Here is a 57,671-nt window from a genome sequence, read left to right as displayed (position 1 = left end):
CCAATATCGCTTGCAAGATTTGGTTATTTTCTGTCAATCCTGACCCTCCTCTCTTTAATGTTACGAATTTTAATACTTGTAAATATTATACCTCGATTTTACATGAAAATAAATTTAGTTAATATTTTCTCTCCCATTTGCATTTTTTCAATCCTTACGAATATAATATAAGAACAAATGTTCTGTTTTGGGAGGGGTTTTTTATGGCATATATCCCCATTGAAACTGTTCCGTATTTTGAAGCAGCGATTTATTTACCGATGCTTTTAATCGTTTTAGAAAAGGATTATACAGAAATCGAAAATGGGCAATTTAAGTTCAAGGGTCCATATATTTATTTAATAGAAGAAGCAAGAAGAAATGTTGAGATTGATTTGAAAAATACGAAGGCGTACTTAAGAAAACATCAATTAAAAGTTGTTCGAAAATCACGGGATGATTTGTTTTCTGAATATGAATTTCATTATGCAGGAACATTGGAAATTCGAAGATATGCAAATATACGCCTCCGAAATCATGTAGAAGAGTTGCTTAAACTTTATTTGAAGAAAGCATTAATAAGTTACTCAAACGGATAAGTCATTTTGTAGGATTAGTCTTTGGTGTGTCCCGAATTTATGTAACATTGTTGCACAAACATATTGAGTACAGAATGAAGAATAGTTAAAGTTTAGTATTAGTTCGCGACCATCTTTTAATGTAATTTCAGTGCTATCTTTAATGCGGCGAATGTTGATAATTGCATGAAGTCCGACCCACACATTATTTGGTGAAGTTGGTGATAAAAGTGGGAAGAATACGCAAGGCATACCATAATCGTGTGAAATAATAATTGGAAGTTTGTGTTTTTCATCACCAAAGAATCGTTTTGAAACTGAACGAGCAGTTTTGTAATTAGATCCCATTAACACACATGATTTTCGAATTATGTAAATCGGCTTTCGTGAAACAATAATTTCTCCACTTTTGTCATAAACACGTGAATAAAGCTTGTCCCCATGTATTAAAGGTTCGATAAGATAAGTGTTAAACGAAATATGATACGAATCAGCAATATTTACATTTCCCATTTTTATTTCCCCCTTAAATGATAAGTGTTGTGGATTTATAGACATGATAGTATGAATTTCGAGCGAATTCAATACATAATTTAGAAAATTTTGTAAATTTAAAATTTCCCTACTCTAAAACAGTCCAAAATGAAAATTTCAAACATATTTTCAACGACGCAGAAAAAATTAATCTATTTTTCAGAATATATTGCAAATTGAGTCTAGGTTATCTTATAATAGAAAAAAGGGAATCGGGGTGATATCGATGGATAAATATTATTCATACACAGATTTTCTTAAAGCAGTTGGACATTATCAACATGCAAACGAATCTGAGAAATTATTGAATGAAATTTATTTGGACTTGTTTTTGAACAGTATGCAAAGACTACAAAGAATTGACCAGTTGAAAGATCTCATCGATAGAGCATTAGACGAACGTGATAAAGAAGCCTTTTTAGCATACACAGCAGAATTGAATGAATTACAAGAAACTCAAGAACTAGAAGATGCACAAGAAGCAGTAAATTAATAGATCATTTTAAAGTCGCCTATTAAAACAGTGCCAAAAATGTAAAGTTTATCTTTACTAAGGCAATGTTTATAATGGGCGACTTTTCTGCCGTTTAAAATAAAATTTTAGAATATACGTTCGCTTTTTAGTTCGTGTTTTATGAATAGTATGCTAAAATTAATATACAAGTATTGGGTGAAAGGACGATTGACGAATGGCCGAAACTTTTGATTTACAGTCCGCTTATCAACCTAGTGGTGACCAACCGAATGCCATAGCGGAATTGGTAAAAGGAATAAATGAAGGAAAACGACATCAAACTTTACTCGGAGCTACTGGAACTGGGAAAACATTTACCATTTCCAATGTAATAAAAGAAGTGAATAAACCAACACTTGTAATAGCTCATAATAAAACGCTTGCTGGGCAACTATATAGTGAATTTAAACAGTTTTTCCCAAATAATGCAGTTGAATATTTTGTTAGCTATTATGACTATTATCAACCAGAAGCATATGTACCACAGACGGATACGTACATTGAAAAAGATTCTAGCATTAATGATGAAATTGATAAATTACGCCACTCGGCTACATCGGCTTTATTCGAAAGAGAAGATGTGATTATTATTGCTTCTGTTTCTTGTATTTATGGTTTGGGGAATCCAGAAGAATATAGAGAATTGGTATTATCAATTCGTGTTGGCATGGAAATTGAACGTAATCAATTGTTAAGAAAACTTGTAGACATACAATATGAACGAAATGATGTGAATTTTACACGTGGTACATTCCGTGTTCGCGGAGATGTGGTTGAAATTTTCCCAGCATCTCGTGATGAGAAATGCATACGTGTAGAGTTTTTTGGAGATGAAGTTGATCGAATTCGTGAAGTAGATGCTCTAACTGGTGAAATAATGGGCGAGCGAGAACATGTTGCGATTTTCCCAGCATCCCACTTCGTAACTCGCGAGGAAAAAATGTTAAAGGCCATCGAAAATATAGAAAAAGAACTGGAAGAGCAGTTGGAAAAATTCCGTTCTGAAGATAAGTTACTTGAAGCTCAACGTTTAGAACAACGGACGAAATATGATTTAGAAATGATGCGTGAAATGGGCTTCTGTTCAGGGATTGAAAACTATTCAAGGCATTTAACATTAAGAGAAGCAGGGGTTACGCCATATACGTTGCTCGACTATTTCCCAAAAGACTTTTTGCTCGTTGTTGATGAAAGTCACGTAACATTACCTCAAGTTCGCGGTATGTATAATGGAGACCAAGCACGTAAAAATGTTTTAGTCGAACATGGCTTCCGATTACCGTCTGCATTAGACAATCGCCCGTTAAAATTTGAAGAGTTTGAAGAACATATTCACCAAGCTATTTATGTTTCTGCTACACCAGGTCCATACGAAATAGAACATACTCCAGAAATGGTAGAGCAAATTATTCGTCCTACAGGGTTATTAGATCCAACGATTGACGTACGTCCAATTGAAGGACAAATTGACGACTTAATCGATGAAATCAATGACCGCATTGCAAGACAAGAGCGTGTACTTGTTACTACGTTAACGAAGAAAATGGCAGAAGATTTAACGGATTACTTTAAAGAAATGGGCATCAAAGTGGAGTATTTGCACTCTGAGGTCAAAACGTTAGAACGGATTGAAATTATTCGCGAGTTGCGAAAAGGTACATTTGATGTGCTTGTCGGTATCAACCTACTTCGTGAAGGATTAGATATTCCAGAAGTATCCCTTGTCGCAATTCTTGATGCGGATAAAGAAGGATTTTTACGTTCGGAACGTTCATTAATTCAGACAATTGGACGAGCTGCTCGAAATTCTAATGGACACGTAATTATGTATGCAGATCGCATCACTGATTCAATGAAAAAGGCGATTGATGAAACGAAACGCCGTCGAACAATTCAAGAAGCATATAACAAAGAACATGGTATAACACCACAGACAATTCAGAAGAAAATACCAGACTTAATTCGAGCAACACAAGCTGCTGAACAGGAAGAAACATATGTTACAAAAGTAACAAAAGGTAAAAAATTAACAAAGGCAGAAATAGAAAAGTTAATTGTTTCATTAGAACAAGAAATGAAAGAAGCAGCAAAAGCACTTGATTTTGAACGTGCAGCCGAATTACGAGATACGATATTTGAATTGAAGGTAGAAGGGTGACCGAAATTGAAAAATACAGAAATAGTAGTGCAAGGTGCACGTTCGAATAATTTAAAAAATATTAATGTCACGATTCCTCGGGATAAACTCGTTGTCGTAACGGGTTTATCTGGTTCGGGGAAATCTTCTTTAGCATTTGATACGATTTATGCAGAAGGACAACGCCGCTATGTTGAGTCGTTGTCAGCATATGCAAGACAATTTTTAGGACAAATGGATAAGCCGGATGTTGATTTAATTGAAGGGTTATCACCGGCAATTTCCATTGACCAAAAAACAACGAGCCGAAACCCACGCTCTACGGTTGGGACAGTTACGGAAATTTATGATTATTTTCGTTTATTGTTTGCTAGAATTGGTAAACCAATTTGTCCAAATCATAATATTGAAATTACGTCACAAACCATTGAACAAATGGTGGATCGCTTATTAGAGTATCCGGAAAGAACTAAAATGCAATTACTTGCACCGATTGTCTCGGGTCGAAAAGGATCCCATGTGAAATTGTTAGAGGATTTGAAAAAGCAAGGCTATGTTCGTGTTCGTGTTGATGGTGAAATGCGAGATTTAGATGATTCAATTGAGCTAGATAAAAATAAAAAACATAACATCGAAGTCGTGATTGACCGAGTTGTCATTAAAGAAGGTATCGCATCTCGTTTAGCCGATTCTTTAGAAACAGCTTGTCGACTAGCTGATGGAAAAGTACTTGTCGATGTGATGGAGCATGAGGAACTGTTATTTAGTGAACACCATGCTTGTCCACATTGTGGATTTTCTATCGGTGAGTTAGAACCGCGCATGTTTTCATTTAACAGTCCATTTGGTGCTTGTCCTTCTTGTGATGGTCTAGGCACAAAACAAGAAGTGGACCTGGATTTACTCATTCCCGATTGGAACAAAACATTAGAAGAACATGCAATTGCTGCTTGGGAGCCAACTAGTTCACAATATTACCCATCACTTTTAAAAGCAGTTTGTGAACATTATGGAATACCAATGGATGTCCCTGTTTCCCAATTACCAAAAAGTCAAATGGATAAAATTTTATATGGATCAGGGACAGACTTAATTCATTTCTATTATGAAAATGATTTTGGTAGTGTCCATGATAAAAATATTGAATTTGAAGGTGTTGTTCGAAATATTGAACGTCGATTCCGAGACTCTTCTTCTGATTGGGTTCGGGAACAGATGGAAAAATATATGACCCAACAACCATGTCCATCATGTAAAGGATATCGTTTAAAACCTGAAACTTTAGCGGTAAAAGTAGAAGGTATACACATTGGGGAAGCAACAAAGCATTCGATTGCAGAAATGTACGAATTCTTTTCGAATTTAACGTTATCTGAAAAAGATATGCAAATAGCGAGATTAATTATCCGAGAAATTACGGAACGACTCAGCTTTTTACTCAATGTAGGGCTCGATTATTTAACATTATCCCGATCTGCAGGAACACTTTCCGGTGGTGAAGCGCAACGTATTCGTTTGGCAACTCAAATCGGCTCTCGGTTAACAGGTGTATTATATATTTTGGATGAACCTTCTATTGGATTGCATCAGCGAGACAATGATCGTTTAATTGCAACGTTACAAAGTATGCGTGATTTAGGTAATACATTAATTGTTGTAGAGCATGATGAAGATACAATGATGGCTGCAGATTATTTAATCGATGTTGGGCCAGGAGCCGGAGTTCATGGTGGAGAAATTGTAGCAGCTGGAACGCCAGAAGAAGTAATGAACAATGACGCATCAATTACAGGCAAATATTTAAGCGGGAAAAAGTTCATTCCACTCCCTGTTGAACGTAGAAAATCGGATGGACGTAAATTAACGATTAAAGGTGCAACGGAAAACAACTTAAAAAATGTAAAAGTTGATATACCGTTAGGACAATTTGTTGCTGTAACAGGTGTTTCAGGTTCAGGTAAATCAACGCTTATCAATGAAATTTTATATAAATCCCTCGCACAAAAATTAAATCGTGCGCGTACAAAACCGGGAGCACATAAAGAAATAACTGGTATAGAACATTTGGATAAAGTGATTGATATTGACCAATCACCTATTGGGCGTACACCTCGTTCAAACCCAGCAACTTATACTGGTGTATTTGATGATATTCGAGATTTATATGCAACGACGAATGAAGCAAAAGTACGCGGCTATAAAAAAGGGCGCTTTAGCTTTAATACAAAGGGCGGCCGTTGTGAAGCTTGTCGAGGTGACGGCATCATCCGAATTGAGATGCACTTCTTACCAGATGTATATGTGCCTTGTGAAGTGTGTCATGGAAAACGTTATAATCGTGAAACACTGGAAGTCCGCTATAAAGAAAAAAATATCGCTGAACTACTGGATATGACGATTGAAGATGCTGTTGTATTCTTTGAAAATGTACCGAAAATTCAACGTAAACTTCAGACGATTGTTGATGTGGGACTTGGATATATGAAACTTGGACAACCAGCAACGACATTATCAGGTGGTGAAGCACAGCGCGTAAAGCTTGCTTCAGAATTGCATCGCAGATCTTCTGGTAAATCGTTCTATATTCTTGATGAGCCAACAACTGGGTTACATGCGGATGATATTGCACGACTTCTTAAAGTGTTGCAGCGTTTAGTTGATAATGGTGATACTGTACTTGTTATCGAACATAATCTAGATGTTATTAAAACTGCCGATTATATTATCGATCTTGGTCCAGAAGGTGGCGATAAAGGTGGTACAATTATTGCTACTGGTACACCAGAAGAAATTGCAGAAAATGAAAATTCTCATACTGGTCGCTATTTGAAAACAATCTTAGAACGTGACAAAAAGCGAATGGAGCAACTATTGGCAGAAGCCTCTAATAAATAAAACAGATACAAAATTTCATGAAACTTTTGCCCTCCCTTAGGCGTATAAATGGTATACACGTTTGAGGGAGGCTTTTTTAATGGAGAATGAACGTAAACGCATATTATCTTTAGTTGAAAATGGAACAATTACTGCAGAAGAAGCAATTGTTTTACTTGAGGCGTTAACTAAAGAAAAAGGATCCAAAGAGGCACAGACGATTGCACCAATATCATTTGAGAAAGATTCTGAGTCAAAAGCATCACAACAAACAAGCAACGAGTCTAAATCAACTGGTTTTGAAGACTTATTCGGAAAATCCTTCAACAATAAAGAAGCGAATAAAAAAATGGATGAATTCTTTAACGATTTAAAAGAAGATTTATCCCATTTTAGTCACCGTGTTGTTAATTTAATGAACTCAACATTTACAAAATTAAAGGATATCGATTTAGAATTTCCATTTGGGGAGAAAGTACAATTCCCAAAAAACTATGCATTCAATGCTGAAGATATAAACGGATTGGAACTAGAAATCCCGAATGGAAAAGTCGATATCGTAAAAGCAGATGATCAACAGTTTACAATTGATGCGCAAGTTAAAACATCTTTACAACATCATAGTGAAGAAAGAACAATTGCTGAATTTGAAGAAAAATTCATTAAACTTGTTGATGGAAAACTTACAATTTCTGTTCCAACTAAAATGTCTCATGTAGATGTTCGACTTGCGGTTCCAGAAAAACAATACGATATTATGATTTTACGTTTATTAAATGGATCTGTTTCTATTAATGATGTAAATTCTAAATTATTAAAGGCAAAATCATATAATGGATCTGTAAAAATCGATCATGTTTCATTCCAACACGCAGATATAGAAACGGGTAATGGTGCAATTGAGCTTCGTAATAGTAAGGGTGAAGATTTAGAAGCTGAAACGGTAAATGGTCGTATATATATCGATGGTGATGTGGAAGAAGTGGAAGCCGAATCGGTGAATGGTGCAGTAGTGGTAACGACACATTCGCAAACTGCTAGAAAAATTAAAGCCCAAACTGTCGCTGGTGCGGTGGAAATTTATGTTCCAAAATCCCTATCACTTGCAGGGCAAGTTACGACAAACTTCGGTAAAGCAGATGTTGGATTGGCGGATGTTGTCACTCGTTCTGAAGAAGACCAATTCTTACTTAAAACGCTACATTTCGACAAAATTATTGAAAATGCAAATTTATTAAAACTAACAGGTGAATCACGTACAGGAAGCATCATTGTACGTTACATCGCTGAATAAGTAGGATGAGCGAATCGTATCATACGGTTCGTTCTTTTTTTGTCTTTATACCTAGTACATCAACTGAATTGTATACTGTTTTCAGAATTGTTTGTGTACCGGGTACATAGGTCAAATAATGAAAAGAAATTGTAATAAAAAGAGAATAAATGAATGTTATAATGGAAGGTGAGTTAAAAAATCTATTTATGTAGAACTTAGGTGGTTTATAAATGATTCAAATGAATAATGTCGTAAAGAAGTATCCGAATGGTGTTGTTGCGGCAAACGGTATTTCTATAGACATAAAACAGGGTGAGTTCGTATATGTCGTAGGGCCTAGTGGTGCTGGGAAATCTACTTTTATAAAACTTATGTATCGCGAAGAAAAACCAACTTCCGGTGATGTGATTATTGCTGGAACAAATCTATCTAAGCTTAAAAATAGACAAGTTCCATTCCTTAGAAGGCAGTTAGGTGTCGTTTTCCAAGATTTTAAACTACTTCCTCGTCTAACTGTGTATGAAAATGTCGCATTTGCTCTAGAAGTAATTGAAGAACATCCGAAAAAGATTCGTAATCGGGTAATGGAAGTGTTAGAACTTGTTGGACTTAAACATAAAGTTCGTATGTTTCCTAGTGAATTGTCTGGAGGCGAACAGCAACGCGTTTCAATAGCCCGTTCTATTGTGAATACACCAAAAGTGGTAATTGCTGATGAGCCAACAGGGAACCTTGATCCAGAAACATCATGGGAGATTATGAACATTTTTGAAGAGATTAATGCGCGCGGCACAACGATTGTAATGGCTACCCATAACCGTGAAATCGTGAATACAATCCGAAAACGGGTTATAGCCATTGAAGGCGGTATGATTGTCCGTGATATATTCGGAGGTGACTACGGATATGAAGGGTAGGACAATACAGCGACATTTTCGTGAAAGTTTAAGGTCAATAACTCGAAATGGTTGGATGACTTTTGCATCGATTAGTGCAGTCACAGTTACATTATTGTTGGTTGGAGTATTTACCATCATCATGATGAACTTAAATAAAGTTGCAGATGATATCGAAAATGATGTAGAAATTAAAGTTTTAATAGAAATAATTGATGATGCTGATAAGGCAAAAGCAGCAGAAGATAAATTAATGAAGGATATAAAAACTATATCTGGTGTAGAGGAAGTTGTTTATTCTTCGAAGGAACAAGAGTTAGACTTACTTATTGAAGATTTTGGTGAAGATTTAAGTTTATTTGAACAAAGTAACCCACTTCGTAACGTATTGTATGTGAAAGCAACAGAGCCACAGCAAACTGCTAAAGTCGCAGAAAAAATCGAAAAACTAGATAATACATATCAAGTTGTGTATGGAGAAGGTAAAGTAGAAAAATTGTTTAGTTTTTTAAATACAAGCCGAAATATAGGAATTGTTCTTATTTTGGGCTTATTATTTACAGCGATCTTCTTAATTTCCAATACAATTCGTATTACGATAATTGCGCGTAAAGAAGAAATTGAAATCATGAAACTTGTTGGGGCTACCAATGCCTTTGTTCGCATACCTTTTGTCATTGAGGGAATGTGGTTAGGAATTTTAGGTTCAATAATTCCAATGGCGGTTGTAACGATTGTTTATTATAAATTTTACAACATCGTACAGCCAAAACTTCAGGGAGAGTTACTACAATTAGTAGATTTAACACCACTACTTTATCAAGTAAATGTATTAATTTTAGTTTTAGGTATTTTCATAGGAATCTGGGGTAGTTTTATGTCTGTCCGTAGATTCTTAAAAATCTAGCAAAAGTAGTAGCTAAGTTGAAACAAAAGTTGAAGGGAGTCTTAGTTTGTGAAAAGCTTAAAAAAGAAGCCATTCCAAATATTCCTGGCAGTAGTTGCATTTTTCTTGTTCATACAAATGCCTATTTCGTATGCTACTAGTTTGTCAGAATTAAAAGATCAAAAATCGCAAGTTGAGAAACAAAAAAATTCATTAAGTAATCAGATCAAAAAGAAATCTACTGCAATCAGTTCAATAGAAGCAAAGCAAGAGGCGTTACTTGAGCAAATTTCAAAATTAGGCAGTGAGATTACAAAAACGAATGACCAAATTGCTGTTGTTACTGGTGAAATTAAACAAACAAATAGTGAAATTGAAAAATTACAGCAAGAGATTATTGCACTACAAGAAAAAATTGATCAACGTGACCAATTACTAAAAGAACGTGCCCGTGCAATTCAAGTAAATGGTTCAGTAAGTTATATCGATGTATTACTTGGAGCTAATAGTTTCGTAGATTTTATTGATCGTTTCTCTGCTGTTAATACATTAATGGAAGCCGATCGCCAAATTATGCGTGATCAAAAGTCAGACAAAGAAAAGCTTGAAGAGCAAAAATTATTGCTTGAAAATAAGAAAAAAGAATTAGAAACAAAACAAGCAAAACTACAAAGTTTAAAAGAATCACTAAATGCACAAAAAGCTGAAAAAAATAAACTTGTAGATGAATTAGAAGCAGAACAAGAAAAACTAGCAAAAGAGAAAAAATTACTAGAAAAAGAATATTCTGAGGCGTTAGAAGTAAGTAAAGATCTTCAGGATAAAATTATTGCAGAACAAAAACGTATTTTAGAATTATCTCGTCAGAACGATGGAGAAGGTACACTTCCTGTAGTTTCTTCGGGAGATTGGACAAAACCAACGAATGGTACATTAACGAGTGGTTACGGTTGGCGAAATCTAGGGTATGGACCAGAATTCCATTATGGTATTGACCTAGCTAATTCAACAGGTACGCCGATTGTTGCAGCTGCTGGTGGGGTAGTTGTGTATACAGGTCCACTTTCATCTTATGGGAATGTAGTAATTCTTACACATAATATGGATGGAGATATTTATACAACTGTTTACGCTCACTTAGATTCCTATAGTGTAAGTGTTGGACAAACGGTTGGCAAAGGGGTTCAAATTGCAAGAATGGGTACTACAGGTCGTTCAACTGGACCACACTTACATTTCGAAGTTCATATCGGTACATGGCAAGGACAAGTACCTGGTAACGTAAACCCATTACGTTATATTCCACTATAAAATTAAATTGCAGGTTTAGTTATGGTAAATCCATCGACTAGCCTGCTTTTTTCATATCTAGATGTTAAGAAACCGTCATATAAGTTTTATGCACCTAATTTTATTTATGTTATCCTAATTGAAATAGGTGAATTTTTAGATTTGGAGGGTGTAAGTTGAAAAAGAAAGCAATTGGACTTTCCGTTGTACTAATACTGGTTGTCATTATGGTTGGTACTTATATAAAAAAACAAATTGAAGCGAGTGAAGTCATCAATGATTACGCTTTAGGATATGAGATGGATTTAGATAAAGAAGGATTAGAGAAAGGTCAAATAGCACCGGATTTCACACTACAAAATATATCAGGTGAGAATTTAACTTTATCAGATTTAAAAGGAAAAAAAGTTATCTTAAATTTCTGGGCAACTTGGTGTCCACCATGTAAAGAAGAAATGCCTCATCTTCAAAAGTATTATGAAAAATACGCCCAAAAAGATAATGTTGAAATCGTAGGTGTTAACTTAACCTATACTGATAGCAATGTGGACAACGTAAAGAAATTTGTAGAAAGTTATAAATTAAAATTTCCAATTCTTTTAATGGAGGATGAGGGCATTAATGAAATCTATCAAGTTTTAACAATTCCTTCAACCTTCATGATTGATTCTACAGGTCGTATTCAAAAACATATTGTAGGGCCATTAGATCAAGATGCATTAAGAGAGCATGTAAAAGAGTTAGATTAAACCAATAGAATAATTTACGAAAATATAAAATTTGGCTTTTTGTATGTGTTATCCTTTGCTGTTCTTTCATAAATTGAACGAGAGGAGGAAAATAAATGCGAAAAAGTCGAATTTTTTTATGCCTAGCCGCACTTTTTGTAATCATAATTAGTATTGTTGTTTGGCAAAGATGGGCTGCATCTTCTAAAGAAGAAACAAAAGTAAGTGATGTCCCTGTTATTGACCAAGCCTACTCGTTAATTACAGAAAAATCTGTGTACGGTACTAGTGAAGAACAGATTATAGAAGGCGCATTAAGAGGCATGACAAATGCAATTAAAGACCCTTATAGTACGTACTATACGGAAAAAGAAGCTGCATTACATAAGCAGTCATTAGCTGGACAAAGGGTTGGTATTGGAGTAGAAATAACGGAGAAAAACGGTAAATTTATTGTTGTTTCACCTGTGAAGTCATCGCCTGCTGAAAAAGCTGGAATTCGTCCATTTGATGAAATTGTTCAAGTGGATGATGAACGTCTTGAAGGAAAAACAATGGGAGAATTAATGCAATTAATCTCAGGTGAGGCTGGGGAAAAAGTTACTCTCGTAATTTATCGTCCAAGCACTGAAAGACATATAAAAGTAACAGTAGAACGTAAAGAAATTAATAATAAAACTGTCAACTCCAAAGTATTAAAAGTTGAAGACACTGAGATTGGTTATGTATCGATTTCCATGTTTGGTGAAAAAACAGCAGATGAATGGGTTGAGGCAACGAAAAAATTAATCAGTGAAGATGTAGAAGGATTAATTGTTGACTTGCGCGACAATCCAGGTGGTTATTTATATAGCGTAGCTGCTGTTGTTAGTAGTATTGAAAAAGAAAACGTCGTATTCGCTTATATGCAAAATGGAGCTGGAGCAATGGAACCATTAAAAACAGGGGACATTGAAGAAGAAAAGTTTTATTTAGAAAAAATGCGAAAGTTACCGATTGTTGTTCTTCAAAACGAAGGTAGTGCGTCAGCGAGTGAAGTAATGGTAGGAGCTGTTCAAAGTTGGGAACGTGCCCTTGTAGTAGGAGGTAAAAGTTTCGGTAAAGGAACTGTTCAAGAAACATGGGATTTAAAAAATGGTGGAGAATTAAAATTATCAACAAATAAATGGTTAACGCCAAATCGCGAATGGATTCATGGTAAAGGAATCAAAGCAGATGTTGAAGTGGAGCAACATCCACTATTCTCAATGGAAGTGATTCCTTTAAGTGGTGAATTTGCTGAAGGTGATTTCAATGAAGAAGTTGCCTACGTACAAAAAGTATTAAATGGACTAGGGTTTAATGTTGGACGAACTGATGGTTTCTACGATGAACAAACGGCAGATGCTGTTGCACTTTACCGCGAACGAAATGATTTAAGAAAAGGTCGCCATATGGATGATGCATTCTTTAGTAGCATTCGTGAACAAGTAACGAAATATAAAGAAGATATGGACAACGATGTTCAATTAAATATGGGATTAAGTGTGATGCTTCATCGTTTAGAGGGAGATATCTAATTCAATTTAAGTAGCTAGAAAATCTAGCTGCTTTTCTTTTTATTATAAATCTATGAAAAATTAGGTTAATAGCTACGAAAATAGCAGTTCCTTTGATACAATGGCAATAGTTAGTAGTAAACGGGCGGTGAAAATGTGATAACAGATATTTTAATAGAAATTGCATTGGCGATAGGGCGAATGTTTTTGAATCCGGTTCTTTATGTGTCCATCATTGTAGCAGTAATACTTGGCTATCAACGTGTGAAAAGGGAAAGGAAGTATTTCCATGTTCGAATTTTATGGGGATGGACCGAAGCAATTGGATTAATAAAGGATGGTTTGTTATTTGCCTTAATCATTTCAATCCTTTCTATTGCATTCGGATTAACAGTGCCTTTAGAATTGTTGTTTGTTTTAACAATAATTAGTTTAATCGCTCTCATCATTTATGTTTTTCATATCCTTTCACCGATTATTTTATTTGCCTTAAGTATCCTAGTGTTATGGGCTTTTGATTATCTAGGTTGGAAAATTAATTTATTTGGAATTGAAATCAATGGAATCACAATGAGTGAAGGAACTGTTGTAACAGCAACAATTTTAGCAGGTCTTTTAGTAGTAGCAGAGGGCTTATTAATCCGAAAAAAAGGCGCTCAAATCGCTTCACCTATTGTAGAAAATTCGAAGCGTGGTTTAAGAGGGGTTGCATTTACAAGCAAAAGAGCTTGGATTTTACCTATTTTCCTTGTCATACCTGGTAATGTGATTGATGCCTATTTTCCATGGTGGCCTCAATTTTCACTAGGTTCTACTCAATTTTCACTTATATTATTTCCTGTTGTCATTGGGTTTCAACAATTGACACGTAGCAAACTCCCAATTTATTTTTACCCGAAATTAGGGCGTACAGTACTGATACTTGGTGAAATAGTGATTATAGGTGGATTAGTAGCATACTTTGTACCGTTTGTTGGGTTCCTAACACTAATTGCTGGTGCCATTATTAGAATTGGCATTTCATACATTTACTCAACTGGGCAACAAAAGGATGTATATGCGGTGTCTGCAAAATCTGGTGGTGTTATGATTGCAGGGATCCTGCCAAATTCCCCGGCTGAAAAAATGGGATTAGTTGTAGGGGAAATTATTCGAAAAGTAAATGGTGTCGAAGTGCAAACAGAGCGTCAGTTATATGAGGCTTTACAAGTGAACGCGGCCCATTGTCGACTTGAAGTTCTAAATCATGAGCGTGAAGTTCGTCTTGCTCAACACGTTGTTCATAATAATGACCACCATCAAATTGGTTTGTTAATAGCTGAATAAGAAATGCGATGTCGAAAGTCCGACATCGCATTTTTCTATTTAGAAAAAGTAACGTAAAATAGCCATAGAAACAACACCGACTACGACTGTTTTTGATAAGCTTTTTGTGATTACTGCCACGATTAAAGTTGGAACAAAGGCAGATAAATTTAACCAATCAAAGGTAACAATAGCACCTTCCGCATTAAATAATGATTCGATTACGAGGGCACTTAAAATGCATACTGGGATATATTTTAACCAACGTAATACGACATCAGGTAACTCGATATTTCTTACTAAAATAAAAGGAATCACTCGTGGAAGCCATGTGACAAATGCACAACCAAGCATTAACAAAATCATTGGAACGGTTGTTGTCATTTTTCAGTCACCACCCCAACCGTTGCAACAATCACTGTTGCAATTAACACCGCTAAATGGCCCGGTACAAAATATAATAAGACATATAAAATGATTACTAATAACGCGATGAGTTTTAAATAATGCATTAGCTTCGATTTACCTATATCCACTAAATTTAAAACAAGTAGGGCACAGAACATTGCAATTAATGCAAAATCAAGTCCCCAACTTTCCGCATTTGGAATCCACTTCCCCATTAACCCGCCGATCGTACAAGAGGCAATCCATGTTAAATAGGCTGTAATATTTAAGCCGTCCATCCAGTTGCCACCGATATGCTTTTCTTTCATAAGTTTCGTAACAGCAACACCGAACGTCTCATCCGTTAATAAAGTCCCAAAACCAATATTACGTAATGGAGAATATCTTGTTAAATTAGGCGCAACCGTTAATGACATTAAAAAGTGCCGTAAATTAACAATAAAGGTCGTTAGAATAATAACAGAAAAAGATGCACCCGCTATATATAATCCACAAAAAATAAATTGAGCTGATCCTGCATAAACCAAGACAGATAATAAAAAAATCTCAAAGACAGATAAATCTGAAGTTATTGCAATAACCCCAAATGCTAACCCAATACTGATATAACCTAATAACGTAGGAATACAATCTTTAACTCCTTGAGAAAACGTATCAAGGGTATTTGTAGATTGATGAGTATTGACTTGAGTATTCAAATTCACTTTTGTCCTCCTATATAACTCTAAATATAGTAATTTAACAAAAAACATTATGTAACCCTATGAACCTTTTAAAATCTAAAAGCGTTCCTTTAGTTAAGTAGCCAAAATGTAAACATGTTGTCAATAGTTTAATAAATATTGAAAGGACTATGATACTATAATAAAATTATCAATAATATTTAGAAAATTGTTTATTATAGTATACAACTGTCTGATAAAATAAACAATAGGCTGGTGAACTTATGGAGCAAATGAGTCGAAATATCGGTTACCAATTAAAAAAAATACGCGTCCAGCGAAGTTTAAGTTTAGATGATGTTGCCAAAGCTACTAATGTAAGTAAAGCGCAGTTAGCTCAAATAGAAAAAGGTGAATCGAACCCAACTGTCTCCACTATTTGGAAAATTGCATCAGGTATGAGAATTTCATTTTCCTCTCTTTTACAACCGCCAAGGGAACAATTTCAAAAATTTGATGAAAAAACATCTACAGTTGTATCAGAAGAAAATGGAAAATATCGTGTATATTCCATTATTCCGTATGACCCTGAAAGAGGCTGGGAATTCTATAAAATAGAGATGGATCCTGGTGTTATACATAGGAGTGAAGCACATTCAGATGGCGTAGAAGAAACGGTAACAGTCATCAATGGACAAGTTCTCGTGGAGGCTGGAGGAATGAAAGAACATTTAATAAAAGGAGAAACATTAGTGTTTTCTGCTTCACAGGAACATCAATACGTAAATCCAACAAATGAGATGACGACTTTACACTTAATTATTCAATATCGATAGAGGTGGTACTTGTGAGCGATTGGTTTACCGTTGAAAATATCGAAAGTTTAGCAGCTCAATATCGAACACTTGGACCGCTAATTGGCATTTTATTGCCTTTTATAGAAGCTTTCCTTCCATTTTTACCACTAGTAGTGATTGTAGTTGCAAATGCTAGTTCTTACGGGCTTTGGATAGGCTTTCTGTTGTCTTGGATAGGAACTGTTTTAGGATCTTATGTAGTGTTTCTACTCGTTCGAAAGTTCGGGAAACATCCAAGGCTTCGAAAATTTATCGGTAGAGAAAAGATACAAAAGCTTATTCAATGGGTGGATATGCGTGGTTTGAGTCCACTTTTTATTTTACTTTGTTTTCCTTTTACTCCTTCCGTATTAGTTAATATTGTTGCCGGTTTATCGCATATAAAAAAGAAGTATTATTTAATAGTCATTATGGCCGGTAAGTTTGTCATGATTGCCAGTATGAGTGTGCTAGGATACGACTTAAAGGCACTATTAACAGATCCGGTTAAATTGATTTTTGCAGGGGTAGGAATTTTCCTTCTCTGGTTTATTGGAAAGGCATTAGAAAAACGTCTTAATAAAAAAGTGGAGCGAGATTTGAAAGATTCATCTAGTAATAAGAAAAATGTAAAAATGTCAATGAAGAAAGAGCGGTTACTATAAACTGCTCTTTTTCTACGATATATGGGAAATTATCTTTTACACTTAAAAAATACTATAATAAATAGGTGAAATTATAATAGAAAAAGAGTATTATTGATAGAAATTTACAAGATAGGAACATTTGTTCTATATATAATCTAAATTAATAGATAAGAAGGAGGAGCTATATGTCATTAAGAGTGATTAGTGGAAGAGCTGGGACAGGTAAAACCACACTTATTCATAAAGAAATTATTAATGAGTTAAAGCAACAACCCCTCGGCCCGCCAATTTATTTAATTGTCCCTGACCAAATGTCTTATCAAGCAGAGTATATGTTAACGAACAATTATGGCATCCAAGGAATTATACGAGCACAGGTTATGACGTTCAAACGTTTAGCTTGGTATATCCTACAAGAAACAGGTGGGATAGCAAAAGAGCAATTAGATAAAATTGGATACCGTATGTTAATTAGACGACTTCTTGCAGAAAATAAAGACAAATTTTCACTGTTTCGTCAAGCTGCAGATAAACGAGGATTTACTGAAGAAGTTGAACAATTGGTAAAAGAATTTAGCCAATATAACATAGATAGTGTAACTTTAAATGAAGCAATAAATAGGTTAGAAGAATCCAACGCTCCCCAAACATTAATTGCTAAAACAAAAGACTTACAAATTATCCTATCAAAGTTAGAGGAAAAACTAGGGGATAAGTATGTTGATAGTGATGGTTTTTATCCAATTTTACTCGAGCAATTACAAAATTCACAAAAACTAAAAGAAGCCCACATTTATATTGATGGTTTTACAGCATTTACTGTTCGCGAATTTGAAATTGTAAAGCAATTATTGGCATTAGCTAAACGAGTAACCATCGTACTTCCTTTCGAAAACGAACAAGATATGTATGATGACCAAGCTGTATTTTATCGACCAGCTGTCATGTACGATAAATTATTACAAGAAACTGCAAATTTCAAAGTTGAAATGGAGCCACGTGTTCATCTACATACATGTTATCGTTACAACAATAATGACTTACAACATATAGAACAGCAATTTCACGAGCCAGTGCCAACTCAAGTAAAGGCTGAAGGATTTGTAGAAATAATTGAAGGTGCAAATCGTCGAGCAGAGGTACACGCAATTGCCCGGGAAATATGTCGACTTGTGCGGGAAGATGGCGTTCGTTATAAAGAGATTGGGGTTATGTATCGACAAGCAGACCTTTACGACCCTCTCATTAATACAATTTTTAAACAGTACGACATTCCTGTTTTTACAAATGAAAAGAAATCGATGTTACACCACCCGTTAATTGAGTTTAGTCGTTCAATTTTAGAAATTGTTACATCCAATTGGCAATATGAACCGATTTTTCGAAGTGTAAAAACGGATTTATTTTTCCCATTAAACAGTAATTTGAAGGAAATGCGTGAAAAAGCAGACCTGCTAGAAAACTTTGTTATTGCACAAGGGATTTATGGGTATCGTTGGTTTGAAGATTCAAGATGGTTTTACAAAAAATATCGTGGACTTGAGTTTTTCTCTAAACATCAAACAGACGAAGAATTAAAAATGCAGCAAATCATTGATGAAATGAAATCAATTGTAAAAGAACCAATAGAAAAATTACAGCAGGAATTGAAGAATGCAAAAACTGGACGTGAAATCGCATTTGCGTTGTTTAACTGTATTGAAGAAATGCAAATATACGATAAGTTACAAGTGTTAAAGGATACTGAACTTGAAGAAAAAGAATTACATGGGGCAAGCGAACATGATCAGGCTTGGAATCGCTGGATAAATGTTCTTGACCAATTCGTCCTAATGTTTGGTGATCAAAAATTAACCGTTGAAGAAGCTGCACAAATTTTAGACGAAGGATATGATACACTTCAGTTTTCGAAAATTCCTCCTTCTGTTGATGAAGTAACTGTGGCGACTGTTGAATATTCAAGATTTGATAATAAGTCAGTCGTTTTTGTAATTGGCGTGAATGATGGAGTATATCCAATGCGTATCGATTATGAAGGATTAATCACCGACGCAGATCGTGGATGGTTTGCGGAAATTGATACTGAACTTTCGCCAACTACAAAGTTTAAATTGCTTCAAGAAGCTTTTTTAATTTATCGTGCATTTTCTTCACCTACAAATAGACTGTATGTCACATTTTCAAGTGCAGATGAAGAGAGTAAAGCATTACTTCCATCTCTTTATATAAACCGTCTGCATAAATTATTTGAGGTTGATGGAGTCAAAACGTTACCACATAAAAAGGTATTAATTGATCCAATTGAAGAATTGAATAAAAATAACGCTCTTTCTTATATACAGCATCCTAGAACATCTTTAACTTTCTTAATGACGCAATTAAGACAAGCGCAATATTCGAATGAACTTTCATCTGAATGGGTGGCATTAAAGTCAGTTTATGAACAAAATCCATATTGGAAGCAAGAATTAGAAGTGGTCATGCGTCCATTACGAAAGAAAAATATTGCAGAAAAACTAAAGCCAAACATAACAGAAGAATTATATGGTACTGAGTTAACTTCAAGTGTCTCACGAGTAGAGAAATTCTATCGTTGTCCTTTCTCACACTTTACTAGCTATGGATTAAAACTTGAGGAGCGCGCGGTTTATCGATTAGAGAACTTTGCTATCGGTGACCTTTTCCATGAAGCATTAAAATGGATTACGTTAGAGACGGATCGTTTAAACATCCATTGGAATCGTTTAACACGTGCTCAATGTACAGAACTTGCAAGACAAGCAGTAGAAAAAATTGTGCCAGTTTTTTCTCATCAAATTTTACTAAGTAGTGCCCGATATCGATACATTCAACGCAAATTAATTCGTATTGTGGAAAGAACGATGATGGCATTATCTCAACATGCAAAATCGTCATTTTTCAAACCGATTGCCATTGAGGCAGCATTTGGTCCAAATGAAAAACTACCGCCTTTAGAAATTAAATTAAATGGCGGCCGAAAAATGAATATTCGTGGACGAATTGACCGTATTGATGGAGCAAAAGTTGGAGATAAATCCTATTTACGAGTTATCGATTATAAATCATCAAGTCGCGATTTAGATTTAAATGAAGTATATCATGGTATTTCCTTACAATTATTAACCTATTTAGATGTTGCGGTTGAAAATGCAAACGTCTGGCTTGATGGAGAAGTGGACCCAGCAGGCGTTCTATATGTTCACGTTCATAACCCATTATTAAAGGGTGAAAAAGAGTTAGATGAAATTGCAATTGAAGTTGAACGGATGGAAAAATATAGAATGAAAGGCTTGCTTACTGAAAATCCAGACCCTCTGATTGCAATGGATGATAATTTAGAGTCAGGTGGAACATCGAAAATTATTCCAGTACAAATTAAAACAGATGGAGCAATTTCAGTTGCAAAGTCTAGGGTAGTAGCACCTGATGCAATGAATGAAATTAAACAATATGTTCGAACAAAACATAAAATTGCTGGTGAAGGGATAATGAGTGGGGAAGTAGGTATTCGACCATATCGATTAAAAGGTAGAACTGCTTGTGATTTCTGTAGTTTTAAATCAGTTTGTCAATTCGACCCTACTGACCAAGAGCAAGTTTACCATCAACTTCAAGCTGATAGCCGGGATAAAGTGGTATCTAAAATACGAGAGGAGTTGAAAAAAGATGGGTCTACCAATTCCGAATAAAGGACCAAATGTGACGTGGACTGATGAGCAGTGGAAAGCAATCTGGGCAACTGGTCAAGATACATTAGTTTCCGCAGCAGCGGGATCAGGGAAAACTGCGGTACTAATTAATCGAATGATTGAAAAGGTCATCTCAATAGATAACCCGATCGATGTGGATGAATTACTTGTAGTGACGTTTACGAATGCATCAGCTGCTGAAATGCGCCATCGAATGGCAGAAGCATTGGAGAAAGAAATTGCAAAAGATCCACGGAATCAACATTTACGCCGTCAGTTAAGTCTAGTGAATAAAGCTCAAATTTCAACTCTTCATTCTTTCTGTTTATCAATTGTTCGGCAATATGCATATTTAATTGATATCGATCCTGGGTTCAAAATTGCGAATGAAGGGGAGTTAGCTTTACTTCGAGATGATATTTTAGCTGAAGTACTTGAAGAAGCCTATGACAACGAGGACGAAACTAGTGTTAATGCGGTATATCGTTTAGTAGATAGTTTTACTTCTGACCGTGATGACCAAGCCATCGAAACATTAATTGAACGTCTGTATGAAATGTCTCGCGTTCATCCAAATCCGACAAATTGGCTACGTTCCTTACCAAAGCAATATACTTTGCCTGAACAAATTACAATAGATGAACTAGATTTTATTGGACCTTTAAAAAATTCTATTAAATTTAGTTTAGAAGAAGCCTTTGCACAAATTGAAGATTTTCGTCAATATACATTAAAGCCAGATGGACCATATACGTATGGTGAAACGGCGGAATTAGATTTTGCACTAATCAATGAAGCTGTAAGACGAATTAATCATGGTACATGGCAAGATTTATATGATTTCTTCTCTACCTTAAAATGGTCGACTTTATCTAGGAAAAAGTGTGATTGTGATCCTGAGTTGAAGGAAAAGGCTAAGAAAAAAAGGCAGCATGCTAAAGATATTATCGATGGTATTAAGAAGTCCTTTTTCTTAAGAAAACCTGAGCGACTATTACAAGAAATTCGTTTAATGGCGCCAATTATTGAAACATTGGTTGAATTAACAGAAGCGTTTAGTGAGAAATTTACAAATGCGAAGTTACAAAGGGGAATAGTTGATTTTTCTGATTTAGAGCACTATGCTTTAGAAATTTTAGCAGTTAAAGAAAATGGCGTTTTAACACCTTCACCCGTTGCAACGGATTTCCGAAACCGATTTAAAGAGGTTCTTGTTGACGAATATCAAGATACGAACATGCTACAAGAAACGATTTTACAACTCGTGAAAAGCGGTAGTGAAGTCGATGGAAATTTATTTATGGTAGGCGATGTTAAACAATCCATATACCGTTTCCGTCTTGCAGAACCGATGTTATTTTTAAACAAATACACTTCCTTTGAAGAAGAGCCAATTACAAGTGGATTAAAAATTGATTTAAACGCCAATTTCCGAAGTCGGAAAGAAGTCCTTCACGGTACAAACTTTATTTTTGAACAGATTATGGGCGAAACCGTTGGAGAAATCAAATATGATGAAAAAGCGGGACTGAAGCCAGCAGCACCCTACAATGAGTTAGAAGCTCCCGTGGAATTAACCATTTTATATGATGATCAAGAGGAGCAAGAAGATGAAAAGACGAGTTCAATAGAGTCTACTGAAGATGCGGCATTAGACGTGTTAATCGAAGAAGAGATGAAAAAGTCTCAACAAGAGGCTCGCTATATTATCAAACGAATCCGTGAACTGATGGATAGCGGTACGATCGTATATGATACAAAACAAAAAGATCCATCGAAGCGAGTTCGACCATTAGAATATCGAGATATTGTTATCTTAATGCGTTCTATGACTTGGTCAGGGGATTTAGTTGAGGAATTTAAAGCAGCTGGAATACCACTTTATGCAGAATCTTCAAAGGGATATTTTGAAGCATTAGAAGTAATGGTGATGTTAAACGTTCTAAAAATTGTTGACAACCCATATCAAGATATTCCTTTAGCATCTGTTTTGAGGGCACCATTTATTGGATGTACAGAAAACGAACTTGCTACAATTCGTTTAGTTAACCGTAAAGTTCCATTCTACGAAGCGGTACAAATATTCGTTAATGAGGAAAAAAGCGGATTACAATCAAATACAGCAGAAAAACTTCAACGATTTTTACAGCAATTAGATAATTGGAGAGACATGGCAAGAAGGGGTTCTCTAGCAGACTTGATTTGGCAGATTTATATGGATACCAATTATTATGAAATGGTTGGAGCAATGGGGAATGGTAAGCAACGCCAAGCCAATTTACGTACGCTTCATGACCGCGCATTAATGTATGAAAAAACATCTTTCCGAGGATTATTCCGATTTTTACGATTTATTGATCGAATGCGCTCACGTGGGGATGATTTAGGCGAAGCAAAATCAATTGGTGAAAAAGATGACGTTGTTCGATTAGTAACCATCCATTCATCGAAAGGGTTAGAATACCCAGTAGTTTTTGTTGCAGGACTTGGCAGAAGCTTTAACCAAAAGGAATATAGTGACCCTTATTTGTTTGACCAACAATTTGGACTTGCCGTAAAAGCTATTGACCCAGATGATCGAATTATGTATACTTCTCTTCCTTTTTTAGCAATGAAAGAGAAAAAGATTTTGGAAATGAAAGCTGAAGAAATGCGTATTTTGTATGTAGCCATGACCCGAGCAAAAGAACGTCTTATTTTGGTAGGATCAGTAAAGGATTGGGATAAAACTCGTGCATCTTGGGGTGAATATCAACAATTATCACCTGAAGAAATGATTCCAGATTATGTACGCGCGCGGGCAAAAAATTATCTTGATTGGATTGGACCTGCAATTGCAAGACATGCTTGCTTTGAAGAGTACAGTGATGAGCAATACATACCGATTGAACATCCTTCGGTATGGAGGGTAAACCCAATTTGTAATCATACGTTTACAAAAACGATTACAAAGGAACAAGTTGAAACACAAAATGATATAACAGAAGAAGTAGATGAGTCTATTCTAAATGAAATAAAAGAACGTTTTAATGCTATGTATCCATTTAAAGACTCGATTACTAAAAAATCAAAAACAAGTGTTTCTGAAATTAAGCGGATTGAAAATTTACAACGTGAAGAAGAACCAGAAACCTATACGCTTCAAAGTAAAGTAAATAATGCCTATAAACGTCCTTTGTTTGTACAAGAAAAAGCATTATCTCCGACTGAAATCGGTACTGTTGTTCATACAGTTATGCAACATATTCCGCAAGAGGGGCTAACTCAACATGATGACGTGATTAACTATTTACAATCATTAGTAAAAAAGAAACTACTAACAGAAGAAGAAGTAAATACGGTTGATCCAGAGAAAATTATTCAATTTTTCGCTACTACTATCGGGCAACGATTTAGTCATGCCAAGCAACTATATCGTGAATTACCATTTACATTGAGTATTGTAGATCAAGCAGGAGATTCGCAAATTGTACAGGGGATTATTGATTGCTTGTTTGAAGATGAGGATGGTAAATGGGTATTACTCGACTACAAAACTGATAAGATTTTGCCATCGTTTAGTGAAGAAAATGCCCTCAAAACTGAAATGGAAAAGCGTTATAGTGTTCAATTACGTATTTATAGCCAAGCTGTTGAATCAGTGTTAAATCTTAAAGTTGATGAAAAAATATTGTATTTATACAATGCGCAAAAAGAGATTCGGTTGAACTAATTTAAAACAGTCTATTAATGTTCAATTAATAGACTGTTTTAATCTAAATGCAAAGTAAAATAGTGTAGAATAACAATAGAAATACTTATAGTACAAGATGTAGAAGAAAAGGGAGAACAGATGTGAATTTTCAACCAACAACCTTAAATGAGAGAATCGATTCTCTCGATATTTTGCGCGGATTTAGTTTACTAGGTATTCTACTTGTCAACATGTTTGCTTTCTATTTACCAATGCCTCATATATTAGATCTAAATTATTGGTTTACTGAAGCAATGGATATTATATGGCAACAAAACCTCGATATTTATGTACAAAGTAGTTTTTATCCATTATTTTCTATGCTTTTTGGATATGGTCTTGCGATGCAATTTATGAAATCTCAAGAAACAGGGGTTAATTTCTATAAATTTGCACCCAAAAGACTAGTCATCTTATTAATTCTTGGTTTACTCCATGCCTTTTTAATTTGGTGGGGAGATATTTTAGCAACCTATGCAGTATGTGGATTTTTCTTATTATTGTTTATCCGTTTTAGTGGTGGATGGTTATTAACTTTTGGATTAGTTATAAACGGATTTTTCCACTTCTTTATTTTAGCTATTTATTTCTTAACGGGGATTGCAAGTACGGAAGTGGAAAAGCCTGCATTAGATATAGAAATGATTAATAGTGCCATTACCGCTTATGGAGTTGGTAGTTGGACAGATGCATTTACCCAAAGACTAAGTGATCTATCTGTACAATTGGGTTTTGATATGTGGATTATGTCTTTGTTGACAATTTTACCTTACATGCTAATTGGTGCTGCATTTGCAAAATGGCGATTAATTGAGCGAGCAAAAGAGCTAAAAATCGTATGGATTATCATGGCGATTATTTTTGTCTCAGTGGGACTATTTGTTAAAAGTGCACCATATACATTTACTCGTACGTATTTATTAGATTATTTAAAAGTGTATGTAGGTGGTCCTCTATTATCAATTGGGTATATTTCGTTGATTGTAAGTATTTGTTTAATACCAATTGCTAATAAACTACTTAAACCAATTGCAAAAGCTGGTCGTATGTCTCTTACGTTATACATTATGCAATCCATTATTTGTACAATCTTATTCTATAATTTTGGTTTTAGTTTATATGGACAAGTCGATGTGCAAATGGGGACGGTTATCGCAATTAGTATTTATGTAGTACAAATTATCTTTGTGGAAATTTGGTTTATCAAATTTAGACAAGGTCCACTAGAAATGGCAATAAAGCGTATAACTTACAAAAAAATATTGCCGGAAAAGTAAGCAATTTCGGAATATTTCATGTATGATGGTATAAAGTGAATAATCTTTTTGTTGATCAATTCACCACAAATAGATGGTGAAAACAATTTAAACGTAGGAATTAAAGAAGGAGCCTTTATCTATGAAGATTTTATCTTTTAAGTTTAATGGAGAAGTAAAATTTGGTCCAAAAGTTAAAAAAGAAGAAGCTGTTTGGGATGTTGTTGCGATTCAAGAAGAGCTGAATGTTCTACCTTCTTTCCCTGCTAATATCATTGATGGGGTTGCATTAGGTTTTGATTTTGTTGAAAAGATTCGTAAATTAGTAGAAGCAGCTAAAAATTCGGATAATGTTGAATCATTCAAACGCGCATTTACTGAAATCGAGTGGCTTTCACCAATTCCAAGAACTCCGAAAAACATTTTATGTATTGGTAAAAATTATGATGAACATGCAAAAGAAATGGGTGCTACTGCTGCTCCTACCGATTTAGTAGTATTTACAAAATCTCCTACATCAATTGCAGCAGACGGACAAGTATTACCAATTCATACAAGCGAAACAGACTCACTAGACTATGAAGGTGAATTAGCAGTTGTCATCGGAAAAGTTGGGAAAAATATTGCGAAAAATCAAGCTTTAGATTATATCTTTGGCTACACAATCGCAAACGATATTACAGCACGTGACTTACAAGACCGTCACAAACAATATTTCTTAGGTAAAAGTTTAGATGGATCTTGTCCATTAGGGCCATATGTTGTAACGAAAGATGAAATACCTAATCCTCAAAACTTAACGATTGTAACGAAGGTTAACGGTGCAATCCGTCAAAATGGTTCAACAAAAGATATGGTATTTTCAGTAGAGGAGTTAGTATCAATTCTTTCACAATATGTTACTTTAGAGCCTGGAGATGTTATTTTAACTGGTACTCCTGCAGGGGTTGGAAAAGGAATGACGCCACCAGTATATTTAAAAGCTGGAGATGAAGTGAAAATTTCAATTGAAGGAATTGGAACTTTATCAAATAAATTTGAATAAAAATCTACTAACCTATTTATAAATTTTATAAAGGTTTAAGATAGACTATTATATTTGAATCCCCACTCAGTACTATGGTAGGATAATGCTGTAAAAGAAAATTAAGGTGGGGAAAACATGGATTTCTTAACAAGTTCTACGCATCTACACATTACAACATGGGTAGTTGCACTTGTACTTTTCTTTGTGGGTGCTTTAGTATCAAAATCTAAAGGTATACACATGGCTTTACGTCTATTTTATATTTTAATTATCATTACTGGTGGCGCTCTATTTATTGAAGCGATGGACTATGGTATGGGTATGGATTATGGAATTAAATTCTTACTTGGTATTCTGGTAATCAGTATGATGGAAATGGTATTAACTCGACAAAAGAAAAACAAGCCAACTACTGTATTTTGGATTTTATTTGCTATTTTCCTATTTGCAGTATTATTCTACGGATTTAAATTACCAATGGGTATGAATTTCTTAGCATAAAAGAAAAATCGCTGGGTACAGGACGTACTTTGCGATTTTTCTTTTTTTGTTTATAATTGTATGGATTAAGAGGCTTTTCTCTTAGAAAGGACGAGAAACATGATACCTATCCTCATGCTAATATTCATACTTCTATTAATTGTTCTATTTATTGTTTTTGTTTTTATACAAAAAAATGGAGATAATCATTCTGTGGATGGGTTATTATCTCAGGAACAAGTGAAACAACTTCAAGAAAGAATGAAACAAGAAAAGTAAAACATTACTCTGAATTATGTTGTCACTGATTTGTCTTATTTACATTAGAAATGTTTAATTCGTATAGAAATGATAGCCGTGTTTCTTTTTTTTTTGGTAAAATGTCGATGGTATGTTTAAAGGAGAGGGATAATTTGAAATTTAAAAAATGGATTTGTGCAACTGCTGCATCGATCTTGTTAGCTACTACATTAAATACAACTTCCATTGCAAAAGCAGAGGTAACAAAATCAATTGCAGACGAAAGTATATATGATGTTTTAGTAGACCGTTATTTTAATGGAACTGGAGAAAACGATTACAAGGTTGATCCACTAGACCCATCAAAATTTGCTGGGGGAGACTTTAAAGGTATAGAACAACAATTATCTCTCATTTCTCAAATGGGCTTTTCAATTCTATCATTAGGTTCTGTTTTTGCTACTGAAACTTATAACGGGACGATGACGACTAGTTATTCAGAAATAGAACCACAATTTGGGACAAGCGAAGAGTTTACTTCCTTAATCAAAACATTGAATGAAAATAAAATAAAGGCGATGATTGATTTTCCTTTAACGAATGTTAGCGCCAATCACGAATGGGCAAAAGATCCATCAAAAGCTGATTGGATTGTTGGAAAGTCTGGTAATAAAATTCGATGGGATTTAAGAAATGTAGATGTGCAAGATGCTTTAATTGATAGTGTGGTTAATTTTATTTCTACATATAATATTGGAGGCGTTCGTTTAACGAATCTTGATATTGCAGATACAGCTTTTCTTAATAAAATGATTGAGGCAATCAAAAAAGTAAATAATGAAATTTACGTTATTTCTAATGAAGAAAGTGATGCAAATTTCGATGCGACTTTTTACGATGAAAATCATGAAACTTACCGTAACATTTATAAAAATGTTGACCAAGATTCTTCCAACCAATTAAAACATGTTGAGCCTTTTGCAAAAGGGGAAGGGTTACCAACGCAATTAATGATAGACAACTTAAACACAGATCGCTTTGTTTTGGATGTAGAAGCCTTTCCACCTACAAGACTTAAACTTTCAGTGGCTTCTACACTATTACTACCTGGTGTACCAGTTATGCAATATGGAACTGAGATTGCAATGAATGGTGAAGCTGGTCCAGAAGCTCACCAACTATATAACTTTAAAACAGATGATGAATTAGTGAACTATATTGCGAATATCCAAACCTTACGAAACAAGTCTGAAACGTTGCGTCGTGGTGAGTTTAAATTAATTAAAAATGAAAATGGTTTTTTAGCATTCGAACGCTATTCGGATGATGAAAGATGGATTGTTGTAATTAACAATACTGGGAAAACAACGAGAGTCGATATCTCAGCTGACGACATTGGTGAAGATAAAGAACTACGCGGTATGTTAGAGAGTGATGTAATTCGTTCAAATGATGATGGCATTTATCCTATCGTATTAGATCGTGAAGTTGTTGAAGTTTTCCAGGTTATCGATAAAGTTGGTATTAATAAATTGTATATTGTTTTATTAGCTATTGTTTATGTTCTATTTATTTCGTTCATTGTTGCGATGATGAGACGTAGTAAACGAAAAAGAGCGTTAGAAAAATAAGATACAAGGGGCCGTCTAAAAAAAGTTCTTTTCAGACGGCCACATTGCTTCTAGGATGGTGGCATTTTGATGCGACCACCGCAACTTAAGAGATTTATCTCGGAGTGTCCAAAAGGTTTTTACTTTTTGGACACTCTTTTTATTTTCATAACTCCTGAGCGATTTTTAAACTTAATCTTTTAACAATCATAAATAGAATCATGGAGAAATATACCTTTAGAAGAGAACAAGTTTCATACTGCATAGAGTTTTTTCATATGATGAATGATTCGAATTTCAAAATGAGTTGGAAGGAGAATTCATTTGAAAAGCACCGGAGAAATATTAAAAATTAAAGATTTACATATAGGGTTTAAGATTAATGATGAATTTTACGATGCGGTAGATGGCGTGTCGTTAACTTTAAAAAGAAATGAAATCCTTGCAATTGTTGGGGAATCAGGTTGTGGGAAAAGTACGTTGGCAACATCTATTATTGGTCTACACGATCCAAATAGTACCCGTGTTTATGGAGAGATATTATATAGAAATCAAAATCTTCTAACCTTGGGGGAAGACCAATTAAATGAAATTCGTGGTCCAGAAATCGGAATGATTTTTCAAGACCCCCTTTCATCTTTAAATCCACTCATGCGGATAGGAGATCAGATTGAGGAAGGGTTAATTTATCATACAAAACAAAATGCTGAAGAGCGAAAAAATAGAGTACAAGAGTTATTGCAACAAGTTGGCATACAAAACCCTGAACGTGTTGCAAGGCAATTCCCACATCAATTGTCAGGAGGGATGCGACAGCGTGTTATTATTGCGATTGCCATTGCATGTAAACCTAAAATACTTATAGCTGATGAACCAACCACAGCCCTTGATGTGACAATTCAAGCGCAAATTTTAGATTTATTGCTAACGCTTCAACATGAAACAGGAGCTGGAATTATTCTAATTACCCATGATTTGGGAGTTGTAGCGGAAGTTGCTGATCGTGTAGCAGTTATGTATGCAGGTGAAATTATTGAAGAAGCGCCAGTAAAGGAATTATTCCTGCATCCTAAGCATCCTTATACTCGCTCATTGTTTCATTCCATTCCACAGATGAGTTCGTCATCAGAACGTTTAAATGTAATTCAAGGGATTGTTCCTTCCCTAATAAATTTACCTAGAGAGGGTTGTCGATTTGCATCCCGCATTCCTTGGATAAAAGCAGAAGCACATGAAAAGAATCCACAAATTCATGAAGTGGCATCAGAACATTTTGTTCGTTGTACTTGCTATAAAGAATTTCACTTTAAAAAGGAGAGAAATTCATGAGCTTTATGGTAATTCAAGATTTAAAAGTTCATTATCCAGTTCGTGGTGGGATTTTTAATCAAGTAGTTGATACTATCCGTGCTGTGGATGGAATCTCAATGGAATTTGAAAGTGGAAAAGCATATGGACTTGTTGGAGAGTCGGGATGCGGGAAATCGACAACTGGAAGGGCAATTATTGGTTTGGAAAAGATTACTTCTGGTCGGGTGATTTATGAAGGGGTCAATGTAACAAATAAAAGAACGAAGCGAAAATCTTCCTTCAATCGGGATGTACAAATGATTTTCCAAGATGCTCACTCAAGTTTAAATCCTCGAAAAAGAGTACGAGATATTATTGCAGAGCCAATTCAAAACTTTTTAAAACTATCACTAAAAGAAGAAGAGAGAAAGATAAGTGAATTACTAGAAATCGTAGGAATGCCAGAAGATGCAAAATATAAATATCCCCATGAATTCTCTGGTGGTCAAAAACAACGATTAGGAATTGCACGGGCGATAGCGACAAATCCGAAATTGATTATAGCTGATGAACCAGTTTCAGCACTGGATTTATCCGTACAGGCTCAAATCTTAAATTTCATGAAGGATATTCAACGTGAATTTGGATTAAGTTATCTTTTTATTTCCCATGATCTCGGGGTCGTAAAGCATATGTGTGACTACATATCAATTATGTATAAAGGTCGTTTTGTGGAATCAGGAACAAAAAATGATATTTACAATAATCCACAACACATTTATACGAAACGACTACTTTCTGCAATACCACAAGTTACACCAATTGGTAGAGAAAGGCGGAAACGGGAGCGTATTAAAATAGAAAACTATTATCAAGAACAATATAAAAATTATTTTGATGAAAACGAGAGAGTGCTAGATTTAATACCTATCAGTAATACCCATCATGTAGCAGCTACTTTACCGATGCAGAAAGGGGGGATATGACATTGGGAAAAACAATCATACGGCGTTTTATTATTATGATTCCACAATTATTTGTCCTAAGTATCCTCGTATTTTTCCTTGCAAAATTTATGCCGGGAGATCCGTTCACAGGCTTAATTACTCCTCAAACAGATCCGGCAAGGCTAGAAGAATTATCAGAAAAAGCAGGCTTAAATGATCCATGGCCAATACAATATGTTCGCTGGATTGGTAATGCATTACATGGGGAGTTTGGGATTAGTTACACATTTAAAAGGGATGTTGGGGATTTAATTGGTGAAAGGGCCTTAAATACTTTTTGGCTATCATTATTAAGTGTCACTCTACTGTATGCAATTGCAATTCCTTTAGGTATTTTAGCGGGGCGATATCAAAACTCCCGATTAGATAAAACAATTATTCTTTATAGTTTTATTACCTATGCAATTCCGACATTTGTATTAGCACTGTTGTTTCTTTTTTTATTTGGCTACAAGCTTGAATGGTTTCCTACAAGTGGAAGTGTGGATATCGAATACAGTTCAGGCACTCTCCAATACTATTGGAGTAAATTCCACCATATTCTTTTGCCTGCTATTACCTATGCGATTCTCGGCACAACGGGAATTATTCAATTTTTACGTTCTGAAATTATCGATGCAAAAGGAATGGACTATGTTCGTACAGCCAGAAGTAAAGGCATTCCTATAAAGAAAGTTTATACAAAACATATTTTTCGTAATAGTTTATTACCCATCGCAGCATTTTTAGGGTTTACCATTACGGGATTATTAGGTGGCTCCATCTTTATTGAAACCATTTTTGGTTTTCCAGGAATGGGGCAACTGTTTGTCTCTTCCATTGCTTCTAGGGATTATAGCGTCATTACAGCACTCGTAATGTTATATGGTTTTTTAACATTATTAGGAAGCTTATTATCCGACATAATTATGAGTATTGTAGACCCGCGCATTCGAATCGAGTAGGGGGTTATAGGATGGCTAAAAGAAAACGCAAAAAATATACGAAAAACGCTCCGCCAACAGGTTTACAAGTCATCTTTCGAGAGTTTTTAAAAGATAGAGTGGCATTTTTTTCTTTTGTATCGCTTGTTATCGTGATTTGCGGAGTCTTTATATGGTCATACCTTTTTATTGACCAAGAAGCTTTAATGCGTATCAACTTACAAGACCGATACGCTGAACCAGGAGGAAAGTTTTTATTTGGAGCAGACCAAGGTGGAAAAGATATACTTGGGCAACTGATTGTTGGTGCTAAAAATTCTCTCTTCATAGCAATGGCAATTACAATAATAACTGGCATTTTTGGGGTTATTGTTGGGTTAATTTGTGGATACTTTGGAGGATGGATCGATAATCTTTTTATGCGAATAATTGATTTTTTCATTACGATTCCATCTTTAATGTTAATTATTGTTTTTGTTACAGTCGTTCCGAAGTATACGGTAGCTTCTTTTATCTTTATTATGAGCATGTTTTTATGGACAGGTACTGCGCGGCTCGTTCGCTCAAAGACATTAACTGAAAGTAGAAGAGATTATGTCCTTGCATCCAAAACACTTGGAACGAATGATTTTGTTATTATCTTCACGGGCATTTTACCAAATTTGAGTTCAATCATTATTGTAGAAATGACATTAAACTTCGCTGGAAATGTAGGGATTGAAACGGGGCTTTCTTATTTAGGATTTGGTCTTCCAATGTCTACTCCATCGCTTGGTACACTTGTTAGCCACGCGAATAATCCACTTGTGTTGCAACAATATTGGTGGGTTTGGCTACCAGCATCTATCTTCATTTTGTTTATGATGTTGGCAATCAATTATGTTGGTCAAGCATTGCGTAGATCTGCGGATTCAAAACAGCGGTTAGGATAATAATAATACTAATTAACTTTGCCAGTAGATGTACTAGGGAGGAATATTATGAAAATTACTCGATGGATGTTACTTGCAACCATAATATTTACCTTGTTCATTTTAACAGCCTTTAGTAAATCCGAAAAACGAATTGAAACTGCTGCACCAAGTTCAAATTCACCCTTTGCAATGGCGGTAACGAATGAAGGAAAGCCAATTGATGGAGGAGTCTTGCGAGTTGCCATGGTGAAAGATGAACCGTTTCAAGGGATTTTTTCTTGGGAGTTATATGAAGACGGTTATGATGCAGATTTGATGTCTTGGGCTTCAAATTCTCTTTTTGAAACGGATGAAAATTTCATGATTACTAATGAAGGAATTGCATCCTTATATGTTGATCAAAAAAATAATAAAGTAACAGTCACAATTCGTGAAGGTGTAAAATGGTCTGATGGTCAGCCGTTAAAGATTGAGGATGTCATCTTGCCTTACCATATTATTGGGCATAAAGATTATCCTGGTGTGCGATACAATTCAGAGTTCCAAAATATTATAGGTGCAAAAGAATATCATGAAGGAAAAGCTAAAACAATCTCTGGAATTAGGAAAGTGGATGATTTCACAATTGAAATCAGTTTTAAACAACTTTCCCCATCGATTTTTTATGGTGGTGATGGTCTATGGACGTATGCTGCACCAAGTCATCAAATTGGGAATATTCCAGTTGATCAGTTGTTGCAATCAGATGCGGTTCGCAAAAATCCAGTTACTTTAGGCGCTTTTAAAGTAGAGAAAATTGTTCCAGGGGAATCCGTACAATATGTGAAGAATGAGCATTATTGGAAAGGTGAGCCAAAGCTTGATGGCGTTTTAGTAAAAGTGGTTCCTTCGAGTTCGGTATCTGTTGCAATTGGTACCGGTAAATATGATATTATCCAACATTTCAATGCTACGAAAATGCCGGAAATCGAAGGCTATGACAATATTACGATTTTAGGTCGACCTGAACTTTTTTACTCTTACCTTGGATTTAAAGTAGGGAAATATGATTATCAAAAAAATACTGTTGTAACGGATTTAGACGGATCAAAAATGGGCGATGTGAACTTACGAAAAGCAATGGCCTATGCTTTAGACATCGAACAAGTATCTGAAGTGCTCTATAATGGTTTGAGGGTACGGGCAAATTCATTAATACCACCAGTTTTTGAATCGTTTTATGATAAGTCTTTAAAAGGTTATGTATATGATCCAGAAAAAGCAAAGGAAATTCTCGATAAGGCTGGTTATAAAGATGTGGATGGAGATGGCTTCCGCGAAGATCCAAAGGGAAAAAAGTTAGAAATTAAATTAGCTTCCATGTCAGGTGATTCCGTGCAGGAAGAAATCACAGCGTACTATTTGCAAAACTGGAGAGATGTCGGGTTAAATGTCACATTATCAACGGGGCGATTAATCGAATTTAACTCATTCTACGATATGGTAAAAGCTGATCATCCGGAAATCGATGTTTTCATGGGGGCATGGGGAACAGGCACAAACCCTTCACCATCTGGTTTGTATGGAGCATCAGATCAATATAATTTCAGTCGTTATACTTCTGATCTTTTAGAAAAGACAATTCAAAATATTGATTCTCCCTCTGCATTTGATAAATATTATCGTGCGAACCAATTTAAGATTTTCCAAAAACATATTGAAGAAGTTGCAACAACTGTGCCAATGCAATTCCGATATGAAATTTATCCGATCAATAAGCGTGTGAAAAATTACAGCATCGATTATAAAAATCCAACAGAACTACATGAAATTGAATTAATGGCAAAAGAACCATTTAAATCTAAAAAGAAAAAATGATAGAAACAAAAAACAGGCATTCGAGAGTGAGTGCCTGTTTTTATTGCCGTATACTAACTATTTTTATTAAGTCGATACTTTTTGTAAACTACCTAAGCTGGTTTATGTTCAAGCTCTCTTTTTAGTAATCTTTATCCGTAAAGAAAATAGCAATGGTACCAGGTCCGGCATGGGCACCAATAACAGCACCAACCATCGTCATTTCAAAGGATTTTGGTTGTAATTTTTCTTGGATTAAGGATTTCACTTCATTGGCAAATTCTAAATCGTCTCCGTGACTTATACCAACGACTTTATTTGAAAAATCGCCACCGCGCTCATGCATAATCTCAATAATTCGATTTATCGCCTTTTTGCGACCACGAACTTTCTCAAGGGGGATTAATTTACCATCTTCAACGTGTAAAATTGGTTTAATGCTTAATAATCCACCAATAAAAGCACTAGATTTTGAAACCCGTCCACCTGCAGCTAAGTAATCCAAATTTTCAACAGTAAATAGGTGTGTCATGTGTTGAGCTAAATAATCAACTTTCTCGAAAACTTCTAAATATGGAACGCCCTCATCTCTTAATCTTACAGCTTCTTTTACAAGTAAACCGCATCCTAATGAGGCACATTTAGAGTCAATAATTTTAAGTTTTAAGTCTGGATATTGCTCTCGAACTTGAGAAGCAATCATCACTGCTGTGTTATATGTACCTGATAAGTTAGATGAAAAGGCGATATATAATCCTTCTTCTTTACTTTTTGCTAGTTCTTCAAAGTGTTGTAAAAATAATTCCGGAGACGCTTGAGAAGTTTTAGGTACAACGCCTTGGCGCATTGCATCATAAACTTTTTTAGGGTCAATTTCTACTGTATCAAGGTATACAGAGTTGTTTAAATCTACTCTTAATGGGAAAATTTCTACGTTGTGTTGTTCAAAAAATTCTTTTGGCAAATCGCTGCCACTGTCTGCAAATATTTTCATATATACAGTACCTCCTTTAGACATGAGCACCTTAACTAACGTCATTCTATGGTGAGGGCTTTGGAAAGTTAAATTTCCAAGCTATAACTTTAATCGATCTATTAAAAAGTTAGCAATACCGTCCTCATTATTACTTGAAGCAGTGATCTCATTGGCAATATTTTTCAGTTGTGCTATACCATTCGACATTGCTACTCCAATTCCTGCATAATCAATCATTTCTAAATCATTATCTTCATCACCAAATGCGATAATGCGTTCTCTTGGAATGTTCATTTCCTTTGCAATTAGTGAAATACCAACTGCTTTACTTAAACCTTTTTTCACGATTTCAATAATATGAAATGGTGCTCCCCAACGTCTGTGTTCAATTAATTCTGCATGAACATCTTCTAAATGGTCACGAATAAGTTGTACTTTCTCTTCTTCTGCATGGATAAGTAAACTTGTCGGATCCTCGTTTAGACTTCCTTTTAAATTTCCAATCGTTACACGCGGGTCACCCATTTTAAACATATCCATCATTGGGCTATTTTCCTGATGAATGAATACGTCATCCATCACTTCAGCAATCAAGTTTTCATATTGATATTTATCGACAGAATCCACAACATCGTAAACCACTCTTAAATCAACTGGTGTATGAACCGTTTGCCATGATTTATTTTTCGGATGATGGACAAGGGCACCATTAAAGTTAACAATTGGCGTAGTTAGCTTTAATTCGTTATAATACAACTGACTTGCACGAAATGGACGACCAGTTGCAATCATCACTTGATGACCTGCATCCATTGCTTTAAAGAGGGTATTCTTTGTCTTTTCTAAAATCTTTTGATTATCTGTTAATAGAGTACCATCTAAATCTAACACAATTAAATGTTGCTTCATAAAGGAATGCTCCTTTCTATCTTAATGATTTTATCCCAAATGGATAAATTTAGTCAAAAAATTGTTGTTGTAAGTCGTGAATAAGCGTTATTTTATTCTTTGCTTTACATGAATTCGATATACTTTAGGAGATGGTAAAAATGTATGTTCAAAATGATATGTGGAAAGAGATACCGTTATTACATGTTTATGATGAGGAAATGAATGAACATACACCAATCGTCATCTTTTTACACGGATTTCAAAGTGCGAAGGAACATAATTTACACTATGCATATCAACTTGTAAAAAAGGGGATTCGTGTCATTTTACCAGACGCGAAATTGCATGGTGATCGCTCGGAAAATTTATCTGAAGGAAAGATGAACTTACACTTTTGGGAAATCGTTTTACAATCAATTGAAGAGGTAGGCGTACTTTATAACGAATTACAGTCTCGAAATTTAGTGTCATCTGGAAAAATTGGTGTGGCAGGAACTTCCATGGGTGGTATTGTTACATCAGGCTGTTTAAAAAAATATGATTGGATTTCGACTGCAGCAATTTGTATGGGTGCTCCAGGATTTGTTGAATTATCGAATTATCAACTAAATCAATTCGAACAACTTGGAGTAAAATTACCGATGACTTCTGAACAAAAGGAGCAACTTCAAGCATTATTAGCTGAATATGATATTACAAGAGAGCCTGAAAAATTTAATCAACGTCCAGTGCTATTTTGGCATGGCGAAAAAGATACAACGGTTCCTTTTAAAAATACATATCATTTTTATATGCAGTTACGTTCATACTATGTGCAAGAACCAGATCATTTAAAATTTATTGCATCGCCGAATAGTGGGCATAAGGTACCGCGAGAAGGTGTATTAGCTGTAACAGACTGGCTATCTCAATATTTGGCATAAAAGATTTACCTTTGATATGATAGAGTTAGCACTATAAGGAAAGGGGATAAAGTAAATATGGCAATTAGTGAAGATATGAAAGAAAGCATCCTTGGAGCTTTAGAAAACGTAATTGACCCTGAGCTAGGTATTGATATAGTTAACTTAGGTTTAGTATATGATGTAGATTTAAATGAAGAAGGTTTAGCTACAATCACTATGACGTTAACATCAATGGGCTGCCCATTAGGACCAGTGATTGTGGATCAAGTGAAAACGGCGTTAAGTGAGCTTCCAGAAGTAAAAGACAGTGAAGTAAACATCGTTTGGCAACCAGCTTGGTCAAAAGATATGATGTCACGTTATGCAAAAATGGCATTAGGAATTAGATAAAAAATGCTGGCTGTGAAGGAAAATTTTCTTCACAGCCTTTTGATTGCAACCATCCTCGTCACAGGATGACTTCTCAGACTCTATTGTTAATCTATCCTACAAATTGTAGATGGGCAATTTTCACAACATATAGCCTGCTTTAAATATCGAATATCCGTAATCGTAATAAATCCTTTATCCATGCTGATTATGCCTTGCTTTTTTAATTCATTCAACATCCGATTAATCATTTCACGACTTGTTGAACAAAGATTTGCGATGTCAGTATTTGTTAAATAATGATTTATGAATATTTTATCGTCTTTTTGCTCCCCATAAGTGTTTGCTAAACGAATTAATGTTGAGTACAATGCGCCTTTCTTACCGTGTAAAATAAGATCACGTAGGAGACTTTGATTTTTCAAATTTTCATTTTGTAACCACTTTAAATACTCTATCATTAATGCGGGTTTTTGCATTAATAACATTTCTAGTGAATCTTTATTTAAAGCTAATAATTCGGTATGGGAATTTGCTTTTGCAGTTGTTGATCTTATCGTAGATGTTGCACTAAATAATGGAAATTCCCCAATGATGCTGTGTTTACCACATATTCTAAAGGTAATTTCCTTCGCATCTTCCGTTTCCTTACTAATTCGAACGGAGCCTTCTTTAATCAGTAGAATGTCTGTGGCTTTCTCACCCTCACGATAAATATTACTTCCTTTTTCAACTTTAACTAATAAACCATGCTCTTCAAACAAATGAATTATTTCAATCGGCAATGTTTCTACCATGCCATCACTTCCTTTTATCCTTGGGGTGAATCTAAAATTTAAACATGTATTTTAAATACATGATAACATAATTTTTCCCGTATTCGTGAAAACTTTATAGTGTGAATTTTTGCATTTCCTATTAAAAAGTCCTATAATCATTTTAGTCAAAAAAGGTCAAAGTTGAAGGGGTGTAACAAATGCAATTTCAACAACAAGATAATCGAAAACCATTAGAACAATTTGGTCGCAACTTAATCGAAGAAGTCAAAAATGGCAAAATGGACCCAGTAATAGGAAGAGATGAAGAAATTCGTAATGTTATACGTATTTTATCAAGAAAAACTAAAAATAATCCAATACTAATTGGTGAACCGGGTGTTGGGAAAACAGCGATTGTTGAAGGTTTGGCCCAACGTATCGTTCGTAAAGACGTACCTGAGGGATTGAAAGACTGTATATTATATGAACTAGATATGAGTGCATTAATTGCTGGTGCAAGTTACCGTGGTCAATTTGAAGAAAGATTAAAAGGTGTACTTAAAGAAGTTAAAGAATCTGAAGGTCGTATTATTTTATTTATTGACGAAATTCATACAATTGTTGGTGCAGGTAAGACTGATGGCGCAATGGATGCAGGGAATATGTTAAAACCGATGTTAGCACGTGGAGAACTCCATTGTATTGGTGCCACAACCCTTGATGAATATCGTATGTATATTGAAAAAGATCCTGCTTTAGAACGTCGTTTCCAACAAGTAATGGTGCGCGAACCTTCTATTGAAGATACAGTTTCAATCTTACGCGGTCTTAAGGAACGTTTTGAGTTGCATCATGGAGTTCGTATACATGACCGCGCAATTATTGCATCTGCTGAACTTTCGAATCGATACATTACAGATCGATTTTTACCAGATAAAGCAATCGATCTAATCGATGAAGCTTGTGCGATGATTCGTACAGAGATTGACTCAATGCCCCAAGAGCTAGATATGGTAACAAGACGTGTTATGCAATTGGAAATTGAAGAACAAGCATTAACGAAAGAAAAAGATGAAGCCAGTAAAAAACGTCTTGAAGCATTGCGAAAAGAATTAGAAACCTTAAAACAAAATACGGACAAGATGCGAAAGCAATGGGAACAAGAAAAATCCGGTTTACAGGAAATTCAAAAGAAACGGGAACTTCTTGATAAATACCGCCGTGATTTAGAAGATGCAGAAAGTAAATATGATCTTAATAAAGCAGCGGAGTTACGTCATGGGAAAATTCCTACTATTGAAAAAGAATTGTCTGCTTTAGAAGAAGAATTGAAAAAAGGATCTGAAATTCGTATTTTACGAGAAGAGGTAACTGCAGATGAAATAGCTTCCATTATTTCAAGATGGACTGGAATTCCGGTTACAAAGCTGGTTGAGGGCGAACGTGAAAAATTATTACGTTTAAAAGATACTCTCCATGAAAGAGTAGTTGGTCAGGATGAAGCTGTAAAATTAGTAACAGAGGCGGTATGGAGAGCACGTTCTGGCATTAAAGATCCAAACCGTCCAATTGGTTCTTTTATTTTCTTAGGTCCAACAGGGGTAGGGAAAACGGAATTAGCCAAGGCGTTAGCTGCACAACTTTTTGATTCAGAAGATCACTTTATTCGAATTGATATGAGTGAATATATGGAAAAACATAGTGTGTCTCGTCTTGTGGGAGCACCTCCTGGATATGTCGGTTACGAAGAAGGTGGTCAGCTAACTGAAGCGGTTCGCCGTAATCCATATTCTGTTGTATTACTTGACGAAATTGAAAAAGCGCATCCAGATGTGGCCAATATTTTATTGCAAATTTTAGACGATGGCCGCATTACGGATAGCCAAGGTCGACTTGTTAACTTTACGAATACTGTAGTTATTATGACGTCGAATATTGGATCTCATCATTTGTTAGAATCTAGTGCAAATGATGAAAAAACAACGGAAGACTCGGTTATGGCTGAACTTCGATTGCACTTTAAACCAGAATTATTAAATCGTGTAGATGATATAATCATGTTCCATGCGTTAACATCAAATCACTTTAATGCAATTGCGTGGAAATATATTCAGCAGTTACAAAATCGCGTAGCAGAACAAGAAATTGAGTTAGACGTATCTGAAGAAGTCGTGTCATGGGTTGTAGAACATGGTATTGATTCGCAATTTGGAGCAAGACCACTAAAACGATTTATCCAACGTAATGTAGAAACCGTTGTAGCAAAAGAGTTACTAAAAGGAGAAACACTCCCGGGTGATAAATTGCATGTGTCGTTAGCAGAGGGACAATTAGTGGTTCAGAAAGTATCATAGTTGTTTTGGGACAGTAGTAGTTATGCTACTGTCTTTTTTTGTGGGGATGATTGGATATTAGGAGTTTTCTCAGCGATGAATACAAAAATACGGTCGAGAATCGGTAAAATCTGTCTTCATAACCCAGATGAATACAAAAATCCATGTGAGAATTGATAAAAAACGTCTTCATAGAATCCATGAATACAAAAATTCAGTCGAGAATCAGTAAAACCTGTCTTCATAACCCAGATGAATACAAAAATCCATGTGAGAATTGATAAAAAACGGCTTCATAGAATCGATGGATACAAAAATTCAGTCGAGAATCAGTAAAACCTGTCTTCATAACCAAGATGAATACAAAAATCCAGGTAAGAATTGATAAAAAATGTCTTCATAGAATCGATGAATACAAAAATGCGGCCAAGAATCGTAAAACCTGTCTTCATAACGCAGATTCTAGCTAGGCTTTATAAAAAATGTCTTCATTTCATTGATTTAAAAAAATTCCAAAAAGATCTGTTAAAAAAACTTTTTCATCATACATATAAAGGTTTTTATTAACTATTTCACGAATTTAATAAAATGAAAAAGCACTCCCAAAATGGAAGTGCCTACATTACAAATTAATGATGTTCTGCATCTGGAGTTGGTTCGTTAGGGATAATTGCGCTAATAATAACAATTAGAATTAGGAATACCACAGATAGAACTAAGCTAGTAGTTAAGCTAAATGGTACATTCAAAATTGAACTTACTACATATGTTACCATTGTTACTAATAGGAATGACCATACAAATGACATAATATATTGCATCTAATTTCACCTCTACTATATCTTTTTAAAATAGTATATCTATATTCATCTTAAATATCATACCATAGTGAAACATTAAAGAACAACACACTTTTGAAACAATTCGTGAAAATAAGGTTGCAGTATAGAATAATTATGAGCTATAATTATGACCAAGTACTAAATGTAAGTCACAAATAAGGGGGATTTTCAGGATGAACGCAGGAATTATTGGGGTAGGCAAATATGTTCCAGAGCAAATTGTAACGAACTTCGATTTAGAGAAAAAAATAGATACAAGTGACGAATGGATTCGCACAAGAACTGGTATAGAAGAAAGAAGAATTGCCGCAGATCACGAAAACACATCTGATTTAGCTTATTTAGCTGCTCAAGATGCAATAAATAATGCAGGTATTTCAGCGGATGAAATTGGTTTAATTTTAGTTGCAACTGTAACTCCAGACCAAGCATTTCCAAGTGTTGCATGTCAATTACAAGAAAAATTAGGCGCAGTTAATGCGGCTGCTATGGATGTTGCTGCTGCTTGTGCTGGTTTTATCTATGCACTATCCACTGCGAAACAATTTATTGAAAGCAAAGCATATAAATACGTATTAGTAGTTGGTGCTGAAAAACTATCTAAAATTACGGATTGGTCAGACCGAAATACTGCTGTGTTATTTGGCGATGGTGCTTGTGCAGCTGTTCTTGGAGAAGTTTCTGAAGGCCGTGGAATTTTAGCCTTTGAATTAGGAGCAGATGGTACAGGTGGAAAACATTTATTTTTAGATGAAGCGGATCACATTGCCATGAACGGAAGAGAAGTATTCAAATTTGCTGTAAGACAAATGGGTGAATCTGCTGTTTCCGTGTTAGAAAAAGCAGGACTTACAAAACAAGATGTTGATTTCTTAATTCCTCATCAAGCTAACATTCGTATTATGGAAGCTTCTAGAGAACGCCTAGAATTACCAGAGGAAAAGTTATCAAAACGAATTCACAAATATGGAAATACTTCTTCAGCTTCTATCGGGATAGCTTTAAAAGACGAATTAGATGATGGTAAAATTAAAGATGATGATATACTAGTCTTAGTTGGTTTCGGAGGCGGCCTTACATGGGGTGCAGTCGTTATCAAATGGGGTAAATAATCAGTTATAATGAGAATAACAAGCTTAGAACCTAAGGGGGAAAAGAGAACTATGAAAAGAAGAGTAGTCATTACAGGTGTTGGAGCAGTTACACCTTTAGGTAATACAATTGAAGAAACTTGGCAAAATCTAATTGCTGGTAAATCTGGTGTAGGCCCTTTAACAAGGGTAGATGCTGAAAAATTCCCTGCAAAAGTAGCAGCAGAAGTAAAAGATTTTGATATTGAACAATATATTGATCGTAAAGAAGCACGTAAAATGGACCGCTTTACTCATTACGCTCTTGCTTCTTCAATTATGGCTGTAAAAGATGCTAACTTAGATATTACAGAAGAAATTGCACCAAAAGTCGGTGTTTGGATTGGTTCAGGTATTGGTGGAATGGAAACGTACGAAAAACAAATGGAAGTTTTCCAAGAACGTGGTGTACGTCGTGTTAGTCCATTCTTTGTACCAATGATGATTCCGAATATGGCTTCTGGTCAAGTTTCTATTCATTTAGGTGCAAAAGGAATCAATTCATGTTCCGTTACTGCTTGTGCATCAGGAACGAACTCAATCGGCGACGCATTTAAAGTAATTCAACGTGGTGATGCTGATGTAATGATTACAGGTGGAGCAGAAGCACCAATCGTAAATATGGCGGTAGCTGGTTTCTGTTCAAGTACTGCACTTTCTTTAAATCCGGATGCACAAACGGCATCACGTCCATTCGATAAAAATCGTGATGGATTCGTTATTGCAGAAGGTGCAGGAGTTTTAGTACTGGAAGAATATGAATTTGCAAAAGCTCGTGGTGCAAAAATTTATGCAGAAGTCGTAGGTTATGGTTCTACAGGGGATGCATACCATATTACAGCACCTGCTCCAAATGGCGAAGGGGCAGCTCGTGCAATTCAACAAGCATTAGATGATGCAGAAGTTAATCCTACTGCAGTAGGTTATATTAATGCCCATGGAACAAGTACACCATATAATGATTTATTTGAAACAATGGCAGTAAAATCTGTCTTTGGCGAACATGCATATAAATTAGCAATGAGTTCGACAAAATCAATGACTGGTCACTTATTAGGTGCAGCTGGTGGGGTTGAAACAATCTTTACTGCTCTAGCATTAAAAGAAGGGATTTTACCTCCAACAATCAACCTAGAAATGCCAGATCCAGAATGTGACTTAGATTATATTCCAAACGAAGCACGTAAAGAATTTGTAGAATATGCAATGTCAAATTCACTCGGTTTTGGTGGACATAACGCAAGCTTATTATTAAGAAAAATCGACTAAATAATATGTCGATAATAAAATGCCTTTAGCGAAAAGCTAAAGGCATTTTTGTTTTCACTCTTGAATATTAAATTAGTAAAGGAGTGTTGGACATGTTTCGTTTTATGCTTTTTTTATTTAGTTATGGCATATGTGTAATATCCGTAGGGAATCTACTTTTATATTTAAATTACCGAACATTAGGGTATTCATGGTCAGCGGTTTGGGCATTTATAGTTGGGACCCATGAGCTCTATTTAGCAATCGGATCAATTATTGTTTTGTTTATCTTGATTTTCGACCTAATCCCATCGCGTTTTCCATTCTTTTAACTGTCGCTGATGCAATTTCGTTTGCTTTTGCTGCACCTTCATCTAAGATTTTATCCAATTCACTAGAGTCAATTAATTCATTAAATCTTTCTTGGACAGGCGTTAAATGTTCGATTAGACTTGTTGCTACACCTTCTTTAAAGGCACCATAGCCAAGCCCTTCATACTTTTTAACAAGAGTATCAATAGCGATTCCTGTAACAGCAGATTCAATTGTTAAAAGGTTTGAAACACCTGGTTTATTTTTTTCATCAAAAGCAACAATACCTTCTGAATCTGTTACTGCAGATTTAATTTTCTTTTCAATTTGTTTTGGCGTATCTAGGAAGCGAATTGTTGCTTTCGTATTTGGATCTGATTTACTCATTTTTTTCGTTGGTTCTTGTAATGATTTAATACGTGCACCAGCTTTTGGCAGTTGAATTTCTGGAATCACAAATACCTTACCATATCGTTTATTAAAACGTTCAGCTAAGTCACGTGTTAATTCAATATGTTGTTTTTGGTCATCCCCAACAGGAACAATATTCGTATTATATAAAAGAATATCTGCAGCCATTAATGGTGGATAAGTTAATAATCCAGCAGAAACAGACTCTTTCCCATCAGATTTATCTTTAAATTGTGTCATTCGTTCTAATTCACCAATGGAAGCGACACATTGTAACATCCAACCAGCCTGTGCATGGGCAGGAACCTCAGATTGAATAAATAAAATGGCCTTGTTTGGGTCAATGCCTGTTGCTAAGTATGTAGCAGCTAGTGTTCGAATATTAGAACGTAATTCTTTTGGATCTTGAGGTACTGTAATTGCATGTTGGTCTACGATGCAATAAATTGCTTTTCCTTCATCTTGTAGCGCTGGAAATTGCATAAAAGCTCCAATGTAATTTCCTAGTGTAACAACTCCAGTTGGTTGAACCCCTGAAAAAATAGTCTTCATTAAAAAATCCTCCTATTATATTCAAAATAAAAAACATCATGCGTCCTTACGAAGAATGTTCGTAATGGGACGAATGATGTTGAATCCGCGGTACCACCCAGCTTGTCTATTATATAGACCACTTAGCCTTCGTAACGTGAAGGAGACGAGCTTTACTACTACATCCGTTCATAAAGCCAACTCGAAAGTCCATTCCATTTGCCCCGTCTTCTGTTTGCACCAACCACAGATTCTCTAAACACGGAAGAACAAATGTACTACTCTTTGTCATTGTTTTTATAATTTTTCGCCAATACATATTTGTTAAATAATATATAAAAAATCTTTATTAATTGCAAATAATATTTCACTGCCTTTGAATGAAAAAGAATGAGATTGGGTAACATTGTAACGTAATTAAGATAAATGTTATTTAAAAGTAACTTTTACATTTGTAAGCAGTTAAATAGTCATTTGCAAGTGCACTAGGAATTAAGCGTTAAATTTACAGAAATTTGTGATTATTTCTCGATTACTATTATCTAATTGAGAATAAAAAAAGCTTTAGTTGTATGTTTAAATTTTACAAAAGAAGGGTAAAGTAACCTGTTATATTAAAAGGATATAAATTATATTCCTAAAAGAGAAAAAATGAAAATAAAATCCCTTAACATAGCAAATATTTTATTAAATATGTTGTATTCAAATGCGATAGAATGTTGTATAATTAAGATGTTATTTTAAATTAAATTAATTCTAATCTAATAAAAAGTTGAGAATAGATTATTGACCAAAAGAAGGGAAGTGTCATAATGATCGTAACATTATTTACATCACCAAGTTGCACATCATGTCGAAAAGCTAAAGCTTGGTTAGAAGAACATGAAATTCCTTATAGAGAACGAAATATTTTTTCAGAACCGTTAACAATAGGTGAAATAAAAGAAATTTTACGCATGACAGAAGATGGTACAGATGAGATTATTTCTACACGTTCGAAAATTTTCCAAAAGTTAAATGTAGATGTTGAAAGCTTACCATTGCAACAATTGTACGAATTAATCCAAGAACATCCTGGATTATTACGTCGTCCAATTATTTTAGATGAAAAGCGCCTTCAAGTTGGTTACAATGAAGATGAAATTCGCCGCTTCTTGCCTAGAAAAGTTCGTGCATTCCAATTGTTAGAAGCGCAAAAAATGGTTAACTAAACCCGAATTTGTTTAAAAGCAATCGATAAAATCCATTTTACTTGGGTTTTATCGGTTTTTATTTTTGTTTAAAGTCATTAATTAGCGCTAATCATGATGTGTTTTTTTGAAAAGTTCGGTATGATGAATGACCAGTGAATAATAAAGAAGCAATCCAACATATAATAACTAATCTTAAAAATTTTTCACTTGATTTCAATAGTGTAGTCAACTACAATTTCAATATTCAAATAATTTTGTTTGTCCGATGTTTTTTTCTTTTCATTTTTATTAGGTAATCATACAATAGAGTTATAGAATAAAACATAAGTATATAAATAAAGAATGCTTTTATTCTAAATAATGTTGTTCACCTAAAGTGTTGGCGTAAACACTTTTGAATTGCAAGATTAATTCTTGCCAATCAAAACATACTAAGAACGCTTTCCTTGTTTTTCAACGAATGACTGTGAAGGGAGTTGAAGTCTAATGGACATCGAACGCGTAAATGAAAACACGATAAAACTTTTTATTACTTATCGTGATATTGAAGATCGCGGATATAGCCGTGAAGAAATATGGTATAACAGAGCAAAAGGTGAAGAACTTTTTTGGGATATGATTGGAGAAATCAATACAGAAGATTATTTTGATTTAGATGGTCCAATTTGGATTCATGTAAATGCTTCTGAACATGGACTTGAAGTCATTGTTACTCGTGCAAATATTAATGGTGATAGTGAATCCAACTCCTTGCTTTCAAGCTTCGAGGAGCATCGTGAAGCTGCCCAACATAATATAGATGAATCTATTTTTGACTCTTTTGATGAAGAAGACGGTGTTCATCATCAAGGAATTACAAATTTTTCAATTTATAAATTTAAAGACATAGATGAATTAATTCCGGTTGCAAAACGTCTTGTTCAATTTGGTTTACAATCATCTTTGTATAAATTTGAGAATTACTACTATGTTGCAATTGATTTCACAAATATTACTGAAAAAGAGGAACGTCTAAACATTCGTTCAATTATTAACGAGTATTTAGGTATTTCCAAATTAACTGTATTCCGTTTACAAGAATATGGTGAAACAATTATGGAAGAAGATTGCTTTGAAACGGTAATTAAATATTTCTCTTAAAGTATTAGAGGTGACCTTACAATAGGGCATCTCTTTTTTTTATGCAAATTATTATTTTTAGACAATTCGAAATCTATGATTGAAATTTAAATCGATCCTTCTTACAATTGGTTCAAGGGAGGGAAAGTTATGTTAGTTGCTTATACAGATCAAAATAAAAGGTTTGTATTAAATTCAAGCATACCTCTTTCAACATTAAAACTACTTCGATTAACAACGAAATTTTATTGCCCACAATGTAAACAACAGCTTCAGTTAAAGTTAGGTCAACAAAAAATACCGCATTTTGCCCATATTAATAAAAGTAAATGTGCGAGTACTTTCTCTGAGGGTGAATCGACTCGACACCTGGAAGGGAAGGAACAGTTATATTTTCTTTTTAAATCTCTTAATTTAAATGTTCAATTAGAACCCTATTTATCTACTTTAAAACAAAGACCCGACTTACTAATCTATGCTAACAACGAGCAATTTGCCATTGAATTTCAATGTAGTCCAATTTCACTTGAAAAATTTACAGAACGAAATGCAGGTTATTCAAGTGCCTCCATTATTCCAATATGGATTCCTGTTACACCCTTTGAAATAGGTGATGGAATACATAAGATTTTAATAAGTAAACAACTTCAACAATTTATTCAATCCACCAAACACCATCAATATATTATGATGTATTGTCCATTTCTGCGACAGTTTATTTATCTTTCAAATATATTATTTGTCCATGGCAATACTTTTATTGCAAAAGTACAAGCATTACCTATTGAATATCAAAAATTCCCATTTTATTTACCTAAGAAGTTGACCCGTGAAGAATATGCCCGATATTTAATGTTTTATAATAAAGCGAAACATAACTACTTAAAATCGAGAGTATTAATAAGTAGGAAAGGTGTAAAGGATTTATTATTGCGTTGTATTTACGAGCTTAGATTAAATTTACACTCCCTACCATACTATATAGGTGTTCCTTTAAGAGGCAGTGAGGTGATAGAGCTATTTTCAGTTGATTGGCAGCTAGCCCTATTTTATTTTTTAAGTGTGTACCAAATCCCTGTGGAGGCTATTAATGATAAAATCATTACTCACTTTTTAGCATGGTCTAAAATAAATGGTTCTATGGAAGCTATAAAAGTAGTCATGGATTATAGTGAGTTACTCAAGGACCTTTCTATTCAGAATCCAAATCAAAAAATTTCAAAGGACCAAGTGGACAACTATCTGTATAGTCAATTTCTTGCAATTAAAAGTTATTCTTGAGAAAATGAATGAGATACGAGAAATTCGAAATAAATGGTATCGGAGGCAATTTTTATGGCGAAAAAATTATTGAATCGTGAAGAAGTACCTGTTGAATTAACCTGGGATTTAGAAGTGATTTTTCCATCAGACGATGCGTGGGAAGCAAAATTTAAAGAAATCGAAAAGTTAATTCCAGAGAGTGAGAAATTTAAAGGTAAAGTAGTTGAAAGTGCGAAAAGTTTGTACGATACACTACAATTTAGTGATGAACTATCCAAACGCTTTGGAAAGCTTTATGTATACAGCCATTTAAAACACGATCAAGATACTACAAATAGTAAATACCAAGGGATGGATGCAAGAGTCCGTTCATTAGGTGCAAAATTATCAGCTGCCTGGTCATTTATTACTCCAGAGATTCTATCTATTGAAGAAGAAAAAATTCAAAGCTATTTAGATGAATTCGAACCCCTTCGATTATATACACAAATGTTAAAAGAATTAAATCTTAAACGTCCTCATGTCCTATCTGCTGAGCAAGAACAATTACTTGCACAGTTTTCAGAAGTAACATCTGCATCAAGCGGTACTTTCAGTGCGTTAAATAATGCAGACTTAGAGTTCCCTGTTATCAAAAATGATGAAGGGGAAGATGTACAATTAACTCATGGAAATTATATTACGTTTTTAGAAAGCGATAACCGCGAAGTACGTGAACAAGCATTTAAAGCGATGTATGCTACTTATGGTAAATTTAAAAATACGTTTGCCTCTACATTATCTGGAAATGTTAAATCACATAATGTAAGTGCTCGTATCCGTAAATTTAATTCAGCAAGACACCGCGCATTAAGTAACAATACGATACCTGAAAAAGTTTACGATCAATTAATTTCAACGATTCATGAGTTTTTACCTGTCCTACACCGTTATATTTCACTTAGAAAGCAAGTATTAGGTGTGGAAGAACTTCATATGTATGATTTATTTACACCTCTTGTAAAAGAAGTGAAAATTGATATGCCATATGAAAAGGCAAAAGAAATTATGGTTAAAAGCTTTGCTCCATTAGGCGAAGAATATCAATCCATCGTTCAAAAAGGTTTAGATAGCCGTTGGGTAGATGTACTAGAAAACAAAGGAAAAAGAAGTGGTGCATACTCTTCAGGAACATATGGTACAAACCCATATGTATTGATGAACTGGCAAAATAACATTAATAATTTATTTACTTTAGCTCATGAATTTGGTCATAGTATGCACAGCTACTATACTCGTCAAAATCAGCCATATCCTTATGCAGATTACTCCATTTTCGTAGCTGAAGTAGCTTCAACTTGTAATGAAGAACTGTTATTTGACTACTTGTTAAAAACGACTGAAGATGAACAGCAAAAAATTTATTTATTAAATCATTGGTTAGACGGTTTCAGAAGTACAGTATTCCGTCAAACAATGTTTGCTGAGTTTGAGCATATTATTCATGAAAAAGATGCGAATGGTGAAGCAATAACTGCTGATGGACTAACAGAAATCTACTATGATTTAAATAAACAATATTTCGGTGATGAAATGACAGTTGATGAGGAAATTGGATTAGAATGGGCTCGAATTCCACATTTCTACTACAATTATTATGTTTATCAATATGCAACAGGTCAAAGTGCTGCCACAGCATTAAGTAAACAAATTTTAGAAGTAGGACAACCAGCAGTCGATCGTTATATTAATAATTTCTTAAAAGCTGGATGTTCGGACTTCCCAATTGAAGTATTAAAAGCTGCTGGGGTGGATATGGAATCTCCAACACCGATAAGAGAAGCATGTAAAGTATTTGAACAAAAACTAAGTGAACTTGAATCATTACTGCTTAAATAATTAAATTCAATTGAACTATGTGGAGGTTTCAGATGACCTTTACATAGTTCTTTTTATTTGATAGGCAATATAATTATATTCTAAAAATATTTTTATAATTCGAAATAATATTTTTTGTATTGTATAACAGTTTTAAAAGTTCTAGAAAACTAGTACAATGTGTTACAATTCCTTATATATCAATGTATATGAAAACGGTTACTATATGACGGATTTGTGAAATGTCCACAGTTCCATTGCATCAATTATTATTCTGTGATAAATTAAATACGTGAAATAAATCACATAACAAACATACACCCCTTTGTTTGAACGTGAACATTTCTCCCATCCCCTTTGTGAAAAGAGGCGTCAATTCTTGAAAAAGAATGTGGCGTCTCTTTTATTTCTTTATATAATGTCCAGATTGGAATGGAGTGTAGCAGACAGTATTCCCTTTTTCTTCGGCTCTAATTTATTCTTTATCGAAATTGTCCACAAAGGATGAAAACAACTTTCTATACATAAAAAAAGACAATTTCATTAAGAAATTGTCTACTAAATTATAAGTTTTATATACATAATAAAAATAAGTGCTAACGATTATTTTTTTCTCCAGAGGGTAATGTCCTCATTTGTTAAACGGTCTAGTTTTTGTTGTAACATACGTTTTTTTAATTCGCGTTCTGCTTCTTGCTCAGTGATAGAATATATTTCAGCAACATCAGCTGTTGTTAGTGAATGGAATCGATTAAATAACTCTTCAATTGACGGTAGATTTTGGCAAGTCAGTGTATCATCTAGCATTTCTTGTAATATATGAACATATACATCATATGCATACATACCACTAACTTTTAGCCCTTCATCCTCTATACACTCATTAAAGAATACGATACTCGGTATTTCGTCTACTTCCATTTCGCGGGTAATGTGTAAATCACATTGAAAAGCGCGGGCTGCCTCTTTTGAACCGAAATCATTAATAAATTCATCAATGTCAAGATTTGTTTCCCTAGCTATATCAATTAAAACAGAGTAGGACGTTACATCCTTTGTATTTAATAAAGAATGTTCTTGTAATTTAAGTAAATAACGACTTGCAGCACGTTTTCCTTGTAATTCAGCTGCTTTAATCGCAATTGATGGGAGTGCAGGATGCGTAATATCCAGTTCGGCACCGGTCAAACAACCTTTAGTACGTCTTAAGCCATTTAACGAAACTAATTTTGTACTTAGCACATAGCGCCAAGTAAAATAATGATCGTACTGTAGCTGTAACTTTCTTAGCATAGTTTGCATCTTTAAAGCTTTTTTGCAAAGTGGATCTATAAAAATATATAATTCTATAGGCTTTGTAATGCTAGAAGGTGCGACGGGTTTCGATAATAATTGGACATTATTCACTCTAAATCCTCCTCATCTTCATTTGGCGAATTAATCATATGATGAGCAGTCATAACAAGTCGCTGATAGTATACTTCTCGAAATTTCCCTTCAAGACCAACCTCATCCATTGCTTCGCTCATACATTCAAGCCAAGCTTGTGCACGATCAGGTGTTATTTTAAAAGGCATATGACGAGCTTTCATCATCGGATGTCCGTGTTCCTCTGTATAAAGATTAGGTCCACCTAAATATTGAGTTTGGAATTGTATTTGTTTGCGTAATGTTTCTGTTAAATCTTCTGGAAAAATCGGAATTAACAATGGATGCTTCGCAACACGTTTATAAAAAGCGCGAAGGAGCTCAGAAAGTTTTTCAGCACCAATTTCCTCGTAAGGAATCGTATATTTTCGATTCATAGCTGCAACTCCTTTACTTCTTTTTTGAATACGTAATGAAATATCCGAATATTGCATACCATATTGTCGTTTTGCTTTAACACAAAAGTACGATGTATTTATTCTATCAACGTATTGCCTTTTTCTCAAACAAATCGCATATTGGGTATTAAAACTTAAGCATTATAGTATTTTAGTACTTTATCTACATAGTTAACTGTTTCTTTAAATGGAGGAATCCCACCGTATTTCGAAACATTTCCAGGCCCTGCATTATAAGCAGCAAGAGCTAGTTCAATATTATTATTAAATTTATTTAGCATTTGGCTTAAATATTTCGTTCCACCCATTATATTTTGTTCTGCATCATGGGAATCTTGCACACCTAAAAATTTTGCGGTTCCAGGCATCAGTTGCATTAAGCCTGTTGCACCAGCAGAACTAACTGCATTTGGATTAAAATTCGACTCTTGTTTAATCACGGCTGCAATTAACTTTTCAGGTACACTATATTTTGCAGAAGCTTTAGAAATGAATTCTGAATATTTACTTGCTCCTGCAAGAACATCTCCATATCCAGATGTATTTAAATAATCTTTATTAATGTAATTATTAAAAACGTTATTACTGTTCGAACCAATTAATGCATCATAATATGAATCAGGTATGTAATTTGAAGTAGAATTTAAGTACATTGAAGATAGAGCGTTCTCGGTTGTATTTGCTTGTGTATAGTTTTCCAGAAGGTTTGAAGCGTTATTCGTTAAGGAAGATGTTGAAGACAACATCTCTTCCAGTAATTCTGTAAAAATAGAGTTGTTGTCTGTTAACGATTGAACGCTTGTTTGTGTATTGCCTATGGATTGGAGTGCTTGAATTTCAAGTAACATTTTCATTGATGAAATATCCAACTACGATCAACCTTTCAGTGCTTTCATAAAGCGTGCAATTTTTTTATCTGCAACTTGTCTTGTTATGCTGTGTTGTTGTAAAAATTCTAGGAAAATTACTTTTCCTTCGTTTTCGTTACTTGTTTCATATTCTACCTCATAATCGTCACACTGCAAATAGAAAGAATGGTCAAATACAAGGATTCCACCTTTGTATGCAATTTCCACTCTATCTGTTGTTAAAGTGCCAAATACTCTTAATTTCTCAATTGGGATATTTAATTCTAACAACTTCTCCTTTACTCGAGGGGCTAAAAATGCTTCACCTGCTAACATTAAATCCGCTTGTTCTCTCGTTAATTCATCCGTTGTTTCTAAATGAATATTTGTAGATTTTTTCTCTTTTAATGTACAAACTATTTTATTGCTTGTCTCTCGAATTCGAAGGCCACTAGATAATTCTTTAAGAGAAAAATTAGGTGTATCAAAATAATGATTTGTTTGTCGAATTATTTTTTCATTTGGTATTTGAAATGATATTAATAAATTTTCATACTGTTCTTTTGTTAATGTATTTTTAAACTCAATTTCTAATTCTTGACTCATATATATTTTCCTTTCTAATAAGAAGAATGTGTATTTTCCTTCATTCTTTTTCTCGAAATTGTACAGTGCTATGTTAAAATATGAAGGAATAGTGTTGAAGGGATGTAAGTTTAATGCGCAACATTTATAAAATCGACAATTATCAATATGTACATAATAACCATCACTTTAGTTTAAACGAAAATGATAAAGACATACAAATTGTTCCTGCTGGACAAATGTTAGCAGACTCTGACAACCTTGCATTCATATATGTTGTCGAAGAAGGTGGAGAGTTTAGTTATTTACATTTTTCGAATGAACTATGGTCACATCTAGTAGATATTTTGAAATCTAATCAAAATCCATATGTAACGATAAATGGTGAAGCAATAGAATTAATCAATTTTACAGAAGAACTGGAAATGCTCATTTTCAATATCGAAGGAAACGACAACTATGGAAAAGAATTTGTCGATTCAGTCGAAGAAGCATTTAAGGAAATATTCCAAAATGACACGTTGTAATCTGTAAAACTTACGTGCTTATTAAATGATAAAGTTGCATGGTTCGATTCGCGATACGAAGATGCAACTACGATTTGTTCTTAAATGACAAATCGTGTTTTCTAAGGAGGAATTTTCTATGGGACAATGGGACATATTTTTAAGCCCATATAAACAGGCTGTGGATGAACTAAAAGTAAAATTAAAAGGAATGCGTTCGCAATTTGGAATTACTGGAACAACTTCTCCAATCGAGTTTGTTACAGGAAGAGTTAAACCGTTAGCAAGTATTTATGATAAAACCTTAGAAAAGGGAATACCCTTTGAACCTTCATATCAATTAACAAAAGAACTTCAAGATATTGCAGGTCTCCGCATCATGTGCCAATTTGTTGATGATATTTCAACAGTTGTAAACTTAATTCGTCAAAGAGATGATTTGAAAGTAATCGAGGAAAAGGATTATATTACACATAGTAAACCTAGTGGCTATCGTTCTTATCATATGATTGTGGAATACCCTGTTGAAACAATTAACGGGAAAATAGAAGTATTAGCAGAAATCCAAATTAGGACGCTTGCGATGAATTTTTGGGCTTCCATCGAACACTCCTTAAATTATAAATATAAAGGCTTGTTCCCTGAAGAAATAAAAAATCGACTCCAAAATGCTGCAGAAGCTGCGTTTAAATTAGATGAAGAAATGTCTTCAATTCGAAGTGAAATCCAGGAAGCACAAGTTTACTTTAGTGAAAATAAAGAAGCATCAACCCCAACGATTCGATCGACAAATGAGGAAAAGGAGCGTGAGTAATTTGAAATTTTCGATTCAGTCACGCAGAGATGCACAATCCAATGAATTAATGGGACTTGCCAAAACGTATTTACAGGATTTTGGCTTAATATTTGATGAAGAAGAACCAGAGATTGTTATATCGATTGGTGGAGATGGGACGCTTTTACATGCATTCCATCGCCATATTCATCGACTACACCAAGTAGCTTTTGTCGGAATTCATACTGGTCATTTAGGTTTCTATGCAGATTGGAAGCCATCAGAACTTGAAAAGCTCGTTTTATCGATTGCGAAAAAAGAATATAACGTGGTTGAGTACCCATTATTGGAAGTGCATGTTCAAACACACAACAATGAATCTAAAACATATTTAGCATTAAATGAGGCAACGATAAAATCTCCTGATGTTACATTAGTAATGGATGTAGAGTTAAATGGCAATCATTTTGAAAGATTCCGTGGTGATGGCCTATGTATTTCCACACCATCAGGTAGTACGGCTTATAATAAGGCACTAGGTGGCGCGATTATTCATCCGACATTACAAGCTTTTCAAATAACTGAAATGGCATCCATTAATAATCGAGTATTTAGAACGGTTGGCTCATCCTTAGTATTACCTGCACATCATAATTGTGCATTAATACCAGTGAGTAATCAGCAATTTACAATGACGATTGATCATAACCAATTTGTGCATAACGATTTGAAATCTGTAACGTTTAATGTTGCCAACGAAAGAGTACGCTTTGCTCGTTTCAGACCTTTTCCGTTTTGGGAACGAGTACATGATTCCTTTGTTTCAAATGAATAGAGGTCACCATGGATACAAGATATAAGCTACAGTTTATAGCGAATCAAAATGGTCAATTATTACGGAATGCCATTAGTAATCAAGGAATTTCAAAGAAAGCTTTAACTTCAATTAAATTTAATGGTGGTACGATATTGGTTAATGGAATTGAAAAAAATGTACGCCATGTTTTAAATGAAGGGGACGAAATCACCATTATATTCCCACCTGAGGAAATAAGTGATGGTCTGATTGTTGAACAAGGGGAATTAAATATACTATTTGAAGACGAAGCTTTATTAATTATTGAAAAGCCTCCATTTATGAATACAATCCCATCTCGTGAACATCCTACTGGAAGTGTTGCAAACTTTGTTAGCGGATATTTTCAACAGAAGGGGATTCATTCGACTGTTCATATAGTTACAAGGCTCGATCACAATACTTCAGGTCTTGTATGTATAGCAAAACATAGTCACATTCACCATTTAATGGGACTACAACAAAAAAGAGGGCAAATTAATAAACAGTATGAAGCAATTGTTCATGGTCATGTTGATTTAGATGAACAACAAATTATTGCACCAATTGGCCGGAGTGAGACAAGCATTATTGAACGGGTTGTAAGAAGTGATGGTCAATATTCTCATACCGATGTAAAGGTATTAAAAAGAGGATACTCCAATAATGGGGAACCATTAACTCATGTCCGATTGAAGCTTCATACTGGAAGAACTCACCAAATCCGAGTTCATATGGCTTATATTGGACATCCGCTTGTGGGTGATGATTTATATGGAGGTAGTAAAAGTTTATTAAATAGACAAGCTCTTCACTGTGTTTTACTAGAAATGGTGCATCCAATAACAATGGAAAAGTTATCTTTTTCAAGTGATTTACTTGAATCGTTGAAGAAACTTATGAATAATTAAAAGAGAGGTGTTTGGACTTACCCCAGTCAAGTAGACAGCTTTAAAAGAGACTAAGCAGCCATCTGGTGTCGATATTCTATCGGTGCCAGGTGGTTGAGTCGTTTTTGGAAGCGTTGGTAGTTATAAAAGTAAA

General features: G+C 34.6%; 50 protein-coding genes and 1 other annotated feature (1 of these 51 running past the window's edge). Of the genes, 37 read left to right on the top strand and 13 right to left on the bottom strand.

The features are described from left to right. On the bottom strand, window positions 1-37 hold the start of the coding sequence (locus D8M03_RS06250; RefSeq protein WP_121213923.1) for a hypothetical protein. The gene continues 230 nt to the left of window position 1, outside the view; the window shows 37 of its 267 coding nt (coding positions 1-37); it begins with the start codon at window positions 35-37; the stop codon falls past the left edge of the window. 166 nt (window positions 38-203) lie between these two features. On the opposite strand from D8M03_RS06250, the gene D8M03_RS06245 reads away from it, so the two are divergent. Next, window positions 204-578, top strand: coding sequence for a YhjD family protein (locus D8M03_RS06245; protein ID WP_121213922.1), 375 nt, complete (start codon window positions 204-206; stop codon window positions 576-578). On the opposite strand, the gene D8M03_RS06240 is transcribed toward D8M03_RS06245, so the two are convergent. Next, a complete protein-coding gene (locus tag D8M03_RS06240) occupies window positions 567-1,070 on the bottom strand; it encodes a competence protein ComK (protein WP_170148395.1) in 504 nt (167 codons plus the stop codon). The two genes, D8M03_RS06245 and D8M03_RS06240, sit on opposite strands and share 12 nt — an antisense overlap. 247 nt (window positions 1,071-1,317) lie before the next feature. Between D8M03_RS06240 and D8M03_RS06235 the strand changes: the two genes are divergently transcribed. The 10 genes from D8M03_RS06235 (at window position 1,318) to D8M03_RS06190 (ending at window position 14,556) form a co-directional block, all read left to right on the top strand. After that, entirely contained in the window at window positions 1,318-1,584 is a 267-nt protein-coding gene (locus D8M03_RS06235; protein WP_121213920.1) for an IDEAL domain-containing protein, read from the top strand. A 196-nt stretch (window positions 1,585-1,780) separates the two neighbouring features. Further along, window positions 1,781-3,763, top strand: a complete 1,983-nt coding sequence (gene uvrB, locus D8M03_RS06230) for an excinuclease ABC subunit UvrB (RefSeq protein WP_121213919.1) — start codon at window positions 1,781-1,783, stop codon at window positions 3,761-3,763. Window positions 3,764-3,769: 6 nt separating this feature from the next. Beyond that, window positions 3,770-6,637, top strand: coding sequence for an excinuclease ABC subunit UvrA (gene uvrA / locus D8M03_RS06225; protein ID WP_121213918.1), 2,868 nt, complete (start codon window positions 3,770-3,772; stop codon window positions 6,635-6,637). 79 nt (window positions 6,638-6,716) lie between these two features. Continuing rightward, the gene (locus D8M03_RS06220; RefSeq protein WP_121213917.1) at window positions 6,717-7,910 is read left to right on the top strand and encodes a DUF4097 family beta strand repeat-containing protein; all 1,194 of its coding nucleotides are present in this window, start codon (window positions 6,717-6,719) and stop codon (window positions 7,908-7,910) included. 212 nt (window positions 7,911-8,122) lie between these two features. Beyond that, a complete protein-coding gene (gene ftsE, locus D8M03_RS06215; protein WP_121213916.1) occupies window positions 8,123-8,809 on the top strand; it encodes a cell division ATP-binding protein FtsE in 687 nt (228 codons plus the stop codon). Then, window positions 8,799-9,695 (top strand): permease-like cell division protein FtsX, encoded by an 897-nt coding sequence (gene ftsX, locus D8M03_RS06210; RefSeq protein WP_121213915.1) that lies wholly within the window; start codon window positions 8,799-8,801, stop codon window positions 9,693-9,695. Before ftsE ends, ftsX begins: the two co-directional genes overlap by 11 nt. Window positions 9,696-9,743: 48 nt before the next feature. Further along, entirely contained in the window at window positions 9,744-10,985 is a 1,242-nt protein-coding gene (locus D8M03_RS06205) for a murein hydrolase activator EnvC family protein (RefSeq protein ID WP_349690007.1), read from the top strand. Window positions 10,986-11,140: 155 nt separating this feature from the next. After that, window positions 11,141-11,713: a peroxiredoxin family protein gene (locus tag D8M03_RS06200; RefSeq protein ID WP_245987489.1), complete on the top strand. Its 573-nt coding sequence runs from the start codon at window positions 11,141-11,143 to the stop codon at window positions 11,711-11,713. Window positions 11,714-11,808: 95 nt separating this feature from the next. Continuing rightward, on the top strand, window positions 11,809-13,251 hold the full coding sequence (locus D8M03_RS06195) for a S41 family peptidase (RefSeq protein WP_121213914.1): 1,443 nt from the start codon (window positions 11,809-11,811) through the stop codon (window positions 13,249-13,251). Window positions 13,252-13,386: 135 nt separating this feature from the next. Next, window positions 13,387-14,556, top strand: a complete 1,170-nt coding sequence (locus tag D8M03_RS06190; RefSeq protein WP_121213913.1) for a PDZ domain-containing protein — start codon at window positions 13,387-13,389, stop codon at window positions 14,554-14,556. A gap of 39 nt (window positions 14,557-14,595) precedes the next feature. Here the strand turns inward: D8M03_RS06190 and D8M03_RS06185 are convergent, their stop codons facing one another. Both D8M03_RS06185 and D8M03_RS06180 read right to left on the bottom strand, forming a co-directional pair. Beyond that, window positions 14,596-14,919 carry an AzlD domain-containing protein gene (locus tag D8M03_RS06185; RefSeq protein ID WP_121213912.1) on the bottom strand — a complete coding sequence of 108 codons (324 nt, stop codon included), beginning with the start codon at window positions 14,917-14,919 and terminating at the stop codon, window positions 14,596-14,598. Then, a complete protein-coding gene (locus D8M03_RS06180) occupies window positions 14,916-15,641 on the bottom strand; it encodes an AzlC family ABC transporter permease (RefSeq protein WP_414674151.1) in 726 nt (241 codons plus the stop codon). Before D8M03_RS06180 ends, D8M03_RS06185 begins: the two co-directional genes overlap by 4 nt. 248 nt (window positions 15,642-15,889) lie before the next feature. On the opposite strand from D8M03_RS06180, the gene D8M03_RS06175 reads away from it, so the two are divergent. The 13 genes from D8M03_RS06175 (at window position 15,890) to D8M03_RS06115 (ending at window position 35,135) form a co-directional block, all read left to right on the top strand. After that, complete coding sequence (locus tag D8M03_RS06175) at window positions 15,890-16,441, top strand: helix-turn-helix domain-containing protein (RefSeq protein WP_121213910.1); 552 nt, start codon at window positions 15,890-15,892, stop codon at window positions 16,439-16,441. A gap of 11 nt (window positions 16,442-16,452) precedes the next feature. Further along, window positions 16,453-17,106, top strand: coding sequence for a TVP38/TMEM64 family protein (locus D8M03_RS06170; RefSeq protein ID WP_121213909.1), 654 nt, complete (start codon window positions 16,453-16,455; stop codon window positions 17,104-17,106). A 167-nt stretch (window positions 17,107-17,273) separates the two neighbouring features. Next, on the top strand, window positions 17,274-20,798 hold the full coding sequence (addB, locus tag D8M03_RS06165) for a helicase-exonuclease AddAB subunit AddB (RefSeq protein WP_121213908.1): 3,525 nt from the start codon (window positions 17,274-17,276) through the stop codon (window positions 20,796-20,798). Further along, on the top strand, window positions 20,776-24,510 hold the full coding sequence (addA, locus tag D8M03_RS06160; RefSeq protein WP_121213907.1) for a helicase-exonuclease AddAB subunit AddA: 3,735 nt from the start codon (window positions 20,776-20,778) through the stop codon (window positions 24,508-24,510). Before addB ends, addA begins: the two co-directional genes overlap by 23 nt. A 122-nt stretch (window positions 24,511-24,632) precedes the next feature. After that, window positions 24,633-25,808, top strand: a complete 1,176-nt coding sequence (locus tag D8M03_RS06155; RefSeq protein ID WP_121213906.1) for a DUF418 domain-containing protein — start codon at window positions 24,633-24,635, stop codon at window positions 25,806-25,808. A 121-nt stretch (window positions 25,809-25,929) separates the two neighbouring features. Further along, entirely contained in the window at window positions 25,930-26,832 is a 903-nt protein-coding gene (locus D8M03_RS06150; RefSeq protein WP_121213905.1) for a fumarylacetoacetate hydrolase family protein, read from the top strand. A 117-nt stretch (window positions 26,833-26,949) separates the two neighbouring features. After that, entirely contained in the window at window positions 26,950-27,315 is a 366-nt protein-coding gene (locus D8M03_RS06145; RefSeq protein WP_121213904.1) for a YisL family protein, read from the top strand. A gap of 392 nt (window positions 27,316-27,707) precedes the next feature. Further along, window positions 27,708-29,165 (top strand): alpha-amylase family glycosyl hydrolase, encoded by a 1,458-nt coding sequence (locus D8M03_RS06140; RefSeq protein WP_245987485.1) that lies wholly within the window; start codon window positions 27,708-27,710, stop codon window positions 29,163-29,165. 303 nt (window positions 29,166-29,468) lie between these two features. Next, on the top strand, window positions 29,469-30,473 hold the full coding sequence (locus D8M03_RS06135; RefSeq protein ID WP_121213902.1) for an ABC transporter ATP-binding protein: 1,005 nt from the start codon (window positions 29,469-29,471) through the stop codon (window positions 30,471-30,473). Beyond that, window positions 30,470-31,420, top strand: a complete 951-nt coding sequence (locus D8M03_RS06130) for an ATP-binding cassette domain-containing protein (protein ID WP_121213901.1) — start codon at window positions 30,470-30,472, stop codon at window positions 31,418-31,420. Before D8M03_RS06135 ends, D8M03_RS06130 begins: the two co-directional genes overlap by 4 nt. Before the next feature lie 2 nt (window positions 31,421-31,422). Continuing rightward, window positions 31,423-32,385 (top strand): oligopeptide ABC transporter permease, encoded by a 963-nt coding sequence (gene opp4B / locus D8M03_RS06125; RefSeq protein ID WP_121213900.1) that lies wholly within the window; start codon window positions 31,423-31,425, stop codon window positions 32,383-32,385. An 11-nt stretch (window positions 32,386-32,396) separates the two neighbouring features. Continuing rightward, window positions 32,397-33,296: an ABC transporter permease gene (locus D8M03_RS06120; RefSeq protein WP_121213899.1), complete on the top strand. Its 900-nt coding sequence runs from the start codon at window positions 32,397-32,399 to the stop codon at window positions 33,294-33,296. Between the two features lie 48 nt (window positions 33,297-33,344). Further along, the gene (locus D8M03_RS06115) at window positions 33,345-35,135 is read left to right on the top strand and encodes an oligopeptide ABC transporter substrate-binding protein (protein ID WP_121213898.1); all 1,791 of its coding nucleotides are present in this window, start codon (window positions 33,345-33,347) and stop codon (window positions 35,133-35,135) included. A 121-nt stretch (window positions 35,136-35,256) separates the two neighbouring features. Here the strand turns inward: D8M03_RS06115 and D8M03_RS06110 are convergent, their stop codons facing one another. Both D8M03_RS06110 and D8M03_RS06105 read right to left on the bottom strand, forming a co-directional pair. Continuing rightward, the gene (locus D8M03_RS06110) at window positions 35,257-36,108 is read right to left on the bottom strand and encodes a DegV family protein (protein WP_121213897.1); all 852 of its coding nucleotides are present in this window, start codon (window positions 36,106-36,108) and stop codon (window positions 35,257-35,259) included. 81 nt (window positions 36,109-36,189) lie between these two features. Continuing rightward, complete coding sequence (locus D8M03_RS06105) at window positions 36,190-36,999, bottom strand: Cof-type HAD-IIB family hydrolase (RefSeq protein WP_121213896.1); 810 nt, start codon at window positions 36,997-36,999, stop codon at window positions 36,190-36,192. A 140-nt stretch (window positions 37,000-37,139) separates the two neighbouring features. Between D8M03_RS06105 and D8M03_RS06100 the strand changes: the two genes are divergently transcribed. After that, window positions 37,140-37,904: a prolyl oligopeptidase family serine peptidase gene (locus tag D8M03_RS06100; protein ID WP_121213895.1), complete on the top strand. Its 765-nt coding sequence runs from the start codon at window positions 37,140-37,142 to the stop codon at window positions 37,902-37,904. A 57-nt stretch (window positions 37,905-37,961) separates the two neighbouring features. Then, window positions 37,962-38,276: a metal-sulfur cluster assembly factor gene (locus tag D8M03_RS06095; RefSeq protein ID WP_121213894.1), complete on the top strand. Its 315-nt coding sequence runs from the start codon at window positions 37,962-37,964 to the stop codon at window positions 38,274-38,276. A gap of 86 nt (window positions 38,277-38,362) precedes the next feature. Here the strand turns inward: D8M03_RS06095 and D8M03_RS06090 are convergent, their stop codons facing one another. Further along, complete coding sequence (locus tag D8M03_RS06090) at window positions 38,363-39,052, bottom strand: Crp/Fnr family transcriptional regulator (RefSeq protein WP_121213893.1); 690 nt, start codon at window positions 39,050-39,052, stop codon at window positions 38,363-38,365. 179 nt (window positions 39,053-39,231) lie between these two features. On the opposite strand from D8M03_RS06090, the gene D8M03_RS06085 reads away from it, so the two are divergent. Then, the gene (locus D8M03_RS06085; RefSeq protein WP_121213892.1) at window positions 39,232-41,367 is read left to right on the top strand and encodes an ATP-dependent Clp protease ATP-binding subunit; all 2,136 of its coding nucleotides are present in this window, start codon (window positions 39,232-39,234) and stop codon (window positions 41,365-41,367) included. Window positions 41,368-41,975: 608 nt separating this feature from the next. Here D8M03_RS06085 and D8M03_RS06080 read toward each other — a convergent pair. Next, window positions 41,976-42,167, bottom strand: coding sequence for a DUF2929 family protein (locus D8M03_RS06080; RefSeq protein ID WP_121213891.1), 192 nt, complete (start codon window positions 42,165-42,167; stop codon window positions 41,976-41,978). A 194-nt stretch (window positions 42,168-42,361) separates the two neighbouring features. On the opposite strand from D8M03_RS06080, the gene D8M03_RS06075 reads away from it, so the two are divergent. After that, a complete protein-coding gene (locus D8M03_RS06075) occupies window positions 42,362-43,300 on the top strand; it encodes a beta-ketoacyl-ACP synthase III (protein WP_121213890.1) in 939 nt (312 codons plus the stop codon). Between the two features lie 51 nt (window positions 43,301-43,351). Further along, the gene (fabF, locus tag D8M03_RS06070; protein ID WP_121213889.1) at window positions 43,352-44,587 is read left to right on the top strand and encodes a beta-ketoacyl-ACP synthase II; all 1,236 of its coding nucleotides are present in this window, start codon (window positions 43,352-43,354) and stop codon (window positions 44,585-44,587) included. A 264-nt stretch (window positions 44,588-44,851) separates the two neighbouring features. On the opposite strand, the gene trpS is transcribed toward fabF, so the two are convergent. After that, on the bottom strand, window positions 44,852-45,841 hold the full coding sequence (trpS, locus tag D8M03_RS06060) for a tryptophan--tRNA ligase (protein WP_121213887.1): 990 nt from the start codon (window positions 45,839-45,841) through the stop codon (window positions 44,852-44,854). A 62-nt stretch (window positions 45,842-45,903) separates the two neighbouring features. Continuing rightward, window positions 45,904-46,121: a binding site (T-box leader), on the bottom strand. A gap of 514 nt (window positions 46,122-46,635) precedes the next feature. Between trpS and spxA the strand changes: the two genes are divergently transcribed. The 4 genes from spxA (at window position 46,636) to pepF (ending at window position 51,273) form a co-directional block, all read left to right on the top strand. Continuing rightward, entirely contained in the window at window positions 46,636-47,031 is a 396-nt protein-coding gene (spxA, locus tag D8M03_RS06055; protein WP_202615613.1) for a transcriptional regulator SpxA, read from the top strand. A 468-nt stretch (window positions 47,032-47,499) separates the two neighbouring features. Further along, entirely contained in the window at window positions 47,500-48,153 is a 654-nt protein-coding gene (gene mecA, locus D8M03_RS06050) for an adaptor protein MecA (protein WP_121213886.1), read from the top strand. A 129-nt stretch (window positions 48,154-48,282) separates the two neighbouring features. Beyond that, window positions 48,283-49,413: a competence protein CoiA gene (locus tag D8M03_RS06045; protein WP_121213885.1), complete on the top strand. Its 1,131-nt coding sequence runs from the start codon at window positions 48,283-48,285 to the stop codon at window positions 49,411-49,413. A 54-nt stretch (window positions 49,414-49,467) separates the two neighbouring features. Further along, entirely contained in the window at window positions 49,468-51,273 is a 1,806-nt protein-coding gene (gene pepF / locus D8M03_RS06040) for an oligoendopeptidase F (protein ID WP_121213884.1), read from the top strand. A 582-nt stretch (window positions 51,274-51,855) separates the two neighbouring features. Here the strand turns inward: pepF and D8M03_RS06035 are convergent. The 4 genes from D8M03_RS06035 to D8M03_RS06020 form a co-directional block, all read right to left on the bottom strand. After that, window positions 51,856-52,659: a DsbA family protein gene (locus D8M03_RS06035; protein ID WP_121213883.1), complete on the bottom strand. Its 804-nt coding sequence runs from the start codon at window positions 52,657-52,659 to the stop codon at window positions 51,856-51,858. Then, on the bottom strand, window positions 52,656-53,057 hold the full coding sequence (locus D8M03_RS06030; protein WP_121213882.1) for a globin domain-containing protein: 402 nt from the start codon (window positions 53,055-53,057) through the stop codon (window positions 52,656-52,658). The genes D8M03_RS06035 and D8M03_RS06030 overlap by 4 nt, the downstream gene beginning before the upstream one ends. Window positions 53,058-53,212: 155 nt before the next feature. Further along, window positions 53,213-53,947, bottom strand: coding sequence for a lytic transglycosylase domain-containing protein (locus tag D8M03_RS06025; protein WP_121213881.1), 735 nt, complete (start codon window positions 53,945-53,947; stop codon window positions 53,213-53,215). 6 nt (window positions 53,948-53,953) lie between these two features. Then, complete coding sequence (locus D8M03_RS06020; protein WP_121213880.1) at window positions 53,954-54,532, bottom strand: CYTH domain-containing protein; 579 nt, start codon at window positions 54,530-54,532, stop codon at window positions 53,954-53,956. 113 nt (window positions 54,533-54,645) lie between these two features. Between D8M03_RS06020 and D8M03_RS06015 the strand changes: the two genes are divergently transcribed. The 4 genes from D8M03_RS06015 to D8M03_RS06000 all read left to right on the top strand — a co-directional run bounded on the left by D8M03_RS06015 (window position 54,646) and on the right by D8M03_RS06000 (window position 57,538). Next, complete coding sequence (locus D8M03_RS06015; RefSeq protein ID WP_121213879.1) at window positions 54,646-55,038, top strand: UPF0738 family protein; 393 nt, start codon at window positions 54,646-54,648, stop codon at window positions 55,036-55,038. 118 nt (window positions 55,039-55,156) lie between these two features. After that, complete coding sequence (gene yjbM, locus D8M03_RS06010; protein WP_121213878.1) at window positions 55,157-55,831, top strand: GTP diphosphokinase; 675 nt, start codon at window positions 55,157-55,159, stop codon at window positions 55,829-55,831. Window position 55,832: 1 nt separating this feature from the next. Further along, entirely contained in the window at window positions 55,833-56,627 is a 795-nt protein-coding gene (locus tag D8M03_RS06005) for an NAD kinase (RefSeq protein ID WP_121213877.1), read from the top strand. An 8-nt stretch (window positions 56,628-56,635) separates the two neighbouring features. Beyond that, window positions 56,636-57,538: an RluA family pseudouridine synthase gene (locus D8M03_RS06000; protein ID WP_121213876.1), complete on the top strand. Its 903-nt coding sequence runs from the start codon at window positions 56,636-56,638 to the stop codon at window positions 57,536-57,538. Window positions 57,539-57,671 lie beyond the last annotated feature (133 nt).

The sequence above is a fragment of the Ureibacillus endophyticus genome, from assembly GCF_003628435.1.
Classification (GTDB): Bacteria; Bacillota; Bacilli; order Bacillales_A; family Planococcaceae; genus Ureibacillus; species Ureibacillus endophyticus.
Note: the sequence above shows the minus strand (reverse complement) of the source record. Positions and strands in the feature narration are given on the sequence as shown.

Bases quoted from the DNA above. Each gene is read 5' to 3' on its own strand.
- D8M03_RS06130 (WP_121213901.1), top strand. From the start codon at position 30,470: ATGAGCTTTATGGTAATTCAAGATTTAAAAGTTCATTATCCAGTTCGT.
- fabF (WP_121213889.1), top strand. From the start codon at position 43,352: ATGAAAAGAAGAGTAGTCATTACAGGTGTTGGAGCAGTTACACCTTTA.
- D8M03_RS06185 (WP_121213912.1), bottom strand. From the start codon at position 14,919: ATGACAACAACCGTTCCAATGATTTTGTTAATGCTTGGTTGTGCATTT.
- D8M03_RS06085 (WP_121213892.1), top strand. From the start codon at position 39,232: ATGCAATTTCAACAACAAGATAATCGAAAACCATTAGAACAATTTGGT.
- D8M03_RS06095 (WP_121213894.1), top strand. From the start codon at position 37,962: ATGGCAATTAGTGAAGATATGAAAGAAAGCATCCTTGGAGCTTTAGAA.
- D8M03_RS06100 (WP_121213895.1), top strand. From the start codon at position 37,140: ATGTATGTTCAAAATGATATGTGGAAAGAGATACCGTTATTACATGTT.
- D8M03_RS06105 (WP_121213896.1), bottom strand. From the start codon at position 36,999: ATGAAGCAACATTTAATTGTGTTAGATTTAGATGGTACTCTATTAACA.
- D8M03_RS06110 (WP_121213897.1), bottom strand. From the start codon at position 36,108: ATGAAAATATTTGCAGACAGTGGCAGCGATTTGCCAAAAGAATTTTTT.
- D8M03_RS06220 (WP_121213917.1), top strand. From the start codon at position 6,717: ATGGAGAATGAACGTAAACGCATATTATCTTTAGTTGAAAATGGAACA.
- D8M03_RS06045 (WP_121213885.1), top strand. From the start codon at position 48,283: ATGTTAGTTGCTTATACAGATCAAAATAAAAGGTTTGTATTAAATTCA.
- D8M03_RS06145 (WP_121213904.1), top strand. From the start codon at position 26,950: ATGGATTTCTTAACAAGTTCTACGCATCTACACATTACAACATGGGTA.
- D8M03_RS06150 (WP_121213905.1), top strand. From the start codon at position 25,930: ATGAAGATTTTATCTTTTAAGTTTAATGGAGAAGTAAAATTTGGTCCA.
- ftsX (WP_121213915.1), top strand. From the start codon at position 8,799: ATGAAGGGTAGGACAATACAGCGACATTTTCGTGAAAGTTTAAGGTCA.
- D8M03_RS06245 (WP_121213922.1), top strand. From the start codon at position 204: ATGGCATATATCCCCATTGAAACTGTTCCGTATTTTGAAGCAGCGATT.
- D8M03_RS06000 (WP_121213876.1), top strand. From the start codon at position 56,636: ATGGATACAAGATATAAGCTACAGTTTATAGCGAATCAAAATGGTCAA.
- mecA (WP_121213886.1), top strand. From the start codon at position 47,500: ATGGACATCGAACGCGTAAATGAAAACACGATAAAACTTTTTATTACT.
- pepF (WP_121213884.1), top strand. From the start codon at position 49,468: ATGGCGAAAAAATTATTGAATCGTGAAGAAGTACCTGTTGAATTAACC.
- D8M03_RS06240 (WP_170148395.1), bottom strand. From the start codon at position 1,070: ATGGGAAATGTAAATATTGCTGATTCGTATCATATTTCGTTTAACACT.
- addB (WP_121213908.1), top strand. From the start codon at position 17,274: ATGTCATTAAGAGTGATTAGTGGAAGAGCTGGGACAGGTAAAACCACA.
- uvrB (WP_121213919.1), top strand. From the start codon at position 1,781: ATGGCCGAAACTTTTGATTTACAGTCCGCTTATCAACCTAGTGGTGAC.
- ftsE (WP_121213916.1), top strand. From the start codon at position 8,123: ATGATTCAAATGAATAATGTCGTAAAGAAGTATCCGAATGGTGTTGTT.
- D8M03_RS06075 (WP_121213890.1), top strand. From the start codon at position 42,362: ATGAACGCAGGAATTATTGGGGTAGGCAAATATGTTCCAGAGCAAATT.
- D8M03_RS06030 (WP_121213882.1), bottom strand. From the start codon at position 53,057: ATGAATCGAAAATATACGATTCCTTACGAGGAAATTGGTGCTGAAAAA.
- D8M03_RS06090 (WP_121213893.1), bottom strand. From the start codon at position 39,052: ATGGTAGAAACATTGCCGATTGAAATAATTCATTTGTTTGAAGAGCAT.
- D8M03_RS06015 (WP_121213879.1), top strand. From the start codon at position 54,646: ATGCGCAACATTTATAAAATCGACAATTATCAATATGTACATAATAAC.
- D8M03_RS06175 (WP_121213910.1), top strand. From the start codon at position 15,890: ATGGAGCAAATGAGTCGAAATATCGGTTACCAATTAAAAAAAATACGC.
- addA (WP_121213907.1), top strand. From the start codon at position 20,776: ATGGGTCTACCAATTCCGAATAAAGGACCAAATGTGACGTGGACTGAT.
- D8M03_RS06120 (WP_121213899.1), top strand. From the start codon at position 32,397: ATGGCTAAAAGAAAACGCAAAAAATATACGAAAAACGCTCCGCCAACA.
- D8M03_RS06080 (WP_121213891.1), bottom strand. From the start codon at position 42,167: ATGCAATATATTATGTCATTTGTATGGTCATTCCTATTAGTAACAATG.
- yjbM (WP_121213878.1), top strand. From the start codon at position 55,157: ATGGGACAATGGGACATATTTTTAAGCCCATATAAACAGGCTGTGGAT.
- D8M03_RS06235 (WP_121213920.1), top strand. From the start codon at position 1,318: ATGGATAAATATTATTCATACACAGATTTTCTTAAAGCAGTTGGACAT.
- D8M03_RS06020 (WP_121213880.1), bottom strand. From the start codon at position 54,532: ATGAGTCAAGAATTAGAAATTGAGTTTAAAAATACATTAACAAAAGAA.
- D8M03_RS06115 (WP_121213898.1), top strand. From the start codon at position 33,345: ATGAAAATTACTCGATGGATGTTACTTGCAACCATAATATTTACCTTG.
- D8M03_RS06195 (WP_121213914.1), top strand. From the start codon at position 11,809: ATGCGAAAAAGTCGAATTTTTTTATGCCTAGCCGCACTTTTTGTAATC.
- trpS (WP_121213887.1), bottom strand. From the start codon at position 45,841: ATGAAGACTATTTTTTCAGGGGTTCAACCAACTGGAGTTGTTACACTA.